The organism is Coleofasciculus sp. H7-1 (assembly GCF_057473865.1).
The window spans coordinates 1-57,671 of record NZ_JBYCCT010000040.1 but is presented as its reverse complement, the minus strand read 5'-3'; the positions used below and the strand labels follow the sequence as shown (position 1 = coordinate 57,671).

Below are 57,671 nucleotides of genomic sequence, written 5' to 3'. Positions count from 1 at the left end.
TCATGAAAGCTGCCTTGAGCCTATACAGGATACGCTCCGCTCTAGGAACCTAGTCGGGCGCATTTTGTTGATGAGAGCGAAAAGCGCTCCTCGCGTAGCGTATGCGTGTACCTGCACTCCTCGCGTAGCGTATGCTGCTAAATGCGGCTAATCCTTCACCGGCTATATGCCGCCTAGGAGACGCGCCTGCTTTCCCGGAAACAGGGAACTATCCCAGCCGTGTCTAGTCTGATGAAGAGCTTTAAGTTTAATTCTGCTTAGCGTCAGATTACAGGGTTTGTATATTACGTTTCATTTTGCCCATCTAACTGAGTCTGTCACCTTACGTATGGTAATCACGCACCTGCACAAATTTTTAACAACCTCAACTGCCAAAACTTCTAAATCTCAGATGATCTTTTGGTTCACTTTAAGCCTAACTTTCGCCCTCATTTATAGTCTTTTAGGACTCAAGCAGGCTTTCAGTAGCTCCTATGTGGTGCAAGATGATGCACGGGTGTATGTGTTTTGGATGCAACGATTTGTAGACTCAGACTTGTTTCCGAATGATTTTATTGCCGACTATTTTCAATCCATAACCCCATCTGGATATGCTGCTTTCTATCGACTGATAGCATCTGTAGGGATTGAGCCACTTGGCTTGAGTAAATTACTACCAGTCTTTTTGACACTGCTGACAACCGTCTGCTGTTTTGCAGTCTGCATGGAGATTTTCCCGGTACCAACAGCAGGATTTATTAGCACGCTGCTGCTTAATCAAAATCTCTCCATGAGGGATGATTTAGTTTCTAGCACTCCTAGGTCTTTTATTTTTTTGTTTTTCCTAGCATTTCTGTACTATTTGCTGCGGCGCTCTTTATTTTTATGTCTAGGTGCGATCGCTTTGTCTGGATTCTTTTATCCCCCGTTGTTGTTCATTTTAGCCGGAATCTTAATTTTGAGACTGGGGCGCTGGGACGGGCAGCAACTCCGTCTATCTAAGAATCGGCTTGATTATCTGTTCGGCGCTACTGGATTAGGACTTTGCCTGGTAGTCCTATTGCCTTATGCTTTGAAATCCTCTGAATTTGGCTCAGTGATCGCAGGGATGGAGCTAAGATCGTTACCAGCATTTTCTCAAACGGGAAGAATTCCTTTTTTTGATAACAATAATCCTCTATGGTTTTGGTTGTTTGGACAACATAGTGGTCTTCTGCCTAATGTGTTTGAACATCCCCTATCGCTGATGGGATTATTATTGCCAATTTTGATGCGATATCCCGATAAGTTTCCTTTAATTAGGCAAGTTACTAGCAACGTGATAATTTTGCCTCAGATTGCACTAGGATCTTTCGGAATATTTGTGGCTGCCCATGCCATGCTCTACAAGCTTTTTGCTCCCGCCCGTTACACGCGATATAGCCTCAAATTGGTGATGATATTGAGCGCAGGAATCGTGTTATTAGCGCTCCTAGATGCAGCTTTTCAGTGGGCAAGACAGCCGGATAAACTTTTTGTCCAGCGGCAGTTTATAGCCTTTGGTTTGACAACTCTACTAGGAACCATCCTGGTTTTTTATCCATATTTATTGAAAGAATTTCCAACCAGTAATTACGTGGTTGGAAAGGCACCAGCACTATATGAATTCTTTCAAGAACAACCTAAAAACATCCTCATTGCTTCCTTATCAGAAGAGGTAGATAACCTACCTACTTTTTCCGACAGATCCATCTTAGTCGGGTGGGAATATGCAATTCCTTATCACGTGGAATACGAACGTCAAATTCGCCAACGAGCTACCGATTTGATCCACACTCAGTACACTCCAGATTTGGCAGAAATTAAAAATTTCATTCAAGTCTATGGTGTAGATTTTTTCTTACTGGATAGAGCCGCATTCACCCCTAAATATATCACCAGCAATCCTTGGTTTATACAGTGGCAGCCGCTAGCGAAAGAGGTTTTAGGAATGTTGGAGCGGGGAAGTATTCCAGCTATGTCTGGTTTGATGCAGCGCTGTTCGGTTTTGGAGACGGGGGAGCTGGTTGTACTGGAAGCCAAATGTATGATTAAAGCTACCCCTGATTAAATACTACTGAAATCATTTCAACATAAGGTAGTTACAAGTAAAGGGTAGTCAGTGGCGACTAGCACAGACGCGAACTGACAAGTCAGCGCTTCGCTATCGCAGCCAATCTTCTCCAACCCAAAATTGGGAATCAAAAATCTAAAATGGTATGAGTTTTAGGCAATTGACAGATTGGTGAAACATATCAGTGCTGCTCAAGTCTGTTTGATTATGCATTGACTGTAGGATTCTAGTGTCACCTATGCGATCGCAGGCAGACCCTTTCAAAACAACTCTCATTCTGAGTACACGAGTGTGGGAAGATTCCCACATATAAAGACCATTGACACTTACATAGGACAAGCCGATAGTATTCATCGGTAGAAGCCTGCAATCATGTCTAAAGACACCCTCGTTACCGCCGTTGCTAGTTTTCTATGAAGAACTCCCCAAATTCGGGTAATGAAACAGCAGCTACCCGTTCCAATCGGCGTCTATGGGTACTATTAAACCGCACCGGCCTTGGGCTGGGCTTTATCCTGCTGGTGGGAACAATCGGCGGCGTCTGGTGGGCGTGGGTTTTTGTCTATCAGCGGTTAGCACCGATTGTTCAAGAAAATCTCACTCAGACGCTGAAGCGACCCGTGCAACTGGGGAAAGTCGAAAGCTTTTCCATCAACAGTCTGCGCTTCGGTGCCTCCTCGATCCCAGTCACGCCCAGCGATCCCGACCGCGCCTCGGTAGAGGCTGTAGACGTAGCTTTTGACCCGGTAGCACTGCTGTTTAGACGCACCTTAGAGCTAAATATTACCCTGGTTAACCCAGATGTCTACCTTGAAGAGGACAAAGAGGGACGCTGGGTTGCTACTGAACTGAAGTCAGAAGAAGCTGCTGGTCCGCTCAAGACCGATATTCAAAGCATTCGGGTTCAAAATGCGGACGTTGTGCTGGTGCCTGTCTCCAAGACAAGACAGAGGAGAAGAGGGAGCAGTGGAGCCAGGGAGAATGTAGATGCAACGCTGTCCCCGCAAAATCGCCCCCGCAGTAAAACTCAAGACACGCTCCCCAGCCTCGAATCCCAGCTTCCCAGAGCCGAGAAAAAGCCGGTGCCATTAGCTTTCAATCAGGTAAGCGGTACGGCTCGCTTTTTCGATAAAAACCAGCGGATTCGCTTTGATGTCAGCGCTCAATCTCAGGTTGAATCCGTAGGGACACCGAAAAGCCCTCAAAAACAGCAAACCAATGCAAGTGCTGCCATACAGAGCAGCGTCAGAATTTCTGGCGAATACCGCGCCCCAACTGGACAAACAAACCTGCTAATTCAAGGGCAAAACCAGAGCGCAGTCAATGCCGACCGCTTAATCAAACTGCCGCTAGACTTGCAGGCGGGACTACTGGATGGCAACCTGGAAGTCCAATTTCGGAATGGAGAGCAATCAACACTTCAGGGAACGGCTATTCTCAAAGATGTACAAGCGCAGATTCCCGAAGTGCCACAACCGTTTAACAATGTTAACGGAACGTTGCGATTTAAAGGATATGCGATCGCGCTGGAGAATGTCAGCGCTCTTTACGGTCAGGTTCCCGCAGTTGGCAATGGAGTTGTGGATACCCAGGAAAAAAATGGTGGGTACAACATTACAGCTCAAGTGAAATCGGTAGCGATCGCTACCGCCCTCAATACCCTCAAGGTACAATCGCCAGTCCCCGTAACCGGACAAGTCCGAGCCGGGGTGAAACTCACCGGGTCGCTCGAAAAGCCGATTCTATCAGGAACCGTTGCCACCCTTCAGCCAACCGAAAAGGTGCCCCTAATTGTAGATAAGGTAAACTTTCGCGGCATTAGCGGTCAATTTCAGCTGATCGATTCCCTCCTCACCATTACCAACATCCGTGGTTTGCCCAGCGTTGGCGGCAAACTGGCTGGCAATGGTCGCATTCAGATGGGCGACCAAGGCGGGTCGGTATTCGATATCGTCGGTCAAGACATTCCAGGGGATGCCGTTGCCCAAATTTACAACGCCAAGCCGACCAATATCCAAATCGGCACCGTGTCCGGCAAAGCACAACTTTTTGGCACCCCCGGCAACCTCCAGACCGTCGTGCAAGTTCAGGCACCCCAAGCCACCTACCCAGGCAGTGGAGAAGTCATCGTCACTCAGAATAAAACCTACTTCCGCAACACGACTCTGAGTGTTGGGGGAGGCACCGTCAACGTCAAAGGTCAGGTAGCAGAAGGTCGCTGGGAGGCGGCAGGCGTTGCCGATGATGTTCAACTGGCACGTCTGGCAGAACTCCCGCCACAGTTGCAGTCAGCCCTGGCAGATGGGATATTTTATCTAGCGGGAAGTGTCGATTCTTTCAAACCGGAAACCATTCGCGGCACCGCTCAGGCGAATGTCCGTGTTGCGGGTGGCACCGTCAAGGCATCAAAAATTGCGCTGAATGCAGGGCGCTGGCAAGCTTCCGGGCAAGCTTCTGGTGTCCAATTGAGACAGCTAGCACCGCAACTACCGCCGCAATTCCAAAATCAAACCGCAAATGGTTCTTTTAACTTATCCGGAAGTCTAGCTGCATTTAAACCCGAAACCATTAGCGGCACCGCATCGGTTCAACTGAATATTGGCGGTGGCAGCGTCAATGCCTCAAACGTCCGGCTTAACAACGGTCGCTGGCAAGCTTCTGGGCAAGCTTCTGGCGTCCAATTGGCAAAGGTGTTGCCCCAATTCCCAGGTCAGCTGAATAATGGTTCCTTCAACCTGTCAGGAAGTCTGACTGCTTTCACCCCCGAAACAATTAGCGGGACTGCACAAGGAAATTTTCAGGTTGGCGGTGGTAGTGTCAGTGCCACCAACGTGCAACTGGGGAACGGTCGCTGGCAAGCTTCTGGGCAAGCTTCTGGCCTCCAGTTGGCAAAGCTATTTCCCCAACTACCGCCGCAATTCCAAGGTCAGCTGAATAACGGTTCTTTTAAAGTCGCCGGGAGTCTGGAAAATGTTAGCCCCGAAACCATTAGCGGAGAAGCTTCTGGGCGGATTAATCTTGGCGGGGGCACGGTTACCGCCTCGAATGTCCAATTTAACAACGGTCGCTGGCAAGCGTCTGGTAAAGCGTCTGGGGTGCAACTGGCACGGGTGTTTCCCCAACTGCCACCGCAATTTCAAGGTCAGCTGAATAATAGTTCCTTTAATGTGTCGGGAAGTCTGGCGGCTTTTAGCCCGGAAACTCTTAGCGGCACGGCTTCTGGAAATCTGAACTTGGGCGGAGGCAGCGTCAGCGCCGCTAATGTAGAGTTTGGCAACGGTCGCTGGCAAGCTCGCGGACAAGCGTCTGAGGTTCAGTTGGCAAAGCTATTTCCCCAACTGCCACCGCAATTCTCAGGTCAGCTAAATAATGGTTCTTTTAATGTGTCGGGAAGTCTGGCGGCTTTTAGCCCGGAAACTCTTACCGGCACGGCTTCTGGAAATCTGAACTTGGGCGGAGGCAGTGTCAGCGCCACCAACGTGCAGTTTGGCAACGGTCGCTGGCAAGCGTCTGGCGAGGCGTCCAATGTCCAACTAGCTAGGGTGTTTCCGCAACTGCCACCGCAATTCTCAGGTCAGCTAAATAATGGTTCTTTTAATGTGTCGGGAAGTCTGGCGGCTTTTAGCCCGGAAACTCTTAGCGGCACGGCTTCTGGAAATCTGAACTTGGGCGGAGGCAGTGTCAGCGCCGCCAACGTACAGTTCGGCAACGGTCGCTGGCAAGCATCTGGCAAAGCGGATGGTGTCCAGTTGGCAAAAGTATTTCCCCAGCTGCCACCGCAATTCCAAGGTCGGCTGAATAATAGTTCCTTCAACCTGTCCGGCAGTTTGGCTGCCTTCACCCCGGCAACTCTTACCGGCACGATTTCTGGAAGTTTGAATGTGGGGGATGGCACCATCACCGCCTCAAATGTCCAACTCCAAAACGGGCGCTTTGAGGGTTCAATTATTGCCAACAATGTTGACCTGGAGCAGCTTGCAGCAGCGTTGCCAGATTCCGTGCCGGTTCCGGCGCTGCGAGGACGGGTAAGTGGCAGCGTTGATGCTTCTGGGTCGCTGACTGCTGTCAATCCGGCGGCTATCCGAGCAACCGGACAGTTGCGCGTCGAAGATTTTGCCGCCAATGACTTGGTGTTCGACCCCATTCTCACCGGGCAAATCAATTTAGTCCCCGGACAGAATAGTAGTGTTGAGCTGGCAGGCAATCAACAAGACCGGATTTCGCTGGTGTTGTCGCCTAGCTATCAACCCGTCTCTTTTTTAGTGAAGCGTGACGAGGTGATGGCACAAGGCAACCGAGAGGGCGATTTATTGGTGGTAAATGTGCAAAACGTTCCGCTGAAATTGTTGAAAGATTTAGCTCCCCGTAATGCTTTAGCAACCCTACCGCCAGCGATCGCATCCCAACCTATCGAAGGTAAACTTTCTGGAGATTTTATCCTAAATCTCGCCAATTTTAATCTTGCCGGAAATAATGTAGCGATCGCTCAACCCGTCCTTGGCAGCATTAAAGGCGATTCGCTGACAATCGGCAGTTTCCGCTATGCCGATGGTATCGCTACCGTTACTGAAGGAGAGTTCCGCCAAGGCGAAAGTCTATACGCACTCAAAGGTAGCGTCACTCAAACCTCCAGCGGTCCAGAACTGCAAGGTTCGCTGAAAGTGGCTCAAGGAAAAATCCAAAACGTCCTCCCCGTCCTGCAAATCTTTGATTTACAAGACCTCGCTAGAGGCGGACAACCCCAGTCTTATGCCAGCGCCGCCGATGTCCAACCCCAACCCGTCGGTCTACCAGGCGCTACCCTGCAAGCTCAACTGCGCCGCTTGTCGGAAATAGAAGCCATCCTTGCCGCCCAGAAAGCGGAACGGGAAGCTTCCCCCATCCCCGAACTCAAAGACCTCACCGGCAACTTCTCCGGCGAAATCAACGTAGCGGCTTCCCCTAGACAAGGCATCAACCTCAACTTTGACTTCGGCGGAACGAACTGGAAGTGGGGGAGAGACGACCAACCAAATCGCATTTACACCGCTGATAATGTCATTGTCAAGGGCAGCTTCCAAAACGGCGTCCTCACCCTTCTGCCCTTGCGAATTGAATCTGACGAAACCCTGCTCGCCTTCACTGGCACGCTTGGCGGAACAGAACAAAGCGGTCAGCTGCGCCTAAGAAATTTCCCAGTCGCCCCACTCCAACAGTTTGCCAATTTGCCCATCGATATCACCGGGAATCTCAATGGAACGGCAACCCTAGCAGGCAGCATCAACAATCCCCAAGCCATCGGCGAACTGACTCTCACCGATGGCACCCTGAACCAAACCGCCGTCCAAGCAGCGCGAGGCAGTTTCCGATACACCAATGCCCGTCTGACCTTCAGCAGCACCATCGCCACTGCCGAAGCCGGGGAGAATCCGCCCGATACTCAACCTGCAACAACTCCTAGTACCCCATCTCCAATCGCCAGTATCCCCTCGACGACTCAAATCACCGGCAGCATCCCCTTTTACCAGTTGCCCTTTCCCTCCGTCGCACCCGATAACAACCAACTCAGTCTGGATTTGAACGTTCAAAATGAGGGACTCTCCCTACTAAACCTGCTCTCGCGTTCCGCCGTCACCTGGGTGGATGGTACCGGACAGGTGCAACTCAACGTTCAGGGTACGGTGAATCCAAATACGGGTAAATTAAACCAGCTTGTCGCTAACGGTATTGCGACTGTTGACGATGCCACTATCAAAGCGCAGGCTTTGCCCGAACCGCTCACCAATGTCAACGGTAGGGTTTTATTTAACTTTGACCGCATCCAAGTAGAAAACTTCCGGGGTGACTTTAGCGGCGGTGAAGTGGTCGCCTCCGGAGCCATCCCCATCTCAGGCACGGGGCAAGGGACAGGCGAAAAACTCACGGTTAGCCTTGACAAGCTCGCTTTAAATTTGAAAGGGTTATACTCAGGCGGCGTTAACGGCAACGTGGAGATTACTGGCTCGGCTCTCAATCCCCAAATTGGTGGTGAAGTGCGACTTGCCGATGGTCGGGTGCTAATAGGAGAGACGGCAGGGGAAGGCGAAAGCGGGTCTTCTTCACCCGGTGGAGGTACCGCCACCCCATCATCCCCAACGTCTAACGAGCAACCCTTCACTCCTGCATTTAATAACCTGCAACTGACTTTAGGCAAAAGCGTCGAAATCAGCCGCCCACCGCTGCTGAGTTTTCAGGCGACTGGTGGCTTTACTCTCAATGGCACTTTGGATGAGCTTCAGCCAAAGGGCACGATTCGGCTAACCAGGGGTCAGGTGAATCTGTTTACCACTCAGTTCCGCTTGGCACGCGGCTACGAACACACGGCTCAGTTTACCCCCAATCAGGGACTTGACCCCGTTCTGGATATTCGGCTGGTCGCATCCGTTTCTGAAGTGACGCGCAGCCGGATTGCCGACATAAGCGCTACGGGTATTGTGAGTAGCGAAATTAGCGATGTTCCAGCTACCAATTTAGGGGCATTGCGAACGGTTCGCATCCAAGCCAGAGCCACAGGTTCGGCAAGTCAATTGGCAGATAATCTGGAGCTGACAAGTAATCCGCCTCGCAGTGAGAGCGAAATTGTCGCCCTTTTGGGTGGTGGTTTTGTGGAAACGCTGGGTCGGGGAGATACTACGTTAGGGCTGGCAAACTTGGCAGGTTCGGCGCTGTTGACACCTTTCCAAAATGTGGTGGGAGATGCGTTGGGATTGAGTGAATTTCGCTTGTTCCCCACGGTGGTTAGGGATGAAAAATCTCGCACTTCAACGCTAGGCTTGGCGGCAGAGGTTGGGGTTGCCATCACTCCCAAGCTTTCTGCCTCTGTATCGAAGATTTTGACGGCTGATGAGCCTCCTGAGTTTGGTGTCACTTATCGAGTCAATAATGAAATTCTGCTGCGAGGTGGCACCGATTTGTCTGGGGAAACGAGGGGAGTGGTGGAGTATGAAAAGCGCTTCTGAAAAAAAGAGTGAGGGCTGAGGGCTGAGGGCTGAGGGCTGAGGGCTGAGGGCTGAGGAGTGAGGAGTGAGGGCTGAGGGCTGAGGAGTGAGGGCTGAGGAGTGAGGGCTGAGGGCTGAGGGCTGAGGGCTGAGGAGTGAGGAGTGAGGAGTGAGGACTGAGGAGTGAGGAGTGAGGACTGAGGACGGGAGCATCTCGATGACAGCAAATATACGCCCACAGGCTAGAAGCCTGGGGCTAGAAGAACGAAGCCTGCCTTCGCAGGCTAATTATTAGCCTGCGAAGGCAGGCTTTGTTTGTTTAGCCGCGACTTTAGTCGTCGGACTCTCATTGGGATGCTCCCGTGAGGGCTGAGGAGTGAGGAGTGAGAAGTGAAAAGGGAAGTAGGGTCGAAAGTAAGCAGATTTTTATCTAGGGTGGTGTAGCGCACGTGATGACTACCGAGAGAATTGCCAACGACCTAGGTGTACTGCGTTGAGTGTTGCAATATATTCCTCCAAGTTAAAAGAAGACTTTGTTTCTCTTTGGGGGAGGGTTTCTTCAATGACAAGCGGCAAACCCAACATCGCCGCAGACGTATTAACTAGACAGTTGCCCAAATTCGTGGCATCGTAGCCACCTTCTAACAACAGCAGGTAATGCCCACCCACGAAGGCGATCGCTTCTGCGACCAAACGGGTTAGGTTGTAGTAAAGTTGGGCACTCAGGCACAAGCCTGCGCCAGGATCGTACAGGTAAAGATGATTGATATCATCAAAGTGTCCATCAAACCCCGCCGATACAATCACCATGTCGGGTTTAGCCTGGGCAATCAGAGCCGGTACGATAGTTTGGAACAGCGCCCAATACTCATCATCTGCTAGTTTAGCGGGTAGCGGCAGGTTGATAATGTTACCATTTGCGCCAATATCGTCAATGTTGCCGGTTTCCGGATAAAGCTCTGCACCGAATTGGTGGAGCGAGCAAAAAATGATGCGCGGGTCGTCCTGTACGATATCTTGGGTACCGTCTCCGTGATGCAAGTCCCAATCCAAGATTAAAACACGCTCTACGCCATCTTTTTTTAAGCAATATTTGGCTGCGATCGCTGCATTATTAAATAAGCAGAAACCACCCGCTTTTTCGCGTCCGGCGTGGTGTCCAGGCGGACGGTTTAAGCTCAGGGCGCTTTGAATCTGCCCGGACAAAATGCCTTTAATGGCGCTAATTCCTGCCCCAGCGGAAATCAAGGCGGTTTCGTAAGATCCTGGGCTTAAATAGGTAGACTCAGCCAAATACCCGCCAGCCGCACTGATTGCCCGGACTTGAGCAATGTATTCCGATGTGTGTACTGCCTGTAAATCCTCTTCCGTTGCCGGTTCTGGCTCTAGAAGGGTCATCTGCTGGATTAACTCAAAATCTCTTAGCGCTGCCATTGCTGCTGTCAGGCGACTGCTGGACTCCGGGTGTGGTACCGGACTAACGACTGGGTAAGGAAACTGAATTTGGTCTAACGTGTAAACTGGGTCAAGCAAATCTTGCCCCGCTACCCTGTGATATAGGTTATTTCCTTCGACCCTAATTTGACCGGGGTCGTGTATGGCAAATTCAGGAGTATAAATTAGGGCGATTGGCAACATCTTGGTCATTGGTTATTCGTGATTAGTCATTAGTCTTCAGCTAACGAATAATGACTCTTCATCCATTACCCATTTTCTCAAAAATGCACATTGAACCCCTTTCTCATCAGACTGTTAATGAAGCGATTAATCTAGTCCATACAGTTTTTCTCTACCAAATTTTCTCTGAACGAGCCAGTGCCTGTATTTCCCTTAAGCTTAAGGAAAAACAGTATAATTTCTCAAATTGCTTTCTGGCTGGTTGGGATGACCGAAGCCTGCTATTGGGTTGCCGTTGATGATGCTTCCCAAAAAGTAGTTGAAACAACTGGATTATACAGCAGCAAAGATGATAAAAATGAGGGATTATGGCTTGGCTGGACGTGTGTAGATACCGCATTTCGCGGTCAAGGAATTGGGAGGAAATTAGTTGATTTTGCTATTGAAAAGGCAGGCTCGGAAGGCAATAAATTTTTACGATTATACACCTCAAATCATCCCAACCAAGCCATCGCCCAGCTTCTCTACGATAAACGAGGATTTCGGATTATTGGTGAAGAACCGTTTAAGGGAAGTCGTCTCAAAAAAATCTACCGCGAGGTAGAGTTATAAGATTTTCTTACATTTTTAGTGAATAAAACTCTAATTTGTGTCGTAAGCTGCTAATACAAGGAGCAATTTATTGGGACTCAATAATAAGTATGATTAAGTTTATAAGAATTAATGAAGCCTCGCCCGGTTGAATCTTGGCGACTGTAGAGAAGGATTTTAAACCCACCCCTACATTTATATACCGGCAATTTCTAACTATCGAGGTATCTTTTCTTTCGCCATACATGCATCGCACTTCAAACCCATGCATAGGCGGCAACTACACCTGTTTCATACGGTTGTGCCCACTGCGATCGCTATCAGGGTAGAGATACATTGTTAATTAAGCAAGTACATAAAAGTTTATGCATGGGGAAATACCACTTCACCCATCGCCTAAACAGCTCGGTAGAGGAAAGCCGCCATGTTTCAACACTTCACAGACAAAGCCGTTAGGGTAATTATGCTATCTCAGGAAGAAGCACGTCGCCTGGGACACAACCTCGTGGGCACCGAGCAACTCCTTTTAGGATTAATTGCAGAAGGCACGGGTGTGGCGGCTAAAGTTCTGACCGACCAAGGCATCACCCTGCAATCATGCCGGATAGAAACCGAAAAAATTATTGGTCGGGGGTCTCGCTTTGTACCCTCTGAAATTCCCTTTACCCCTAAGGTGAAGCGGGTTTTCGAGCAAGCCTTTCTTGAGGCAAAGGCTTTCGGACATAACTATATTGGTCCGGAACACCTGCTGCTAGGGTTGATTCAAGAGGGGGAAGGAGTTGCCGCCAAAGTGCTGGCAAACCTGAACGCTGACCCGGCGAACATCCGTACCGCCGTGATTCGGAGGTTGGGAGAAGTCGCAGCCGTCTCCACTGGCAGTGGAGAAGATCGTTCGGCATCAGCACGTACTGACCGCAAAACCGCGACGTTAGATGAGTTTGGCACGAATCTGACCGCACTAGCAGCACAAGGCAAGCTCGATCCAGTCGTCGGTCGCACCAAAGAAATTGAACGCGCTATCCAGATTTTAGCTCGCCGCACCAAGAGTAACCCGGTTTTGATTGGAGAGCCAGGGGTTGGTAAAACGGCGATCGCTGAAGGTTTAGCTCAGCGTATTGTGAATAAAGACGTTCCTGGTTTCTTGGAAGATAAGCAGGTGATCGGTCTGGATATGGGTTCGCTGATCGCGGGTACCAAATTCCGGGGCGAATTTGAAGAACGCCTCAAGAAAATTGTGGAAGAAGTTCGGACATCGGGGAATATCATTCTGGTTGTTGACGAAGTGCATACGCTAGTTGGTGCGGGGTCAACTGAAGGTGGCATGGATGCCGCGAATATCCTCAAGCCAGCATTGGCGCGAGGCGAGTTGCAGTGCATGGGAATGACAACTCTGGATGAATACCGCCAGCACATTGAACGAGATGCCGCCTTAGAACGTCGCTTCCAGCCGATTATGGTAGGCGCACCCAGCGTGAGTGAAACCATTGAGATTTTATTTGGTCTGCGCGATCGCTACGAGCAGCACCATAAAGTTAAAATCTCTGATATTGCTCTGGTTGCAGCCGCTCAGCTTAGCGATCGCTACATCTCAGATCGTTTCTTGCCAGATAAGGCAATTGACCTGATTGATGAAGCGGGTTCTCGCGTCCATCTGAGAAACAGCAAGTCTTCTGGTACTGGGCAACTGAAGCGCGAACTGCGTCAAGTGACCAAAGAGAAAGAAGAAGTTGTGAAGGCTCAAGACTTTGATAAAGCGGGACATCTGCGCGATCGCGAGTTGGAACTTGAGGCACAATTGAAAGCGATCGCTGACAACAAAAAGGCAGAAGTTATTAACGCCGAAAACTCCCCAGTTGTTGGCGAAGAAGATATCGCTCAAATCGTTGCTTCCTGGACTGGAGTTCCTGTCAGCAAACTCACCGAATCCGAATCGGAGTTACTGCTGCACTTAGAAGATACCTTGCACCAGCGTCTCATCGGTCAAGAGGAAGCCGTCACCGCCGCCTCTAAGGCCATTCGCCGCGCCCGCGTCGGTCTAAAAGACCCCAACCGTCCCATCGCCAGCTTTATCTTCTCAGGTCCAACCGGAGTGGGCAAGACGGAACTTGCGAAGTCGTTGGCTGCTTACTTCTTCGGTTCCGAAGAAGCCATGATTCGACTGGATATGTCGGAATTCATGGAAAGCCACACGGTTTCCAAGCTGATTGGTTCGCCTCCCGGATACGTGGGATACAACGAAGGCGGTCAGTTGACCGAAGCGGTGCGTCGCAAGCCTTACACGGTGGTACTGTTCGACGAAATCGAAAAAGCTCACCCCGATGTGTTCAATATGCTGCTGCAACTCTTGGATGACGGTCGCCTGACCGATGCTCAAGGTCGCACAGTAGACTTCAAGAACACCTTGATCGTCATGACCTCCAACATCGGTTCTAAAGTCATTGAGAAAGGCGGCGGCGGTCTAGGCTTCGAGGTATCCGACAATCAAGCTGAGGCTCAGTACAACCATGTTCGCGCTTTGGTGAATGAAGAACTCAAGCAATACTTCCGTCCTGAGTTTCTCAATCGTCTCGACGAGATCATTGTCTTCCGTCAGTTGACGAAGGACGAAGTGAAGCAAATTTCTGTTATCATGCTGCGCGAAATCTCCGAACGCTTGACCGAACAGGGAATTATTCTGGAAGTCAGCGATCGCTTCAAAGAGCGTGTCGTAACTGAAGGCTACAGTCCTGCTTACGGTGCAAGACCGTTGCGCCGTGCCATCATGCGACTCTTAGAAGACAACTTGGCTGAAGCCATGCTATCTGGCACTATTCAAGATGGAGACACTGCCATCATTGATGTTGACGATGACGGTCAGATTCGGGTAGTCAAATCCGAACAGCGAGAGTTACTTCCTGTAGCCTAAAGGGCATGAGTTACGCAATTCATTAGCTAAGATTTAGCATTTTCATTCCCTGGCAGAAATGTCAGGGGATTTTTTTCTTCAGTCAGGGGTTTAAACTCCTGGCTAATAGCTCAAGTCCACTTAAGTGGACTAATAACTGCTTTCCAGTCCACTTAAGTGGACTAATAACTGCTTTCCAGTCCACTTAAGTGGACTTTAGCTATTAGACCGGAACTTAAGTTCCGGGCGGTTTTTTGAAAATGGTGCAAGATGTAAAGTTAAATTATTTTTCATCAAAAAAAACGGCTGGCGAAATATGGAAAAAATTAGCCAATTTTTGAATATGTTCTACCGTTAGCTGACGCTTACCGTTCAGCACTGCCGAAACGATGGACTCCGTTTTAAAAATAGGAACCAGGTCTTTCTGTCGGAGATTCAACTCAACCATGAGCGCTTTAATTAGCTCTACGCCCTGAAGAGTAGGTAGAGGATGGTGAAGTTCTTCGTAATCGTGGACTAAACTACCTAACACATTGAGATAGTCCTGCTCGTCTGCTGTCAGAGTACCGCGATCTATCAAAGAATCTATCACCTGTTGCGTAGCAATAAAATCCTCTTCTGTAGCGATGGGACGCGGAGGAAAAGCCTTGAGTAGTGACATATACTCGCTAGTGCTACGTGTACCAGAGGTCGTTTTTCCAGTCTTCTGTGTCGTATTCTGCATAGGTCAGGACATTGCGAATAAAAATTTTTTTGTACTTATAATCTACCAAAGCAATCAGGCGATAGTTATTACCACAGATGTTAAAAACGGTCAGATTTTTAACTTGATCGGCTGAAGGTAATATTACTCTAAGGTCTACAAAATTTTCCCACTGAGCCTCTTTTGTGTGGTCGTACCACAACTGAAGGCTCGTTTGAGAATTGGGGTGTTTTCCCCAAAAATCTTTGAGTCTTTTGTAGGTGATAATGTGCATGAGAGCCTTTTTACAGGCTTACTATAAGCAATTTGCGAAGTTAATGTCAAACAAACTGGTGAGAGCGATCGCATTCCCATTTATGCACAGATGTGAATTCATGCCAAAATTATATTTAGTGTTTCAGGCGATCGCGTTCTGGGAAATCTCAGCAAAAAGGAATTTATATGGTTTCTGATTCAATTTTCTATACCTACATGGATAGCCCTCTGGGACGTATCTTAATCGCGCAAAACTCAGTTGGGCTAGTGGCGATAGACTTTCAAGAAGGGCTGGCTGCAAAGTCTCCAGAAACTGCTTGGCATTTCCAAAAGAAGCTAAACGGTAACGCCGTCGATCAACTTCAGGCATATTTTAATGGCGAATTGCATCAATTCACGCTATCGCTTGCCCCCATAGGTACACTGTTTCAACAGCAAGTTTGGACAGCACTCCAGTCGATTCCTTACGGTCAAACGATATCTTATGGAGAACTGGCGAAAAAAATAGGATTGCCAACAGCAGCGCGTGCTGTTGGAGCAGCCAACGGGAAAAATCCTCTATGTATTATTGTGCCTTGTCACCGTGTTATCGGCAGCAACGGCACACTTACAGGTTTTAGAGGTGGAGTCCGTCTTAAAGAAGGTTTACTGGAACTTGAGCACAGACATAGTGCAAAACCTAGTCTGCAATTGACAATAGCTTTGAGCAACAGTTAAAGGCGCAATCGCCAGAATTGTTCTGTTTCTGGAAGACATTTTTTGATGCTACCTTTAATGATGCGATCGCCAATGCGAACCAGCATAACTACTTATGACAGGTAGGTTGCTTTGAAACTAGATAATATGGCGAACTTATTTGGAATTAGAACTTATTTTGTAGAATTTGCCAAGCTTGCATCAGTAGGTAAAGGGGCTATTGTTTCTAGCCTACAATTAGGTTATGCCTAGATTAGACATCATCCATGACGCTATAAAAAATGCGCTGATAAAGGATGGCTGGACAATTACAGACGATCCCTATGTCATTCAGTATCGAAGAACAACGTTATACGCCGATCTAGGTGCTGAACGTCCGATCGCAGCTGAACGGGATAGGCAAAAGCTTGTCGTTGAAGTGAAAAGCTTTCTTGGTGCATCAAAAATACAAGACTTAAAAGAAACTCTCGGTCAGTACGATATTTACCGTTATCTTCTGGAGGAAACAGCACCAGACCGTAAACTTTATGTTGCTGTCAGTACAGTCGCTCATAACACCTTTTTCAAGCAAGATGTAATTCAACTCATTCTTAGTAGACATCAGCTTCCACTCATTGTCGTAAATATAGAGACAGAGGAAATTACGCAATGGATAAATTAACTGAGTATCCCAAGCTGATTAAACAGATATTGTTTGAGTATGTAGAATTGTGCAACCGCAGTCCCGATAGAGAAATCGAGACATTCTTGATTGTGGATGAACCAAAGGGACATTATATCTGGATGAACCTTGGTTGGCAGAACGGCGATCGCATTGCTGGCATGACCGTCTATGTTCGTATTCGTGATGGTAAGTTTTGGATCGAAGAAGATTGGACTGAAGATGGCATTGCTACTGACCTAGTTCGTGCAGGTGTCCCCAAAGAAGATATTGTGTTAGCATTCCACGAGCCTAAGATGCGACAGTATACAGACTTTGCAGTTGCATCATAGCGGTGCAGGCTAATACATTGATGGAGCCGGAGGAGCGATATTGGTGGGGTTGCAAAGGCGATGCGCTAAGGCGTGTTTATTTGGGAAAAATGCTCAGTTTTGTGTTCATTTGATGCTCAGTAATTGTGGTTTATGTTCATGCTTGCGCTCGAAGCATTCTAGTATAAGCTTTTAGCAAATTACTCCCGCCCAACAAAGTATAAATTTGGTATAACTAAAGTGTGTCAACTACTTGAGGAGTCAGCCCTTGAAAACCGCTATTTCTCTTACTGACCCAATTTTTGAAGAAGCTGAGGCACTTGCTCAACAGTTGGGTATGTCTCGGAGTGAACTCTACACGAAAGCATTGAAAGCATATTTGAAGCGATATAACCGAGAGCGAATGTTATCGCAACTAAACGAGGTTTACTCTCAAGAGTCATCAGAATTAGACCCAGTAATGGTAAAAATGCAGTTTATGTCTCTACCGCATGAGGATTGGTAGTGTATCGCGGAGAGATTTAATGGGCAAATTTACCTGACCCAATGGGTTCAGAACCTGGCTATCGTAGACCAGTCCTAATTATTCAGGATGATACATTCACCCAAAGTCGTCTTAGGACGGTAATAGTTGTTATTATCACTTCCAATATAAAACTTGCGATCGCACCGGGCAATGTTTTATTATCCCGTGATACCACGGGTTTATCCAGAGATTCTGTTGCAAATGTCTCCCAGATATTCACTGTGGACAAAGCATTTTTGACTGAGCGTATTGGTTCATTACCAGTGAGTTTGCAAGAAGAGGTAGATGAAGGTTTACGAGCAGTTCTATACCTTTGATGATTAAGGTTCTTCAACTACGACCTGAATCGCTCAAGTGCGAATCAGGATATCATCGACGACAGGACTAGCGATCGCACAGGGAATTTTTATCCGCAGAAACCAGTTAGATAGCAGTGAGCCTGAAGCAGAAATGAGCGATTCTGCTTCGCCGGGGAGGAAGCGATCGCAATCTTGAATATTCCGCAGACCACGCTAGTTTAAGAATATCGTGTTGGGGAGGAAGCGATCGCTACTTGCACTATCAGAATTTCCCTTGCTTAAAAGTGACCGACGAGCAATTTCTTCAATTGTCATGGCAAATCCTGAATGTCATCTATCCGAAGTTAAGATGTCAGAAGGTAATTTGTAGGACAATACCACAAGGGGTTTTGGCTGGAAGTGGCTTTGAAGCATAATGCTTGTCAAACATCTGTTTCCTCGCTATAGTGTAGATACTCTGTATATACCTAATTATAGGAAAGCTGAGTATAGAGATCGGTTTCGCTAGATGGAGATTCAGACTATGGCTGCAACTGTTGCAAAGTGGGGAAACAGTCTTGCTGTTCGGATTCCACAGAATTTAGCCAAGGAAATCCATTTAGCTGAAGGGGCTGAGATAGATATTAGTGTGGTAGATGGAACTCTAGTAATTAAGCCCAGAAGTCGAAAGCGTTACTCGCTTGATGAGCTTATTAAGGGAATCACACCGGAGAATCTTCACGCTGAAATTGATAGTGGAATAGCTGTAGGAAATGAAGTTTGGTAGTACAAGCAAATTTGTATATTCCCAGCCGAGGACATATCGTTTACTTGGACTACGATCCGACAAAGGGGCACGAACAGAGGGGTCATAGACCAGCTTTTGTAATCTCGCCTCTTGCTTATAACCAGAAAAGCTCCCTGGCTTTGTTCATGCCTATCACAAAACAACAAAAAGGGTATCCTTTTGAAGTTCTCTTGCCATCTGGATTGAAGATTCAGGGGGTTATTCTTGCAGACCAGATCAAGTGTTTAGACTGGAAAGCTCGTGGTGTTCAATTTGTCGAGTCCGTGCCAGAAAGTGTGATTGAGGAAGTACAAGCAAAAATTGAGCCACTGTTGCTGTAACAAGCATTCAATAGAAGGGTTGGAGACAAGTAAAAAGCACCGTGTATGCTCAAAACTCTTGATTCATGCTGCTGACAAAGTTACAACAATGGTTGGTTCACCTCAATTCAGAATTCCTTGTTACCTAGATATTACCAATGAGCAATTTATGCAAATGGTTAAGGAAAATTCCGAATTGAGGATGGAATCAAACTACTCAGGGAGAATCAAGTGTCATGGCACCTACACAGTAGCGATCGCTTAGGCTGGTTAATCGCTCCGAGAACTCGACAAGTTAAAATCTATCGCCCCAGTCAGATTTTAGATTCAATTATTTAATCAAACAAACCTTCTATCTTTTGACGAAAGGCAATTAAGGCATGATTGATCGAGAACTCCTTCAGGTCTTCTAGCAATTGGTCTGATATCTCTTTTGTCACAATGGTTTTGACTTCAATGTTGGTGTTATAGCCAGCGATATCTCCCATGCGTCTACCGTGACTACCAGCGCCCTTGGCTGGAATAATCGTGTAGCCAGAAGCACCCAATGTGCTGAGTAACTTAACTAGGCGATCTTGCAATACCGTTTCGCAAATGATCGTGACGAGATAGCCCTGGCTGTGAGAAGTGGTCATAAAAATTTTAGGAACTGTTGTTTACTCATTATTCCACGGCGCAGTTGCAGGCTGGGGGAAGGCACCTAACAATCTGCTTAAGGATAGAGAAGCACAAAGCTACGATTGAAGTGATTAGAAGATGTTTAAGAAGCTAGTTTTCTAGTAAAAAAGATAGACTCATATCTTGCACCTGGCGGTTTCAACCGCTCAGCGACAGCGGGCACACAAACGAAACCTGACGAGAGCAGGTTACAAAACCCTTAATTTTCGGGTAATCCGCGCTGGCGGACTTAGACAGATCGACCTCTCCCCCAGCCCCTCCCCGATGCGGAGAGGGGAGGAAGACTCTGGTTCCCCCAACCCTTGTAGGGAAGGGGGCTAGGGGGTTAGGTCTAGGCGTACCGCACTCAAGTAAGAACCGCTATAGCTCCAAAATTCTATTCTGAGGGCTTGGTGCAAGATAGATTAAGAGGGATAGAAGGCATTCCAGGCTGACGGATGAGTGGCGCTGCATTCAAGAGGAAGCTGTATGGACGCAGACATTAAAACAGAAGACGCAACTAAAGCAACTAGCGATCGCTCTAGCAATATTCCAGAAATGGGGGGCGGTTTGCCCGTCGTGCAATATTGGGCAGAACATACGCTGTCACCGTCAGGGCCAAAACTGTGGCAAACGTTGTTGCATAAAAGTGCTTGCTTGTCCTGTGCTTGGGGAACGGGGGGACAAAAGGGCGGCTTCGCAAACGAATTGGGCGAAACGATGCAACGCTGCGCCAAAAGCGTAGAGGCAATTTCCGCCGAACTGCAACCACCTGTCTCAAACCATTTCTTCGAGCGCCACAGTATCGCCGAACTCCAGCAGTTGACTTCCTTAGAAGCGGATCGCCTCGGTCGTCTCAGTTTTCCCGTCATTCTGCGCGAGGGCAAATCTCATTACGAGCGGATTTCCTGGGATGAGATTTACGAGATTGGCGAAGCTGGCTTTCGCAAGTCGCCGGAGCGAGTCGCCTCCTATAGTTCCGGGCGCTCGTCGAATGAAGCGGCTTATCTGCTGCAACTGATGATGCGATTGCTGGGGTCGAATAATTTGGCAGATTGCTCGGATTTGTGCCACGTTCCCTCGACGGTGGGACTGAAGAAAATGTTTGGCTCTGGCACCTCAATGGTCAGTCTGGATAGCTTGAAAAAGGCAGACTGCGTGGTGTTGATTGGGTCGAATGCGCCTGCTAACCATCCGCGCTTGATGAATGAACTGATTGAGTTGCGCGATAGCGGTGGCAAAGTTATTGTCGTTAATCCAGTAATTGAAGTGGGGTTGGTCAAGTTTGCTTCCCCAGCGTTTCCCCTCAAGTCGCTATTTTCTGGCTCGGAGATTTCCTCACTTTATCTGCAACCGATTCCCGGTAGCGATGTGGCGCTATTTATCGGCATCCAAAAAGCGCTAATTGAACGCAACTTAATTCAAACAGATTATCTTTGCGCTCACGCTGAGGGTTGGGAAGCAGTTGTCGATTATGCTAACTCTATTTCCTGGAATGCGATCGCCCAAACTTGCGGTGTTTCCCAACAGGAAATCGAAGTCGCCGCAGAAATAATCGCCGCTTCCAAAGGTGTTGTATTCGCCTGGGCGATGGGTGCAACCCAGCACGACAACGGAGTCGATAACATCTATGCGATCGCCAACACGGCTCTGCTGACAGGCAATGCGGGCAAAGAGGGTGGCGGTACGATGCCCATCCGGGGACACTCCAACGTCCAGGGTTTTGGCTCGATGGGTGTGACAGTCCAACTCAAAAAAGAGATTCAAGAAGCGCTAGAGAAATTGCTGGGGCGATCGCTCAACCGCAACCCTGGATATCGCGCCCGCGACTTAATTGATGCGGCTGATGCAGGCAAAGTAGATACGTTGATTTGCCTGGGTGGTAATCTGTATGCGGCGAACCCTGACTTGATGCAGGCAAAGCGTGCTTTAGGCAATATTGAAACGATTATTTACCTTGCTACTAAACCGAATCTAGGACACTTTCACGGATTAGCCAATAAAAATACCATCATCATTCCCGTATTTAATCGCTTTGAAAATCCGCACCAAACTACGACGGAATCGGGCAACAACTTTGTGCGGCTGAATGATGTTGGTAAAACCCATCTTAAGGATGCGGATTTGATTTCGGAGGTGGAATTTCTCACGGAATTAGCGCATCGGATTCTTGGCAGCGATCCGGTGGATTGGCGCAAACTTCAAGATACCAAATATGTCCGCCAACTAATTGGCAAAACGATTCCTGGCTTTGAGCAGATGGCGACAATTGATGAAACCAAGGAAGAGTTTACGATCGCCGGACGCATTTTCAAGTCACCCAAATTTGCTACACCGTCCGGTAAAGCTAATATGTTTGTTACGCCATTACCAGAATTGCATTTACCGGAGGCAAAAGAGTTTGGAGTGCCAGAATCTACCCCTAGCATTATATTAGCATTGATGACGGGACGCAGCTACTCGCAACACAATACGGTAGTTTACAAACCAGGCGACAAATATCGGGGAATGCCGCACCGCAACTGTATTTTAATGAATCCATCCGATGCAAAATAAGTAGGATGGCAAGAGCATCAGCGAGTGACGGTGCAGGGTGATGCAGGTAAGTTAGAGAATGTTGAAATTATCTTTGGTGCTGTGCGTCAGGGAGCAGCGATGATGTTTTATCCCGAAGTTAACGTCATCTTTAAAGCCCGGATAGATAAGCAGTCTGGGATACCTGCGTTTAAGCGAGTTCCGGTTGTAGTTTACGCCTGATAGCAGGAGAGCGATCGCTAATGCGAATCAGCATATCATCGACAGCATTGGATAATAGGAAGATGTAGACGACTTCCAGCGCGATCGCTAAAGGATTTTCAACGGCATGGTGATACTCGCTATCATTATGAATAATTGTTGAGGAAACATCACTTGAATTGGGAAAACAAACGAAATGGGATTAACATACCGCATTAAGGTGGGTTCGTAGGATAAACAGTATCAATATGGAGCCAACTCCAGACCAACTTAGGGAATTATATTTAATTGCACGTGAGTTAACCGCACAATTGAGATGTTATATTCGGTTAGTTGATTTGCTACCCAATGGAGAGTTATGTATTGTAATTCAGCCTAGAGACTTCCCAAGCCAACGGATGATTATTTACATCGAGCCTAATGGAGACAGAAGATATGTCTGAGAGCTTGAAAAAGCAATTGCAGCAGCTAAGTAATGAGGAGTTACTCGATTTTGCCCTAGAACACTTAGGGCAGGAGCATGAGTCTGTGCGGCAGTCAGCTTTGCAAGAACATTTTATCAGAGTCAAAGATGCAGCAAGTACAGTTATAGCGCCACCTGGAGATGTTCGATATTTAAGGTTAAAGCTATCTCAACTAACACAACACACTACCTAACCAATAGAAGCAATCTTCCGCCTAAACATGACCCCTCAAGAACTGAGAGTCTGTATTTTGGGCTATTGAGAGGATGATGATAAAGATGGAAAATAATCTGCGATCGCAATATGACTTAAAAAGCCTAAGAGTCAGAAAGTTAGGTTCCCAAAGAAAGAGTTTTGGGGGGACAATCGTTCGCTTAGAACCTGATGTCGCAGAAATGTTTCCCAATGCCGATGCAGTTAATGAAGCTCTACGATTTCTGATGAGAGTTATGCAGGAAAAACAGCCTCCTGCTGCTATAATAGATCCTAAAAATGCGTTGGAGCAGACTGACAAAAGCCTTTAGTAGGAATGAGCGCGATCGCTTGCGAATCAGCATATTATCATCTGCTGATACTGCATTAGGTTTTTCATGGAGTTTGATGTCTGTTTCTACCGTTCGCAGCTACAGTTTGAGGTCAGTTCCAAAGCGGTAGTTTCTGACGCTTAACTAGCGTGGAGATGCAGAGCAAGAAAGTGTTTTGGTACTAACCTAATGGGTGACATTAAAGCGATCGCATATTGAGAGTTTCTTGATTTGCAAGTTGAACAAACGCGATCCACACTGAAATTATGACTCATCTCGGAGTGAAATCGGATGCCAGATTTGCTTGACAGAATTACAGTTAATCCGAAGCAGTGTGGTGGTCGTCCCTGTATTCGGGGTATGAGAATTCGAGTATCAGATGTGCTGGACTTGTTAGCGGCGGGTTTGAGTGCCGAACAAATCTTGGAGGAAATGCCTGACCTTGAAATGGAGGATCTGAAGGCAGCACTCACCTACGCGGCGCGTAAACTCGATCATCCAGTTCTGGTGGCATGACGATTTGGGTAGATGCACAACTGTCGCCAGCGATCGCACCCTGGATCGCGAATACATTTGGGGTGACAGCAGTCGCCTTGCGCGATATTGGTCTGAGAGATGCTGAAGATTATGAGATTTTCGAGGCAGCGAAAGCGCAAGGAGCGATCGTTATAACAAAGGACAGAGATTTTGTTGATTTAGTCGATCGTTTTGGTTCGCCGCCACAAATTATCTGGTTGACGTGTGGCAATACATCAAATGCGCGGTTGCGAGAGATTTTGAGTGCAACATTGCCGGAAGCTTTAGAGCTTTTGCGAACAGGCGAGATGTTAGTGGAGATTAGCGGGGATTAGTCCATCAACCGAAGGACTGGCGATCGCACCTTTGAAGCTCTTACAACCCCTCTTCGGGTAATGTGACTGGTGCAAGATGTCAGTTCAAAGGCTTACGAGTAAGCTTTAGCTTGACATAGCTTCTCGCTCTCGAAATTTATTTCCTCCTCTCCTTGCGTCAGCGCCATTCATCCTAAGTCCGGCAAGTGGAGGCATTAGGCTGCGTTCGGTTATCGGTAAGGACGGTATATTGAAGTTATTTGTTAATGTTTAGGGTTCAGATTGTCTGCCATCTTCTGTGATGCCGAAATTTGATGACCAACTAGAAACTATTTATGCCAGCGATCGCACATATTGGCGGGAATGGTTGGAAAAAAACCATCGCACCTCGCCCGGTATATGGTTGATTTACTACAAAGTCAAAAGCGGTAAACCGAGCGTTCGATACAACGAAGCCGTCAAAGAAGCCTTATGCTTTGGCTGGATTGACAGTAAAGTCAAATCCTTGGACGAAGAGCGTTATATGCAAATCTTTACGCCTCGAAAACTAAAAAGCGTATGGTCAAAATTGAATAAACAATATATTGAAGAAATCATCGAACAAGGATTGATGACTGAAGTAGGTTTTAAAAAGATTGATGCTGCGAAACAAGACGGCTCGTGGACTGCGTTAGACGAGATCGAAGCATTGACTATTCCGATGGATTTAAAGCAAGCCTTGGAAGCAAACGAAGCAGCAAACCGGAATTTTGAGACGTTTAGTAATTCATTAAAGAAGAATATTTTGTTTTGGATTAATAGTGCAAAACGTCCAGAGACGAGGTTGAAGAGAATTGAGCAAACTATAAGTTCAGCAGCGCAGAACAGAAATCCATTGATACGATAACGAGACTTGTTTTTTGCACAACCGCAGCCTAATCTACTCGCTCCACAGGTGGATGTCAAACTCGCGCTTGGGCATCGACGACAGAAGTGGCGATCGCATTGGGCGGAGAAATCTTCATCCTCATCTCTCCGGCGATCGCAAAGGGATTTTTGAAACTTCTGGGTCACTTTCACCCGCGAAACCAACGGCGATCGCTAAAGTAAGAATTACAGCTCTCGCTATCTATGGCAAAGTTCGGGATGATAGGGTGCTAGGCAACATTGGCAGGAAGTCACTATGAAAACACGCGCAGCGATCGCTCTTGATGCTGGCAAGCCCTTAGAAATTGAAGAAATTGACCTGGAAGGACCAAAAGCCGGAGAGGTTATGGTTCGGATTGTTGCCACAGGCGTTTGCCACACGGATGCATTTACGCTGTCTGGTAAAGATCCGGAGGGCATTTTCCCAACTATTTTGGGGCATGAAGGCGGCGGTATTGTCGAGGAAGTGGGTGCTGGCGTCACCAGCGTGCAACCGGGCGATCACGTAATTCCGCTGTACACGCCAGAGTGCGGGCAATGCAAGTTTTGTCTATCTGGAAAAACCAATCTGTGTCAGGCAATTCGCGTCACGCAAGGCAAAGGATTGATGCCCGATGGAACCAGCCGATTTAGCAAAAACGGTGAAACTATCTATCACTACATGGGCACCAGTACGTTCAGCGAATACACTGTATTGCCCGAAATTGCGATCGCTAAAATCAACAAAAATGCGCCGTTAGAAAAAGTCTGTCTGTTAGGATGTGGCGTTACCACAGGCATTGGTGCTGTATTGAACACGGCAAAAGTGGAACCAGGCTCAACGGTTGCAGTGTTTGGTTTAGGGGGAATTGGGTTAAGCGTCGTTCAGGGAGCCGTAATGGCTCAAGCAGGGCGGATTATTGGCATAGATATCAATCCCAGCAAGTTTGAACTGGCAATGCAGTTAGGCGCAACGGAATGCATCAATCCCAAAGACTACAACCAGCCAATTCAGCAAGTGATTGTCGAACTCACGGATGGCGGTGCTGATTATACATTTGAGTGCATCGGCAATGTCAATTTGATGCGGGCTGCCCTTGAAGCTTGCCATAAAGGTTGGGGAGAATCAACGATTATTGGGGTTGCGGGTGCAGGAGAAGAAATTAGCACTCGTCCATTCCAACTGGTTACGGGGCGCGTGTGGCGGGGTTCTGCCTTTGGAGGAGTCAAAGGGCGATCGCAACTCCCCGGCTATGTAGAAAGGTATCTCGCAGGCGAAATTCAGATCGATCCGTTCATTACTCAGACGATGCCATTAGAGGAAATTAACACGGCGTTTGATCTAATGCACGCGGGTAAGAGTATTCGTTCTGTCATTCTCTACTAGAGACTTAGTTTATCAGTCATGAACCAACCCGTCCCTACAAACCTCACCTTAGTCAGCCGCAACCGGAGTTTTGGTGGCTGGCAATCTGTCTACCGGCATCACTCTGCCGTACTTGAGAGCGAGATGAATTTTGGCGTATATCTTCCTCCCCAGGCTGAAACGCAATCTTGCCCGGTACTCTATTGGTTGAGTGGATTAACCTGCACAGAACAAAATTTCATCAGTAAAGCAGGTTCGCAGCAATTTGCGGCTCAGTACGGTGTAATTGTGGTTGCTCCCGATACCAGTCCGCGCGGCTGTAATGTCCCTGGAGAGGAAGATAGTTGGGACTTGGGAACAGGTGCGGGATTCTATGTCAATGCCACGCAAATGCCTTGGGCAAAGCATTATCGGATGTATGATTATGTAGTTTCAGAATTACCGGAAGCGATCGCTGCTAACTTCCCTGTAATGGCAATTCGGGGTATTTTCGGACATTCAATGGGCGGATATGGTGCCTTAGCGATCGCCCTGAAAAATCCCGGAATGTTTAAAAGTGTCTCCGCCTTTTCTCCAATTGTTACCCCAAGCCTTGTCCCTTGGGGACAAAAAGCATTTCAGAATTATTTGGGCGACAATAAATCTGACTGGCTAGCTTACGATCCGATGCATTTAATTAAATCTGCTCAAGAAAGATTGCCCATTTTGATCGATCAGGGAGATGCAGATCAATTTCTAGGCGAACAATTGCAACCCGACATTTTTGCCCAAGCTTGTGCAGAGGTAAATCATCCCCTCACTCTCCGCAAACAACCCGGTTACGATCACAGTTACTATTTCATTGCCTCATTTATCCGCGATCATTTCGCTCACCACGCGGCTACTTTGGCTCAACCAGGCTGATGCCGATGCATTAGCGACTGACCCAGTGTTGTCTTTAGCTGCGCCTGAAAATCGAGATTTAGGAGTGGTTATGGCTCTGCGGAAACCCAATACGGTTCAGTTAGCGCCAAAAATCTTTTAGCCCAGTAGCTCAGTAGGTTGGGTTGAGCAACGAAACCCAACATTTTTAGGATTTGGTTGGGTTGAGGAACGAAACCCAACCTACAATTTTCCTTAACTGCGGCTGAAAATCGAGATTTAGGAATGGTTAAGGCTCTGGGGAAACCTCCTCAACGATTTGAGTTGACCCCTTATTTGGGTTTATTGCCTGCTTTTACGTGACATTTATGCTTATATTTTTAACTTGTTCAGGGACGTGAGATCCTAGCTCAGTAGCAACGAAACCCAACCAAATCCTAAAAATGTTGGGTTTCGTTCCTCAACCCAACCTACAATTTTCCTTAACTGCGGCTGAAAATCGAGATTTAGGAATGGTTAAGGCTCTGGGGAAACCTCCTCAACGATTTGAGTTGACCCCTTATTTGGGTTTATTGCCTGCTTTTACGTGACATTTATGCTTATGTTTTTAACTTGTTCAGGGACGTGAGATCCTAGAGAAAGTGAATATGGTCAATAGAGTCTCACAGAATGGAACAGAATCGTAAGCCAACGGTTGTAATCACGGGTGCCTCCTCAGGGGTTGGTTTGTACGGTGCAAAAGCGCTTGCCAAAAGGGGATGGCACGTAGTCATGGCTTGTCGGGATTTGGAGAAGGGGCAAAAAGCTGCCGAAATGGTGGAAATCCCCCAAGACAGCTACACCCTCATGCAAATTGACCTAGCCTCTTTAGAGAGCGTTCGCCAGTTTGTGAATAACTTCAGAGCCAGCGGCAAGTCCCTGGACGCTTTGGTGTGCAACGCCGCAGTTTATCTACCTTTATTAAAAGAACCAATGCGGAGCGCCGAAGGTTATGAACTGAGCGTCGCGACGAATCACTTGGGTCATTTCCTCTTGTGCAACCTGATGTTGGAGGATCTGAAAAAGTCCTCTTATCCAGATCGCAGACTCGTGATTTTGGGAACCGTGACAGCCAATCCGAAGGAGTTGGGTGGTAAGATTCCGATTCCAGCGCCTCCAGATTTAGGCAATCTCCAAGGCTTTGAAGCTGGTTTCAAAGAGCCAATTTCGATGATTAACGGCAAGAAGTTTAAACCCGGCAAAGCGTACAAAGATAGCAAACTTTGCAATGTTTTGACCATGCGGGAACTGCATCGGCGCTATCATTCTGCAACAGGCATCACCTTCAACTCTCTCTATCCCGGATGCGTTGCAGATACACCTCTGTTCCGCAACCACTATCCTCTGTTTCGGAAAATCTTCCCGCTGTTCCAAAAGAACATTACCGGGGGATACGTGTCTCAAGAGCTAGCAGGGGAAAGGGTTGGCGCGATCGTTGCCGATCCTGAATACAAGGAATCTGGGATGTATTGGAGTTGGGGAAATCGCCAGAAACCCGGTCGTCAGTCTTTTGTGCAAGAGGTTTCTGACGAAGCTAGCGATGATAACAAAGCTCAAAAGCTGTGGGATTTGAGCGCCAAGTTAGTTGGAGTCGCGTAACGTAGGCTGGGTGTTACCATCCGTACAAACTTGTCTTCACGATTGAATTGATCTATAGAGTGTCGAGTGCTTGATTGTCATTCTTTCGGTGGGTATTTTACCCGACACAGGAAATAGCCTCAAAGTTATTCGCTTTGAGGCTATTCTCATCCAAACCGTTAATTGAAGTAGGACGATCGCGGCTTTTTTATCGCTAGTTACTGACCAGAAGCCTCCGGACTATCGGCAGCAGGGTTTTGTTGACTGCTGGATGTGGGATCTGTTGCACTCGATTCGTCTTGAGCCGGAGTGCGATCGCTCTCACTTTCGGACTGTGTGGGAGCAGTTTGTGTAGAAGGTGCTTGTTGAGCCTCAGGCTGCTTTGGCTCAGCTTTGGGCACAGTAATGTTGATGTTAGGTGCCGGAGCTTGCTGTTGAGGTGCTGGAGCTTGCTGTTGAGGAACTGGAACAAGAACATCCCTGGTTCTTTCAATGATCGTGGTTTCTTTTTTAGGAGCTTGTTTCGCTTCCGGAGCTGGCTTCGCATCCGGAGCTGGCTTCGCATCTGGTTTTTGAGGAACCACAATATTTGGGATAACTGGAGTGGGTGCCTCATTCCGTTGGTTTAAAAAGAACAAAGCCCCAGCAGTCAAGCCCACCAGCGAAGTCAGGAGCAAGCCAATTACCAAGCCACTCGCCGCATTGTTGTTATCCCGAACAGCTAAATTCTCTTCTTGGTAGCTGCGCTCGGAGACTCGACCGCTAACGTAACCATCCTGGTAGGAGTCAGAGTTAGGCTTAGCAAAGCCATTATTAACTGTTCTTTCTGTTTTCGTTACGTTGGTGTGAGTATGACCGTTAGCGTCATTGTAAGAATCCTGACGAACTTCACGGTAATCATTTTGATTAGCCATAGCTGTTGATAAACTCCCAAAAAAATGTAAATAAATTAGAACTTTGAAAGTCTGTATGCGTGAAGCACTTTCTTTCAAAAAAGAATTCTTAGCTTTGTTGTAGTTTGATTTGCTACTTCCGCTTGAATTGTTTTCAGAATAACTTCTGCGATCGCACCAACGGCTCTATCTCAAGAGTGTATTGTTATTTATATCAAAGGGCTGACTGTTCCATAACTGCTACAAGTTATTAGGGAAAGCCGATCAATATAGAATAAGCTTAGTAAAACGAAGCTACTTTCAATTAAAAGGCTATCTTTACTAAAACTTTATTTTTTAATGGGCTATCTTCACTCAATATTTATAGGTAAAAGCAACTACCTATGCTAAGTATTCATTCGTTTGTCGTCATGGACGTTCATAGATAAATGGCGCTGACATCAGGAGAAATCCGAGAATTGATAGGTAAGAGCATCGCCTGTTTAGCTCAGATAAAAGAGCGGGTGATCGCTTGGGGTTGGTGATGATGGGTTTCGTGCCTCAACCCATCCTACGGGAGTGAAGCGACCGCACTAGGATGAATTTTTGCAAAGAATTGAGAAGTACGATCGCACTCCTCTCTATTCTAGGCACCAGAATAGAGAGGACAATATTCTATCAAAAAGACAGATAAATTGGCACTCGGCATAAAGTTAAAATTAAGAGCAGAATTGACTCTTGAGCATAAGAAAAAATGGACTGGCGAGAATACATTCATTCTGACCCCAAAATCCTGTACACAACAAACTTGATGAAGAATTGTCGGTTTGTTTGTGACGATATGTACTTAGTCAATTAGCCAGGTTTGAGGGGTTGATATGTCTAGTTCGCAAGCACCATATCCATATCGTGGGAGAGTACAAGCTCAAGGGGAAGATATCCAGCAAGATGGTGGCTACAGCCACCCTTGGGCACAAAACAACCCTGTTACCGATCAAGATGGCTTATCATTTCTTGCTAAGATTGAAGGACAGTGCAGTGAGCCTCAAAAAGCACTACGCAAAATCCCCTTTGCTAAAGCTAGACGTTTTGTTAAGCAGGCGAGTGAGCAAGGTGGTGTCGGGCCTGAAACGCAGCCCCACTCATTTCAAGATCCTAAGCGTGATAGGCGTAAGTATAACAGTGTTCGTGTTGACATTGAGATTGTGAGTGGTCTCACCTTTGTCCCTTTGAAAAAAGTAGAATGACAACTATCCTTGCCACGGTAAAGCAATTTTTAGACTCCGACAATACCGACGGAGCCAGAGAAGAAGTTGCAAAAACTCTCAGTAACCTGAAAGCAGCGGATGCCAGTATTCGAGATTTTGCTGCACTACTTGCTCTGGGATCGCAGAACGCTTTAGAAATAGGCTTAGGAGCATTGGGACGTGAACTTCTTAAGAGAGATCGGGAAGTCAATATTGACGCAATCTGGGTACTTCTCGCAGCAGTATTATCAAGAGCAGACATCACTGCTAATAGTCCATCAAGAATCAGTATTCTTGGGCTTACCTGTTATGTGGAGAATTGGGAATTACCTATTTTTGCCATACTTACTCCTGCACTAGACTCTTTTTTTAAGATGAGCCTTTCTGAAGGAAGTCAACTTATTGCTGAACAAACTCTAGATTTCATCGCCACTTGGGGAGAGAGTTATGCAAAAGCTCCTCGTACAAAGAAGCAACTTAGAGAGCTTAAATCTCTTACTAAGTCGGTGCTGGATAAGGTAGATGATTTGGAGCTAAAAGACGAATGGGCGGAAGGATTGAATACATTCTTTCAATCAGCAGATGATATGAAATATTCTGATGAACGTATTTGGTCTGCGGCGGGTGAATTGCTAAGAAAAATTGATACTAATAAAATCTTGAATTCTGATATAGGCTCAAAAGAATCTTCAAGGACAAAAGAGAATATATCTCGACTAATTACTTCATCTCTTGCAGCACTTGGAACAATCCTTGGCGGTGATGGTCTATCAGTTGTCGTTCGGATTGCTGCTAAACCTAAAGAGAACAACTTTTGGTCAGTCGGTGCTAGTGCAATTGACAAGTTAGAGCGCTTATTTCAGGAAGTTGCAGATATGTTAAAAATAAAAGAACCTCCTACATTTACACCTGTACATGGATTACAAGGTTCATGGATACAGATTCTTCATATAAGTCTCAATTCTAATCAATCAACGTCGCTTGCAACGGCTATCAAATCTCTTTCCTCAACAGAATATCAAGAGAATGAAACCAACTCATCTCTGGCTAATAGCTGGCGAGAGTGCGTAACAAGACTCAAAGAAGACGATCTTCGAGTAGATCTAGCTGTTTCTACTAATGAGCCAGAATTGCGCTTTGTTAGATCTATCTCTACAGAAGATATAGATATTCTCAGTTTTGAAGAGCCTCTTCAGCACAATATTAGGGTTCTCTCTCGTGACGTTCCCCAGGCTGATAACCTTGAACGAGTTTTAGATTTCGCATCCCTATTGATTCAATATCCATCGTCTCTACCAACTATCCGACAAAATTTCTTAGAGACAGATGATATTACCAACAGATCCTTTTCTTACTATCGAAGAGCAGTAGAAATTCTTGGTCTTGCAGATGAACGTGGGCGACCAACCACCACCTGTTTTATGCTTAACCGTCTGTCAAGAGAAGCAAAAATGAGATTCCTGGCTTACCAATTTATATCATCAAACGTTGGGGCGGCATGGTTTAACTGGCAAGATGCACACAATCTTTCAGAGATTCGACCTGAGACAGCGGCTGAGTTCTTAATGGAAGTGTGTCCGTCACTTTCAGAAGATACAGTTAAACGACGTGCTCAGACACTAAAATCTTGGCTAAAGATATTTCTTGAATACTGGTAAGAGGAGGAAGTAAATTTCAACAAAATTCCGCTTTCTGAATTAGCCTTGTATACCTATGCTACAATCCTTCGCAATGCGTCAGCGATCGCATCCTCTCCAACCACCCACAAACTCAGCCTCCAGAGGTGACAATCAAGCTATAACTAGCGAAGGATAAAGTCATGGCTGAAGTAGAAATCTATAGCGCAACCGTGTGTCCTTATGCCCATCGGACGCGGCTGACGCTTCTTGAGAAGGGTGTAGACTTTAAACTAACCGAGATTGATTTGCACAATAAGCCAGAGTGGTTTGCGGATGTCTCGCCTTATGGCAAAGTTCCAGTAATTAAACACGGTAGCGATCGCGACTCAGTGCAAGGCATCAAACACACCGCAGACTTCTACATCGAGCAATATATACAATATGCCAATAACACCGCTTCCGGTATCACCGCCCAGGAAATGCGGCAAAATTGAAATTTGTCAAGTTAAAAGACATTGAAACAGAGCGATCGCTTAATTCAAAATCTGCGTCAAATCCAGCACAAATCCAGGTAAAACATCCTCACCTGACAAGCTAGTTGGAGATTGCAATACCTCGACATCCTGCGCTTGGCGATAAATTTCCACCCGTTGATTTTGAGGATCGATTAGCCAGCCCAAACGCACACCGTTATCAATATATTCCTGCATTTTGCGTTGCGCTGTCTTTAAGCTGTCAGTAGCAGAGCGCAATTCTACAGCAAAATCGGGAGCCATTGGGAGAAATCTTTCCGGATCTGGGTTCAGGGCTTCTAATCGTTCCCGCGACACCCAGGAAGCATCAGGAGAACGGTTTGCACCATTGGGAAGCTTGTAACCTGTTGAAGAGTCAAAAGCCAACCCTGTACCATCTGCGTCTGTCCAATTGCCTAAACGTTGCGTCAGTCTCCCATTGCGGTTTCCGCTTCCCCATCCCGTCGGTGGCATAATAATTAATTCTGCTTCAGCCGTGCGCTCAAGACGCAAATCCCGGTTATTCAGACACAGTTGGAAGAACTGCTCATCTGTTAACTCAATGGCGGGGCTTAAATTTAGGATAAGGGCAGTCATCGGTTGCCTTTCGACTCGCTAATAGTAAGGTAGCACGGAAAAAAAAAGAAAGCGATCGCGTCCGGGAATCCACTATCATCTCTTTTAGATCAACAGTCGCAATTTTCCTACCTGGAAGATTCCTTCAATAAATAATGTTCCACCGTCCCTTTTTCATCTTCATAAGTTTTTGAGTAATTTTCGTCGAGATAAGTCCTGAATTGATTGTTATTCTTAAATGTTTGAATCCATCTTGCCAGGACAATTTGTTCGGGACGATATTTTTTCAAAACAGCAATGATATCATCGAAAGTTAAATTTCCCGATCGAAATCGTTTGTCTGACATGACGGCAATTTCCGGAGGAACCGGCAAACCCGCATAAAATGCGTAAATCGGACGATCTGTGAATATCCATTGAGTAGAATCCTTGTGTTTCAACACTAGATTCATAACTTCAAGACTTTTGGGTGGTTTTCCTTTAGGCTTAGCAGGAATCGCAATCATGGACACAATGAGAAGTGCTGTTGCTAAGATGGGAAAAATTAGCTTTTTGAAGTTTAGCGATTTTAGATTAGAATTCCACCCTTTTGGAAATAAATTAATTACTAAATCAACTCCATAGGCAGCTAACCAGCAGATGGGAATCGCCAGTAAAGGATAGTAGTGATACCAAACAGGTTTATGCTTGAGGAGAATTAGGCTAGCAGTCACCAGCCATGTTAAAGGAAAAATTCCTTCTCTTTGTTTTTTAAATAAAATTGCTAAACTACCGATAAACGCCAAAAACACATAGTCATAGTCTTGATGAAGAAAATAAGGTAAATTTTCAATATTATTAAAGTTTGTTGATTTATCTTGAACTCTCTCTCCCAAGTGTGCTTGAACTAGCTGTTCATAATTAAAAGCTTGAAAAACAAAACCAATCCCTAGATAACTAACTGCAAGAACAATTAACCATAAAATTAGGGGAGAGAAAACGGAAGACGAAAGAGAGTCTTTTAATTTACTTTTCTCCGGTTCTCGCCGTTTAAAATCTAGCAGATAAAAAAGCATTAAAGGAATCAGAAATATAGTAAATAGTTTCGTTTGCAAGGATACTGCTAGAACGGCTCCTGATAAAATAATGAAACGTTTACGAAGGTGCCGTTTGTAGAGAGTTAGCAAATAAATAGAGAGCATTGCCAGCGATAAAGAGGGAATACCAATCATCACGGAAATGCTGAGTCTAACAAATAGCCATGAAGTGAAGAGTAATAGTGTAGCGACAATAGCAGGTATTATTCCTAAAGAGAGGCGTAGAATTTGATAAAAAGACCAGATTAGAAGTGCTGAGAAGAGTATAACCAACAAGCGTGCAGCAAAAACTGAATATCCAAATATATTAAACCAGTACGATAATAAAACTGTGAATAGAGGTGGTTGATCGCTCCATATCTGCGTATATAGAGAAAAGCCTTGCGAGTATAAAAATGCCTTGATTAAGTTTAATCCCTCATCATAATCAAATTCAAAAGCTTGATAGACTGGTCTGATGACAAGTACAAAGCCAACATAGAGCGACATGATGAATAGGTGAAAAAAAACATTGTTAAATTTGCTCATAATTAGTAAAGTAACATTAAAATAGCCAGCAGTCATAGCAGAGAATTGGAAAAATTCCGCTATTGATTGGGGAAATAAAAGAAAGTTTATACATTGTTAAGCTACCGGAGAATTTATTAACTTAGACAAGTTCCCTCAACGGGATGAAATTACCAATCTGGGTCACTTAGCTGTTATACTCAGTTTGGCTCGACGTGAGAGATGCGAAGCTCGTGCATTCCGTGGCGCTAACTGATACGCTTGCGCGATTACTTTGGAGTTAGTTCTTCTCTTGAATCGCATTTCCACAAAAGTAGGTGTTTTGAGGTCTGTGTTACTTTTACCCAGCTTGTGTTTGAGTCAAGCCACCACTTTAGTTTTATACTTGTCCTTCCTCTGAAAATCAAAAGTGAGGAATTGTCAAAGTTTTTTGTCGGCGTGTCCGGTTGTTTGATTTATTACCTTACTTACCGATATACCTCGCGCCATCATTATGTTAACTTGTCACGAGTGAACAGACTTATTATTACATATTTAGAAATATCCCCCATTTAGCTAAAAGTTTAAGCGGCACGGCAAGATGAAAAAGCTAAAAAATGCTTTACCTTTTATTTATTTAATACTTGTCACTATATGGTTAAGATTAATTAATTTAGGTTATTCAGATTACCAAGGAGATGAAATAAGGGCATTATACCGACCCCAAGCGGGACAAGAAATTTCTAATTTTTTGCTGAATCAAAGAAAAGGGCCTGTTCAATTTTTGGTTACTTATATTATTAAATTATTTAATTTTGCTTATGATAATGAATTTTTTGTAAGATTGCCTTTTGCTTTAGCAGGAATAGGCGCTGTCTATTTCTTCTATAAGTTTGTAAAACTAGAACTTGGAAAAAGAATTGCGCTTTATTCGGCGCTGTTCATGGCTCTAAACGGTCTATTCGTCGCCTTTGCCAGGATTGTTCAATACCAATCATTCGTTATTTTATTTTCGATTTTAACGTTATATTTTTTATCCTTATCTACCAAAAACAAAACATGGAAAATTTCCGGTCTTTATCTAGGAGCAACTTTTTGGGGAATTTCTATTCTTACACATTTCGATGGAATCTTTATAGCACCATTTGTTCTTTATCTTCTGTATAGGTGGTATAAGGATACTAATTTTCCTTTGATAAAATCTATAAAAATGAAGCATTTGGCTTTTTCTTTAGCTATATTCTTAGCCATTTTGGCTGTATTTTATGTTCCTTTTTTCTTCTCGATATCGGAATCTACAAAAGAATATTGGTCAAACAGAATAAGTAGCAGAACCGGCAGTTCAATCAGTACCTTCAAACTCTATAATCCAATCTTTGTTATCTACCTGTATGCCATATTAGCTTTTTTATCTTTATCTAGATTCAAAGAAAAATTACCACTGCTGGCATGGTTTTTGTTTCCCTTCTTTGCTATGGAAGTCTTAATAAGCCAACCGGGAACCCATATTTATACTTATATAATACCTCTTTGTATTTTAATTTCCTATGGTTTGGAAAATTTGGATGTTTTAATAGAAAAGAATCAAACTAAATTAAAATTTATTAATAACTGGTATTTAAAATTAATCATTTTTTTATTACTGTTTTCCTTATCTCATGTAGTATTTGTAGATAACACAAGAGAGTATGCTTGGGAAGACAAGAGATTTTTGATGCTGGAATTGCCCAAAAAACACAATCAGAGTTCATTTGGATTTCCCTATTATCGGCATTGGGAAGAAATTGGTACGTATTTTCAAACATTAGAGGAAAACGGATATTACCTGACAAATGAGAAAAAAAGTATTGCCAGCTATTATGTACCTGCAAATTTAAAAAATATGGAATTAGAAGCAGATGCAGCTCAATTGTCGGGTTACACTTATCTAATTTATATTAAAAAACCGCAAAGTCGAAACGAAAGAATGTTAGAGAAAGAACCCAGCTTTTGGGAAAGTAAGCATGAACCTGTCAAAACTTATTTAAATAATGGAAGAGTAGTCGCCAAGATTTACCGATTATCAGCGAGTGAATTGGAAAAAATTAGAAACTAAGGTCACAAAACCGAGCTTAACTCCATTGCCCAAAATCTAAGTGAAATTACAATTTTATAACTAGGTTAACCTGACCACTTCAACTTCACCAATCACTGCTTGGGTTCCTTGGGAATTGCCAGATTCATTGCGTACTGGCAATGCTTGTCCGTTGCTGGACGAGTACCAACTTACTTCAAGACGGTAGCGATTGGCTGGTGTACCGGGTGCAACTGTAAGCTTATGAACATCGCGTAAGAATGTACCTGAAGTGACCTTATCTGTTGCAAAATAGCCATCCACCGGACGTGCATCCGAACGGTTTTGAAGGTTTCCTTGAGCGTCGCGCAGACCGATGCCAATCGTGAAATCTGGCGGGAGTGGTGCTAAAAATTTCCAGTAGAATGTGACTAAAAGCTCCTCACCGGACGAGAGTTTAGATTGATTCAGTTCATAACCGAGCAATTGCACTTGCTCACCAAAAGACAGTTTGAGAGGAACCTGGATGCGTTCTAAATCCTCAGATAAAGGCACTGGGCCAGGATAAATTCGCGCATAATCAATATCGTGTAGCCGCACGGTGTGCAAAGGTTGCTGCGCGGCAAAGTAAGCGAGCATCTTTGGCTCTGGCAACTGACGCTGGAATTGGTTGTAGTACAACACTATGCGATTAGCCTTTGTCCAGGGTTGTTCGGGTTCGACGTACTTGTGGATTGATATCGTTTGACCTTGGAAATAGGCGGCAAAAGCCGACCCAGACCAACTGGCTGCTACGATTTGTTTAGCATTGGGTGACTGATTCAACCATTTAGCCGCTAAGTCGAGACCCTCGCCTTGACCGATCATAAATATATGTTTGGCAGCACGCGAACCCCCCAGCAAAGGGTTGTAATAGCTCAGGTAGTAAGGGTAGTAGGGGATAAGGACGATAAGCTGCAACAGGAAAAGCGCAGTAGCTGTGGTTACGCCTCGGTGGATTCGCCATTTACCGATGTGATGCTTCCCGAAGCGACGCCGCAGTGCCTCCGCGCCGCGTCCGACCCAAACTACCATTTCTAGCCAGCCAACCGCAGATAGCAGTGCTAGTACTGGCAAGAAAAGATTAATGTAACGGTCAATCTTACTGTCGCTGGCTGAGAGGATAAGCAGCACGCACAAGGGTACTAAAGCGAGTGCCGTTAGTTCCGGGATTTTCTTGTGGTGACGCCGCAGCTTGGGGATTAGCAATATTGTTAAAAATGCCAGCAACCCCACTTGCAGCACGGGTGAGAGACGATACGCTAGCACCAGCGGATAAAAAAGTAGTCCTGGCGAATCAGTTATTTGCCCTAAAAAGAAAAGTAAGCCTCTGCTAGACTCTTGTAACAGACCTTTATAAATCTGAGCCACAACATAAGAGGGTGACACCCACATTGCAGGCCAAATCAGAACGATTGTCCCTAAAAGGCTCAATCCCCACCATCTGAGATCCGCCAACTGCTGCTTCCAACCCCTGGGAGGAAAGCTAGTTCGCCAGATTCCCAACTCAATCACCACGATCCAGAGGGCAACAGCTGGCAAGATAAATAGAGCCGTCACTTTTGTAGCTGTCGCCAGTCCCATAAATACCCCAGAGGCGACAAGCAAGTGGCGATGATAGCGCCGCAAGTAAAGTAAAAATAGTAGCAATGCCAAAATACTAAAATCAGCCATTAGCGCGTCAGTCGTGAGGTAGCGCTGATAAGCTAAAAAGAAGGGTTCTAGTAGCAGTAGGCTAAGAGAGCATAGCGCCACGGATTGCCCCAACAGCCGCTTCGTGAGGATATAAAAACCCACCATACACCCTGAAGCGATCGCTGCCTGTAGCAAGCGTGGCAGCACGTAGAAGATGATGGGATGAACTTGGTTTAAGCAGGCATTCAGGTCTAGTGGCTGATTCAGACCTAGCAAACCTGGGAACTGCTGGTTCAACAGACAATTCACTAACATACTGCTGCCAATCACCCACATATTGGTGACGCCTGGATGATGACGGCGATAGGTGCCGGTTAAATCTCCCTCCAGTAAGTTCTGTATAAAGCTGCTACCGCGAGTCATCCACAACTGTTCATCGGAATTGATGGGAACGGTAATTGCACAGACACGTAGCGCCAGCGACACCAGGAAGATGCCGAATAAAAGGGGGGAGCATTTTATTTTGGTCAACACATTCCTTGAGCCGAACAAAAATCTTTCTCTCTAGGAAGTGTAGCAGCCTTCTACAGCAATCTTATTTGAATTGTGAACAGGAACATATTAAAAAAGTTTATTTTCCGTACAATAGTTCCATCACTTCAAACGTCCAGAACGTAGGATACTAACAATTAACCACAACCCTAAGAAACTAGCAGCAGCAAATAGACCATTGCTTAACAAAGATAGCCCACCGCCGGTTTGAGCGTTGCTGGAGATAATTGCCGCCCCGATAATCAGCGAACCCACTACAACACTGAAGGAAAGGCGGTTAGCAGAATTCTCCAAACTGCGACGGAATGGAATGATGTCTGGCATCTTTATATTCCACTTCAAAGTTTCAGTAGTGATTCTTTCGAGCAGCAACTCCACTTGGCGGGGAGATTCCAAAGACAAACTTTTGATATCTAAAGCTGTTCTCAGCAAAGCTTGCACCGGGTCATCTCCGAATAGTTGACGCCGGAATAAATCGGTCATCAATGGCTTAATTTCCTCGATGAGATTCAACTCTGGGTCAAATAAATGCCCTGTGCCCTCCAAATTCGCTAGAGTTTTTGAATATAAACCCATGTTGCTAGGCAACCGGATTTTATTGTCGCGGGCGATTTGCAACACTTCATAAAAAACTTGACTCAAATTGATTTGCGCCAGACTCAGGTTGTAATATTTTCGCAACAGCTTGTCAAAGTCAGTTTCTAACTTCGCCAAATTTGCCGGGTGAGCCGATTCAGCTAATTGCAAAGTCAACTGACTACAGCGACGGGCATCAATATTGGCGATCGCTAACAGCATCTCTGTTAAAATCTGCTGAGTGCGGGGGTCTAGTCGCCCAATCATCCCAAAGTCAAGCAGCGCTACGCGACCATCTCTCAGATAAAAAATATTGCCCGGATGCGGGTCAGCATGAAAGAAGCCGTCAATATACAACTGCTGAAAGAAAACGCGACACAGTAGCCGAGTGATGTCTCGCCGCTGGTCGCTGGGGCTTTTACCGTCGTTGATTTGCTCGAAATTCGCCTCTAACAGCGGCACCCCATCTAGCCACTCCAGCACCAATAGCTTTTGGGTGGTTAACTGCCAAATAATTTCCGGAATTACCACCTGCTTCGGGTCAAACCAGCGACTGGTAGATAAATTGCGGCGCAGCTGGTTGGTGAAGTTGGCTTCTTGGATAAAATCAAGCTCAGCCAGCAAAGCATTAGAAAATTCGTCAGCTAAAGCGACAATATCAATATCTGGCCCAATATCGGTGCGAGCAACTAAATCTGCTAAACCTTTAATGATGGAAATATCTTGAGAGATAATCGCATCAATTCCAGGTCGCTGCACCTTCAGAGCCACTTCCCGCCCATCTGCTAAAGTAGCTCGATGAGTCTGAGCAATTGAACCAGCGGCAACTGCCACCGGGTTGATGGTGCTGAAAACTTCCTCCATTGGACGGTCTAATTGCTTCCGAATCACCACTTCCACCTCTGACCAGGGTACCGGCGGCACCTCAGATTGAAGCGTTGACAGTTTTTCAATGTAGTCCGCCGAGAGTAAGTCAGGGCGAGTCGAGAGCAGTTGTCCCAGCTTGACATAGACCGGCCCCAAATCCACTAAGATGTTGCGGAGGACGGCGGGGGTCGGCAGTCTCGGTTCATCAGCTTTGCCGCCAGTCAAGAGCCGTCTCATGTAGTCCCAACCGTTGCGGAAGACGACTTCAAGGATTTCTCTCTGGCGAGAAGTGGTTTGGGTTAAGGAAAACACGGGTTTTGCGAATGAAATTATGGAGTTATGGAAGTATGGCTAATGGCTCTTGAACAATTAGCAATTCGCCATTAGCAATCATCCTTATTATTAATACTTCATACTTCCAACTTCTGCCTTCCCTTGGAGGGTAGATTACAGCAACTTTTCTAGATTGGGGTCAGCCCGTAGCAACTCAAGAACCTTTTTGATTTCTTGGGTGCGGTCTTTTTTGACAATCAGGGTAACATTGCGATCGCGCACAATCACCACATCCTCCATCCCAATCGTCACAATTACCTCATCCTCACCCTCGGCGTAGAGAATCGCCCCTTGCGTATCCATTCCCACATGAGTCGCCAGTTCCACGTTGGGCTTATCCCCTTTCAGCAATCGTTCGATGGCGTTCCAATCTCCCAAATCATCCCAACCGAAAGACACTGGCAGCACATAAGCTAGCTGCGTCTTCTCCATCAGCGCATAGTCAATACTCTTCTTCGGCATCTGAGAATAAGCTTCGACACCTTTTTCTTCGAGAAGATTCATCATTTCCGGCGCGTAAGTGCGAAGTTCATCTAGCACTACCCCAGCTTGGAAAATGAACATTCCGCTGTTCCAGCTGAATCGACCCGTTGCCAGAAACTCCTCCGCCGTCGGGCGGTCGGGTTTTTCCGTGAATCGGCTGACGCGGTAGGCGGGAAATTCCCCAAACTTGCCAATTTCTTCCCCTTGCTCAATGTAACCATAGCCCGTAGATGGATAATTCGGCTTAATCCCCAACGTCACAATCGACGGCTGAGTTGCTGCCAAACCTGCACCGGCTTCCAGAGTTTGTTGAAAAGCCTTCTCGTCAGCAATCCAGTGGTCCGCAGGGAAAAAGCCCACAACAGCCTTTTCTCCATACCGCTTGGCAATTTCCAGCGTTGTCCAAGCGACGGCTGGGGCAGTATCGCGCCCCTCTGGTTCAACGAGCAAATTTTCTACTGATAGCTGGGGCAGTTGTTCTTTCACCCCATCTGCCAGCACAGCCGAAGTCACGACCCATAGCTTCTCCCAGCCTCCAGCCAGAGACAACAATCGGTCAGCAGTCGCTTGCAGCAAACTCTTGCCGCTGCCATCCAAACTTAAAAACTGCTTGGGTCGGTGCTTGCGGCTGAGGGGCCAGAAGCGTTCCCCTTTACCACCGGCGAGAATTACAGGTATTAGCGATTGATTCATTTTTGGCTTTAGCCGATTCTTTTTGGCTCTATGTTAACCTTGCGTTGATGTGTCAGCCTAGCAACCTTTGTGCCCACTCCCGATCAAACGCCTCGTGCAACTTCTCCTCACTTTTTGTACAAACAAGCTGAAGGCACCGCTGCGATGCAATGTCATTTCCTTTGGGAGATGGAGAACCTGAAGTTATAATCCACCTTGGAAATAAGTCTCCAGAAAGATACAGATAGGCTGAGGTTGTGGTGGTGAGGTAAACGTGGAAGAAGGTATCAAACAGTCTCAAACCAGTCCAGACCACGAAACGTCTAAGGGTTCTGGCAATCAGCAGGCATATCCCCCTACAGATGCCGTTGATGACGATCCCGATCCCTCACCCCAATCGCAGACAGGCGATGTGGCAAATGAGGTTTCGCCCCAAAAAAATAGCTTGGGGCGGCGCTTGTTATGGATCGCTGCCTTTATCATCACAGCAACAGTTTCTGCCACAGTAGGAGCAACTTTAGCACTGATTACCCCTTTGTCGCCGATCGTTGCCTCCCATACTCCAGGGCAAAAGACCGCGACTGATGGATGGGGTAGGGGCTTTCAGTACCGTCTGGCGCGACCCGTCAATGTCCTGGTCATGGGGATTGACCGCCTCCACAACTCACCGGACAACTCACCGGATAATTTCACCGGCAACAGCGATACGATGCTGCTGTTGCGGTTAGACCCAATCGACCATTCTGTGAAAATGCTTTCCATTCCACGAGATACGCGAGTGGAAATTCCGGGCGTTGGTTTTAATAAGATCAACCAGGCGAATGTCAATGGGGGCGCAGCCTTATCCGCACGGGTTGTCAGCCGCACCTTAAACAACGTGCAGATCGATCGATACGTGCGAGTCACCACCGATGCCTTTCGGGAGTTAGTGGATTTGGTGGGCGGAATTGAGGTATTTGTTCCTCGCCCCATGTCCTATGTAGACGAAACCCAAAAACTCAAAATCGATCTTTCCCCAGGCTGGCAAACTCTCAATGGCGACCAAGCAGAACAATTTGCGCGGTTCCGGAATGACCAAAACGGCGATATTGGTCGGGTTCAGCGACAGCAAGCCCTTCTCAAGTCGTTGCGGCAGCGTCTGACGAACCCAGCCGTATTGCCTCGTTTGCCTCAACTAATCCGGGTGATGTGGAAGTACGTTGACACTAACCTCAGCTTGGAAGAAACGCTAGCACTGGCAAATTTTGGCATCAACTTGGAGCAAGATGATTTCAAAATGGTGTTGTTGCCCGGTCGATTCAGCGACCCCAAGGAGTACATTGCCAGCTATTGGATTTTGGATTCAGCGGGGAGAGATCGAATTATGCGCCAATATTTTGGACAAGAAACGACTCTGGCATCTGTAGAATCAAGCCGTTCTCTTAGCACTCTGAGAATTGCGATCCAAAATGCCACCGAGCAGCCTAATATCGGTTATCGCGTTTCTGAATATCTGGCGGCTAAGGGATTTACGAATGTTTATGTTGTGAATGATTGGCCCGACCGCGAACGCCAAACTCAAATTATTGTGCAGCAAGGGGACTTAACAAAAGCAGCGGCTTTGAAAAGAGTGTTGGGCGTCGGTCATATTGAAGCAGCTTCTACGGGTGATTTGGAATCTGATATCACCCTGCGAGTGGGTGAAGACTGGCTCAATACAATTAAAAATGTAAAATGAATTGAAGAACCGTCTTATTTTTATCTTTGATTATAGGCTAAGCTTGAGAACCTCAAAAAGAACAAATTCCTGTTTAATTTTTCATTAATTCTATGCAACCTTTAACTTTAAAAGCAATTAAAAACTTTGTGGGGCGTGTGCTTAGCGCTATCTTGCTGTTAGCTTTAGCATGGCTGTGGGTGATGTTGAGTGCTACTCCCGCTTTTGCTCAGGCAGGGGCAATTAATTACACCAATATTAATTTGGAAAATCGGGATTTCTCGAATGCTGATTTAGTCGGTGGTGTATTTGTGGCGGCTGAAATGCGAGGAACAAACTTCCAGGGAGCTGACCTTACTAATGCGATTCTGACTAAGGGAGTTTTATTAAAAGCAAATCTGGAAGGGGCAAACCTGACTGGGGCTTTGGTAGACCGAGTTACGTTGGACGAGGCTAATTTAACGAACGCCATTTTAAAGGAAGCGACGTTGACGCGGACTCGCTTCTACGACACCACCATTACTGGCGCTGATTTTACGGATGCGCTGATTGACCGCTACGAAGTGGCTCAGCTCTGTCAGCGAGCAGAGGGTGTGAACCCAGTGACGGGTGTTTCTACGCGGGACAGCTTAGGCTGTCGCTAAGCTGTCGTTCGCCAATTGTTGCATTGGCTCCCAGTTGAGGACATCTTGGAGTAATGCCTGATAGCCTGCGACATTGGGGTGGAGTCCGTCTTCGGTAAGATGCGATCGCCACCAATCTTCACCCCGATTCGTCCACAGCTCGAAAATATCCAGATAAGGAATCTGTCGCGCCTGACACGCTAGCCGCGTTGCTTCTTTATAGCGATATTGATCGGCGTGATTGTAGTAAAAACAGTCGAGAAATGGCATTTTCGCCTCATCCACCGGCACCATCCCCACAAAGAGTACCGGACAGAATCTTTGCGTTAGCGTTGCGGTAGCGCTCTGAGTACATCGCTCCAGCAACAAAGCCATTTCTGTTTTGAAAACTTCAAAGTCGGTAAAATTCCGCCCCGTCGGTCGAGCCAGCCGAGCCGAATCATTGACTCCGACTGATAGAATAATCGCATTGGGTACGCGATTTCTCAGTTCACCCCGATGGCGAAACTCCTGCTCTAACCGCTGTTGCACTTGGCTAATGCCGTCACCCCGGACACCCAAGTTGTAGAGAACGTGTCCCGGACTATCTGGCAGCATCCAGCGACGCCGCAGCCGCTCTACCCATCCGCCACCTTCCGGATCGCCGAATCCATAAACAATACTGTCTCCCAGTGCCACAAGCTTCAGCGGATGGCGATCGCTTTCAGGGAACGGCTTAATCGTAGGAGCAACAAGTGTTTGCATGGACTGTAATCTCGAATTTATTTTCAGAATGATATACATTGATAAGAATCTACATAATATTAAGCGATTCTTTGTCTATAAAGAAATTCTTCGGTGAATCTTTGTGCGGTGCTAACAGCCACAAAAACTGGGGACTCCTGCTAGACTGAAGGGTGCAAGCTGACAGTAGGGTCGCGCGACTGTGCGCCTCTACTCACGAACAACAATTAACAACTAATACAACGTGATACAAAAGCGTTACAAGTTTGATACAACCGAAGTTTTAATCCGGGCTGAAGAGCTGGTGAGTGCCGCTTCCAATCGCTACCGGATTACAGTTCAAGTGGCGAATCGTGCTAAGCGCCGTCGCTATGAAGACTTTGACAATGTTGACGATCCGATGATGAAGCCAGTGCTGCGGGCGATTCTGGAAATGTCCGATGAGCTAACACAACCGGAAATTATTGGCGATTAGATAAAAGACAAGAGGCAAGATGAAGCGACAACCCAGAAAATTTCCCAGGCGAATGCTGCGTTTTGCCGTTGCTTTTCTAACGGCGCTATTCTTATTCCCTTGGGGAAGCATCTTTCATCCTTCATCCTCGATTTTTCATTTTTCCGAACCGCCTGCCATTGCCCAGATGTACGGAACACAGGATGTCTGGCGGCAAGTTTATCAACGCCTACCGGATTTGCCACTAGAAAATCAATACATCAGTAAGGAAACCGGCAAGCAGGCATCTGAAAATACCCTCGTGGGGCGGATTATCCGGTATCACGTGTATGTAAAATCACGTCCGCCCAATTATCGGCTGGACTGGAAACTGACTTTGGCGGACTATCTGGGCGCAAACGAACTGATACAGGAGTCGCTATATCCAGGTTATGATACGTTGCAGAAAAATCCCATGCAGAGCGATCGCGCTGTCATAGAACGCCTGAATCGAGTGCAACGAGACGCCTTAGTTCAAGTCTTAGTTAGCCTGTTCACTCCCAATTCTCAGCAGCAGGCACCAGTACCTTCTCCCAGCGCTTCACCTCAGCCACAGGCAGCACCCAAACCCAGCGGCGGGGTAGCACTGCCCCAACCGGGAGATGCTCAGAAATTAAAAATTAAAAATTAAAAATTAAAGAAAAAATTTTTAATTACTAGGGCTTACACCAGGAAATACCAAATAAGTAGGCGGATACGATTAAATTGAAGATGTTCGTAGGTTGGGTTGACGTAGGAAACCCAACATCTGCATGGGTTACGCGATCGCTAACCACTACTACAAATAATTAATCTCACCACCTACTTATGAAGTACGGGTTTGGGGCATTCAAACTTCATTTTTTGACGATTTTTTAGCGATCGCTATATATCTGAAGTTAATCTCCAAAAGCCTGAAACGACCGAATTTAATTAATACACATGATGGTAAATTTGTACAGTGCGTAAGTCCTAGATTCTGCTAATTTTTAATTTTTAATTACTTTCATGGAACGTCTCATCAAAAGTGGAGTTGGCTGGCGCATCGGCTGGAACCCTAACACGGCTGAATATAAAGGGTTAGTCGGTGGGGATGATTGGGCGATGGAGCTGACGGAGGCGGAGTTAAATGACTTTTGTCGCTTGCTGGCGCAATTGGCAGAAAGTATGAGACAGATTGCGGCTGAGTTGATGGATGAGGAGAAAATCGCCTGCGAAGCCGAAAGCGACTTACTTTGGATGGAAGTAGAGGGCTATCCCCACGCTTACAGCCTTCGCTTCATTCTCCACACAGGACGGCGGGGCGAGGGTAGCTGGACTCCTGCCGCCGTGCCTGAGTTGTTGCAAGCGACTCAAATGTTAAAGGTTTTCTGATTGCATCTTGACAGCTTTAAGAAAGCTGATATACAATATAAGACTGTGCCGGGGTGTAGCGCAGGTTGGTAGCGCGCAGCTTTGGGGTAGCTGAGGTCGTGGGTTCGAATCCCGCCACTCCGATTAGTCCGGCAGAATCAGTAAGTTTAAAGAGGCGAGAATCCCTACGGGGATCAAATCGCTCATCGTTGTCATAGACGGTAATGGCTTAGGGTGTAGATAGCCTGTATCGCTATTATTGTTGCGGAGCGATCGCTTATGCTCAGGCATCTAATACCCATTCACTTTTTTAAAGCAACACATTCCATCCTCCCTTGCCCGCCTTATCAAGGGGGATGGAAGGGATCTGGGGCAATTTATTGGCGCAACGGTATAACCAGCCGCTCTCTGCTGACAGCAGCTATTTTTCTGGTTCTGACATCGCTTACCCTAATAATTGTCCTATTTACCAAGCAGCCAGTTATGACATCCCAACCCCAGCTGCTGAGCGATCCCTTTCTACAACTGCCGACCGAAACGAGCGTGCGAGTCGTGTGGTTTACTGAGTTTGCTGGTGAGCATACTGTCGCCTACGGTCAGAATCTCGCTCGCAGTGTCGTCGCCACCACCACCAAACTCAGCCGCACTCGTGAAGATAGTCAATCGCGGGTAGGAAGTCAGACTCAAGACGGTCAGATTTACCAGCAGCCAACCAATCGAGACATCTGGCGGCACGAAGCAGAGGTAGCTGGGTTAACTCCTGCTACGCGAGTTTCTTATCGCGTCACCAGCCTGCGGGAAGATGGTACGAGCGTTAGCAGTGAGGTATTCACTCTCGCCCCCACACCCACACAGGGGACATCACTGAAAATTTTGCTCACTTCCGACCACCAGCTCAAGCCGATGACATCTGCCAATCTTCAGAAGGTCGTTGAGATCGGGCAAGTAGACGCTATCTTCTTTGTCGGTGACTTAGTAAACATTCCCGACCGTGCCTCCGAGTGGTTTGATGATAATCGGGGGGGTGCCTTCTTTCCTTGTCTCCAAGGTCGCAGCAACTACGAACTTGAACACAACGGTGTCAAAACCGTTTATCGGGGCGGACAGATGATTCAACACGCCCCAATGTTCGCGGCGATTGGCAATCATGAGGTGATGGGGCGCTTCTCAATGGAGAGCAGCTTAAACGACCAGTTCGATGATTCCTATCCTCTTTGGGCTGCCCAGGAAATCTATGCAAAAAAGGCAGAACAACTAAACCGTTTTGCTAACGGGTCTTTACAACAGTTAAAAGACAATTCTTTCAATACCGATACTTACGAAGAAATTTTTACTTTACCTGAAAGCAAGGAAGGTGGAAAAAAATATTACGCTGTAACATTTGGTGATGTGCGGTTGGTGGTACTTTACGCGACCAATGCGTGGCGTTACTGGGGGCTGGATGAGAAGACAAAGGGAAGATACCGCGAACGAGAAAAACACTTAAATAGCCCGGAAAAGTGGGGATATGGGCAGCACATCTTTGAGCCAATTGCCAAGGGTAGCGAACAATACACCTGGCTAGAAAAAGAACTGAACAGCCCGGAGTTTAAGCAAGCAAAGTATAAAGTCGTGATGTTTCATCACCCGCCACATTCACTAGGCGATAACATTGTCCCTCCTTATACCGATCCGGTGCAGATGATCGACCGAGATGCGGATGGTAATATTAATTCGGTGCGTTACAAGTACCCTAGAGAAGCCGATTACATTATCAGAGATGTGGAGCCACTGCTAGAGGCTGCTAATGTGCAGTTAGTATTTTATGGGCACTCGCACCTGTGGAATCGCTTTGTCAGTTCTAGCGGGATGCACTTTTTAGAAACCTCGAATGTAGGCAATTCCTACGGTGCGGCGCTGGGCGAAAAGAAGCGCCCTGTACCAGAAGAGTATCAAGAGAATGATGTCGTAACGGGCGATCCGAATGGGTTGGAGGCAGTGGTACCGACAATTGCGCCGCTGATGGGTGAAGATGGGAAGCCATTGTCGTATGTGGCGAGTAATGAGATTACGGTATTTAGTATCTTCAATACCGGAACGGGTACGGTGAGCAGTTACCGTTTTGATACGCGAAAACCGGACTCAGAGGTGGTAAAGTTTGATGAATTTAAGCTGAAATAGAGGGAATTTACCTGCCAATTTATTGAGTACGCAATGAGCGCGATCGCCCAAGGATTCTAAAAAGTTGTGATTTTACCATTTTGCAAGCAAAAATTTCATAAAATCAGGTAGGCAAAAGCACATTTTACACATTAGTTATTTTTATGGCAATCCGATTTGAGTTGTGAGTAAAAACGCCCGACTTTAGTCGTCGGGCGTTGTTTATGGAGCATCGAGGCAACAGAGCCTGTGGGCGTATATTTGCTGTCATCGGGATGCTCCCGTCGGGGATGGGAGCCTTCACGAATCATTGAAGAGATAGCACAACTTAACTATCTCGAATTGAAGGAGCCGTTGCCAAAGTTTCTGCTGCTTTTTGCATCGCTTCAATATCCGAAGATGTCCAGGTACGAGCATCCTGACAATTATGAGTAACTAGCAATCCCCACAACCGAACGGAATTGAGAATTGGCACAACTAAATTAGCGCGTACCTTAATACTACGGAGGAAATCGCGGTGGCAAGGGTGAATGGGTTCTAATTCAATATCTGCGATCGCTCGTACCCTTCCTGCTTGGTACAGGGCTGCATATTCATCATTAAAACAATCATCAGCACCTGTTTCGCCGAAGATCGAGTATTCTCTAGACCTCAAAGACTCAAACGTAACCTGCCCTTTCCACTGGCGATAAAAGTAATATAAAACTACGCGATCGACTTGAAGCAAGTCTCTTAGCTCGTCGGTCGTTTTTTGAACTAAAGCATCTCGCTCGATACTATTGGCAAGGCGGTTAGCAAATTCTCGCAAACCCGGATCGCTATTCTGTATAGCAGGACTAGAGTCAGAATCTCTGTTGAAGTTACTTTGCACGGGAAGACAAGTTCGACTGAGTTATGACAATTTAATATAACATCAACTCTAAAAGCTAAGAGATTGATTCAAAAAGCGATCGCTCTTGGGTTTTTCGGGTCGTGCGATCTCTTATACAGCAGAAATTTACAGTTTATACTTCTTGATTCACCAGTAATTGACTTTTTTGTTGCTGAATCGGAATCTCAATTAACAACTCTGCGCCCTGTCCTGGTGCTGAAATACACTTCAGTTGACCCTTATGCTTATCTACAATTTGGTAGCTAATTGACATCCCCAAACCTGTCCCCGAACCGACAGGTTTAGTCGTAAAGAACGGATCGAATAACCGACTGCTTACTTCCTCCGTCATTCCTGGGCCATTGTCAGCAATCTGAATCCTGACTTGATTGGGTTTCACAGTAGAAGTCCGAATCCAAATCGTCGGAAATTCTTTGGGGTTCATAGTTGATGCTTCATTGCCGTCAACTGCGAACCGCGAAGCCTGAACTGCTTCGAGGGCATCAATTGCATTGGTCAAAATATTCATAAATACCTGGTTGATCTGTCCTGCATAGCATTCAACTTGGGGTAGATTGCCGTATTCTTTGACAAGCTGAATACCGGAACGATCCGGTTTGGCTTTCAGACGGTTTTGCAGGATCAGCAGCGTGCTATCGATGCCTTCATGAATATCGACAGTTTTCATCTCTGCCTCATCGAGACGAGAGAAGTTTCGTAAACTCAAGACTATTTCGCGGATGCGGTCAGCTCCTACCTTCATGGAAGATAGTATTTTAGGCAAGTCTTCAAGTAGGAAAACCAGGTCGATTTCTTCCGTCTGAGCTTGAATGGCGGCGGGTGGCTGGGGATAGTGTTCCTGGTAGAGATGAAGTAGGTTCAGCAGACTGAGCGTGTATGCAGTGGCGTAGGAGAGATTGCCGTAGATGAAGTTAACGGGGTTGTTAATTTCGTGGGCAACCCCCGCAACCAACTGCCCTAAAGAGGACATTTTTTCACTTTGAATCAGTTGAGCTTGGGCTTGCTTAAGTTCGCGCAAAGCGTGTTCAAGCTCAGCGGCTTTAGTTTGGGCAGTGCTAGCGGCATCGAGCTGCTGATTGTAAAGTTCAGCTTGGTTAATGGCGATCGCTAGCTGGTTGACAACCGCTGAGAGTAATTCCACCTCGCTGTCCGTCCAAGATTGCACTTGGCTGCGGCGATGACAAGCCAAGGCACCCAGTTCGCCACTCGGCGTCTGTATTGGCAGCGCCAGCGCCGACTGAGTGCCTGCAACGAGTAACGTTTGCTGAATCACCAGATCGTCCGTACTTTGCACTTCATCCATGCGGAACATTTCCAAATTCAGCATTTTTTCCTCAAACTTCGGAAAAAATCCCGCCGGATAGAAGCCAAGCCAACTCGCTTCGGTGGAAGTTCTCGCTTCCTTGACGATCTCCCAGCCGGGGGATAAGGGATCGGGGCGATACCAAGCGAAGGTGCATAACTCAATCCCCATCCGGCTTTGGATCGCCCCGACGGCAGTTTCCAGAATCGTATCCAGATCGAGGGTGTTCCGGATCTGGTTGGCTAGACGGTTGAGCAGTTCTTCTTGTTGGGCAAGTTGTCTAAATCGAGTTTCCGATAGTTGCAGAGCGACTTCAGCCTGCTTGCGTTCGGTGATGTCGGTGGAAATGCCGCAAATTGCATAAGGCATACCATTCTCGTCGTAAAGCGGAAACTTCATCGAAATGTAGGTGTGTAAGCTGTCGTCTTGAGGAATCACTTCCTCACTTTCTAAAGGAATCCCTGCCGCAAGTACCTTTTGATCGTTAGCTTGCATTGCCTCAGCGATTTTATAAGGCAAGAAATCGTAGTCTGTCTTCCCTTTGAGTGCCTCTGCATCCACGTTGAGCAAATTGGCACACTTGCGGTTCATCAAAATATTTCGACCTTGAATATCCTTGACGTAGATAGCGGCTGGGGAGTAATCCAGAATGGCTTGAAGCCGCTGTTCGCTCTCCCGCAGTGCGACTTCAGCTTGTTTGGCACTCGTGATGTTCCTGGCGGTGCCCGTGGTGCCGAGGATGTTTCCGGCGTCGTCCTTAGATGCGATCGCGTTGAAGCTCATCTGGATCGGCGTTCCATCTTTACGCAGATGCACCGTCTCGTATTGGAAATACGGCTCACCCTCCAGCAGGCGCAGATGTATCTGCCAGTTCTTCTCCACTTGTTCCGGTGGCTGGAAATCGCTGAACAAACGCCCCATCATTTCTTCGGGGTTGTACCCATGCATTTCTTTGACAGCAGAGTTCACAAATGTAAATCGCCCCTCTCTATCCACCGACCAAATCAAATCCTGAGAAGTCTCGACTAAATGGCGGTATCTTTTCTCACTCGCCTTCAGCGCCGCCTCTGTCTCTGCCCGGTAGGCGATCTCGCTTTGCAATTGCCCAATGGCAGCCCTTAATTCGCGGGTACGCTCCTCAACGCGGATTTCCAGCTCTTCTTTGGCTTTCTTGAGCGCTTCCTCTGCCTGTTTGCGCTGGGTAATTTCCCGTGCTACGCCAATTAAACCGATGACGTTCCCTTTGGGGTCGCGGTAGACGCTTTTTGTGGAAAGAACCGTCCGCGTAATCCCTCTGGTGAGTATCGTTTCCTCGACAATTTGAGTCACGCCCGTCGTCATGATTTGGCGGTCAGTCTCCATGACTGGATGTGCCAAGTCTGGTGGTAGTAACTCCGTGTCATCCTTGCCGATAATTTTCCCTTCCGGTCTGCCAAAGACAGTAGCACCTGCCGAGTTGATCATCAAATAGCGACCCTGAATATCCTTTACATAGATAGCATCGGGGGTGCCTTCAATCACTGTACACACGAGGCTGTAGCTGAATTCCAGTTCTTCTTTGGCTTTTTTCGTAGTTTCCTCCGTTCGCTTGCGCTGGGTGATGTCCGTGTGCGATCCCGCCATCCGAATCGCTTTACCATTGCCATCTCGCAGCGCTGCTCCCCGCGCTAAAATCCACCGATAGGAGCCATCTTTGTGCTGCAAGCGATGCTCTAATTCGTAATCAGAAGCTTGGCTATTTAAATAAGCTTGGACGGTAGCGATCGCGCGATCGCGCTCATTGGGATGCAGTCGTTTTTCCCACTCTTCAATCTGATTGGACAACTCATGCTCCTCATAGCCAAGCATACTCTTCCAACGAGGCGAAAAATATATCTCATTGGTTGCTAAATCCCAATCCCACAACCCATCTTTAGAACCTTGAACTGCTAAATCAAACCGTTCTCGGCTCTTACGCAACTCTTCTTCAGCAGCTTTGCGATCGGTGATATCTTCAAAAGTGCCAAGGATGCCTACTACGTTTCCTTCAGCATCATGAAGTGGAACCTTGTTAGTGTCCAGCCATGATTGTTTACCATCCGCCTTGAGAGCAGATTCGAGGATGTGATACTCAGGTGTATCCGTTTGCATAATCCTTGTGTCGCAGGCGCGGAAGAATTCGGTTTCCTCCTGCTTCCAGGGCAAGTCATAGTCTGTTTTGCCAACAATCTCCTCTGGATTATCAAAGCCAGATACTTGTGCAAAGTTACGATTGCAACCTAGGTAGACAAAATTTCTATCTTTCCAAAAGATAAATTGTGGGATGTTGTCCATGACTAGCTGAAGCATTTGTGGCGATTTCCTTAAATGCTCCTCAACGTGCCTGCGCTCAATAATTTCCGTTTCCAGGTGACGGTTAGCTATCTCCAATTGCGCTGGGCTAGGCAACGCTAGGGCTTTGGGAATTAGTGGCACTAAGCTAGCTGCTGTATAGACTGATATTCCAGCAGTTAGAGCTTTCATAAAACCAGCTACCCAATAAATCGGATGCCAAAGCGTCCACACTTCTATTAAATGAGTTGTGCCACAGGAAATAATAAAGGTTCCAAATAATAGAAATATCCCTGCGTAGGGTAAATCTTGTCGCTTTTGGACGAAGTAGAAGAGCGTTATGGGAATAGAGTAATAAGCAAGAGCGATTAGCACATCCGATGTGATATGCAGCCCTACCAACTCTGGCTTCCACAAGTAACAATGTCCGTGTGGAATAAAAGAGTCTGAACCCAAAAAAATCTGCAAAAGTTGCAGCATAATGCTCCTACTACGTGTTCCTACTTCCTGCCAAGGATGGGAAATTTATACAGTATAAAAAAACACAATTTAAATTCAGGCTCATTTTCTCAATCAGGGAATCTGAGAAGCCAAAATCCTACCTAGGGGATTATGTCTAGTAATTAAATTTTGTAATCCCAGCCTAGAACTACCACAACTGTAATTCTTCTAGAAAACACACTCTTATTCGCATAGCGATTTCCGTGATATTACCTACTCCACTTGAAAAAGATTTTAATATTAAACTATTGATAGATGTTGTTACTTGATGGTTGTGTTAAGTGAGGTTTCTGGCGTCAGGTTAGAAAATCTATAAATTAAATGGGAGTTCATTTGTCAAGAGAGCGATCGCTGAAAATCATCCAGAAAATCATCTACAAAATGCTCAATCGGAGTAGCTGCGGCGCTAACACACTCAAAACTGGGCTTTCTTGCTATAAAAAGAAGAATCACCTTCCGATAATCGTTCTGGGAATGCTGCGAAGGAAGGATAATGATTTTTAATTCGAGAGCGATCGCTATGGCTGGAATGCAGTGAGTAGCAACCGTTCGGCACCCTGGGGTAGATTGTAAAGCTATATTGCAACTCTTGTAAAAAGATTTAGAAATCTGCCAAGCCCGTGTCAGAACCTTAACCTAGAACTTTAAAGGAATGTTGCAAGGGAAACGTCATGGATAAAATGCAAAAGTATCGCTTCGTCTGTACTCTCTCCTTTGGCGATATCTATGGGCAAATCATTGTTTGGCTGATTGTCATATTCATTAGTCTGGCATCTGCACTAGCGCTGTGGAGTACCACTCGTCAACTTTACGCCCTAATGACTGTTGGACTCATCCTAGTGCTGTCTCTGCCCTTCTTGCTCTTTGCCTTCGTGACCACGTTGTTTAACCACATTGAGGTTTCTGCTATGGATATCGGGGACACCACTGAGACCGTCGGTGGCAGTTTACCCAACCAAAAACCTGCCCAAGTGACCAGTTGAAGAGTCATAAGTCCTTGGTCGGTCAGTTGCAAGAAGAAATGGCTAAGTGTTCAACGGACAAGTAAGGTTCCACAGCCGTGCTAGCCTACTGGCGTGGCACACTTAAAATAGTGCATCTGCTAGTAGGTTGGGTTGAGGTACGAAACCCAACACTCTCTAGAGAGAGAAATTTGGGTTTCCCTCCGTTCAACCCAAGCTACAAGCAGATGCACTTGCATTCTTCTGTGTCACGCCACTAACAACTGACAACTAACAAATTCAGGACTTACGCAAAGCTTATACATATAGCGTTTTTTCGGGTTCAATCCCCCTGGGAAAAGCCCTCAGATGTGGTGATGTGGCGTAAGTCCTGAAATTTATGAAGAACTTCCCCGCTTTGTGGTGGGGAAGTTTTTAATTGCGTCAGCATGAATATAAGAATTCCAAAGATCGGATCTAAAGATGCTTGAACACGATGTCGTCATTGTGGGAGGTGGATTAGCGGGGTGTCGCGCCGCCTTAGAGATTGCCCGCACCGACCCCAGCTTGGATGTGGCGCTAGTTGCCAAAACTCACCCGATTCGTTCCCATTCTGTCGCTGCTCAGGGGGGTATGGCGGCAACGCTGAAGAATGTAGACGCCGAAGACAGTTGGAAAGCCCACGCTTTTGACACCGTAAAGGGATCTGACTACCTGGCGGATCAGGATGCGGTGGAAATCCTCACCCGCGAGGCTCCAGACGTGGTAATCGACCTGGAACACATGGGAGTGTTGTTTTCCCGATTACCGGATGGTCGCATTGCCCAGAGGGCTTTTGGGGGACATTCTCATCGGCGCACTTGCTATGCAGCGGATAAGACGGGTCACGCCATTCTGCACGAACTGGTGAATAATCTCAGGCGTCACGGCGTCCGCATTTACGATGAGTGGTACGTGATGCAGCTGATTCTGGAAGACGCCCAGGCGAAGGGTGTGGTGATGTACCAGATTCTGGATGGGCGAATTGAGGTTGTGCGGGCGAAGGCGGTGATGTTCGCCACGGGTGGCTATGGGAGGGTATTCAATACCACCTCGAATGACTACGCCTCGACGGGGGATGGGTTGGCGATGTCTGCCCTCGCCGGGGTGCCGCTGGAAGATATGGAGTTTGTGCAGTTTCACCCGACGGGGTTGTATCCGGTGGGGGTGCTGATTTCGGAAGCAGTGCGGGGTGAAGGCGCGTATTTGATCAACGCCCAGGGCGATCGCTTTATGGCGACTTATGCCCCCAGTCGTATGGAACTCGCTCCCCGCGATATTACTTCACGAGCGATCGCGCGAGAAATTCGCGCTGGAAGGGGCGTTCATCCCGATGGCAGCGCCGGTGGCCCTTTTGTCTATCTCGACTTGCGCCACATGGGGCGAGAAAAAATTATGAGTCGGGTTCCCTTTGCCTGGGAAGAAGCTCACCGATTACTCAGCATCGACGCCGTAGATCAACCGATGCCCGTGCGCCCTACGGTTCACTATTCAATGGGCGGTATCCCTGTCAATACCAGCGGTCAGGTGCAAAGTGGCTCGGATGGTTTAATTGACGCTTTCTTTGCCGCTGGAGAAGCTGCTTGTGTCTCGGTTCACGGGGCAAATCGGCTGGGCAGTAATTCCCTGCTGGAGTGTATCGTTTATGGCAGAAGAACTGGGGCAGCGATCGCGCAATTTGTCCAAAACCGCAAGTTGCCAGAACTGGATGAGCAACCCTATCTCTTGGAAGCTTACTGCAAAATCCAAGCGCAACTAGAGCAATCGGGACAATACCGGATTAACCAAGTGCGTCAAGCCTTCCAAGACTGCATGACTGAGTATTGCGGCGTCTTCCGCAGCGAGGAATTGATGCGCGAAGGTTTGAGCAAGTTGCAACAAATTCAGCAGCAATCTCAGGATATCTACTTAGATGACAAGGGTAAACTCTGGAACACTGAAGTCATTGAGGCGCTGGAACTCCGCAGTTTGATTATTGTCGGACAAATGATTCTGACATCGGCGCTCAACCGTCAAGAAAGTCGAGGCGCTCATTACCGCGAAGATTATCCCCAGCGAGACGATGACAATTTCCTCAAGCACACGATGGCTTACTATTCTCCAGCCGGGATAGATTTGCGCGATCGCCCGGTGACGATTACCATGTTTGAGCCAAAGGAACGGAAGTATTGAGCGATTGGTAGGAAAGTTGGCAAGTTTAAATTGTCAACCTGCCGACTTTCAACCTGCCCACTTGGTGCTGGCTGCGAATGGCGGATATATTGCGATCGCCTGCCATAACACTTCCCAAACAAATTTATGTGAACTACCTACACTGACCTTGCGGTACAGTGTAGGCTTCCCAATTCATTGGGGATTGCCTCTATCTTCATGGATTTTTTACGTCCTGAAGACTTTGGTCTTACATCCCCTCCAAGGGCAGAAGAGCTAGTTCCTAACTCCAAAAGTCGCAATCCTTCATTTCTAATATTTATTGCAGCATTAA

Annotated in this window: 47 protein-coding genes, 1 tRNA gene and 5 pseudogenes; 36 read left to right on the top strand and 17 right to left on the bottom strand. The window is 46.7% G+C overall.

Annotated features, from left to right (window positions below):
* Positions 1-391 precede the first annotated feature (391 nt).
* Positions 392-2,068: a hypothetical protein gene (locus AC2VDX_RS10660; protein ID WP_378179883.1), complete on the top strand. Its 1,677-nt coding sequence runs from the start codon at positions 392-394 to the stop codon at positions 2,066-2,068.
* A 416-nt stretch (positions 2,069-2,484) separates the two neighbouring features.
* Positions 2,485-9,048 carry a translocation/assembly module TamB domain-containing protein gene (locus tag AC2VDX_RS10655; RefSeq protein WP_378179886.1) on the top strand — a complete coding sequence of 2,188 codons (6,564 nt, stop codon included), beginning with the start codon at positions 2,485-2,487 and terminating at the stop codon, positions 9,046-9,048.
* Here the strand turns inward: AC2VDX_RS10655 and AC2VDX_RS10650 are convergent.
* Complete coding sequence (locus AC2VDX_RS10650) at positions 8,958-9,266, bottom strand: hypothetical protein (protein WP_378179889.1); 309 nt, start codon at positions 9,264-9,266, stop codon at positions 8,958-8,960. The genes AC2VDX_RS10655 and AC2VDX_RS10650 overlap by 91 nt on opposite strands.
* A gap of 217 nt (positions 9,267-9,483) precedes the next feature.
* Positions 9,484-10,674 carry a histone deacetylase family protein gene (locus AC2VDX_RS10645; RefSeq protein WP_378179892.1) on the bottom strand — a complete coding sequence of 397 codons (1,191 nt, stop codon included), beginning with the start codon at positions 10,672-10,674 and terminating at the stop codon, positions 9,484-9,486.
* Positions 10,675-10,911: 237 nt separating this feature from the next.
* Here AC2VDX_RS10645 and AC2VDX_RS10640 point away from each other — a divergent pair, with 237 nt between their 5' ends.
* Positions 10,912-11,256, top strand: coding sequence for a GNAT family N-acetyltransferase (locus tag AC2VDX_RS10640; protein WP_378179895.1), 345 nt, complete (start codon positions 10,912-10,914; stop codon positions 11,254-11,256).
* A 403-nt stretch (positions 11,257-11,659) separates the two neighbouring features.
* The gene (locus AC2VDX_RS10635) at positions 11,660-14,140 is read left to right on the top strand and encodes an ATP-dependent Clp protease ATP-binding subunit (protein WP_378179898.1); all 2,481 of its coding nucleotides are present in this window, start codon (positions 11,660-11,662) and stop codon (positions 14,138-14,140) included.
* Between the two features lie 262 nt (positions 14,141-14,402).
* On the opposite strand, the gene AC2VDX_RS10630 is transcribed toward AC2VDX_RS10635, so the two are convergent.
* Together AC2VDX_RS10630 and AC2VDX_RS10625 are read right to left on the bottom strand one after the other, a co-directional pair.
* Entirely contained in the window at positions 14,403-14,780 is a 378-nt protein-coding gene (locus AC2VDX_RS10630; RefSeq protein WP_378179901.1) for a helix-turn-helix domain-containing protein, read from the bottom strand.
* 13 nt (positions 14,781-14,793) lie between these two features.
* Positions 14,794-15,096, bottom strand: a complete 303-nt coding sequence (locus tag AC2VDX_RS10625) for a type II toxin-antitoxin system HigB family toxin (protein ID WP_378179904.1) — start codon at positions 15,094-15,096, stop codon at positions 14,794-14,796.
* A 167-nt stretch (positions 15,097-15,263) separates the two neighbouring features.
* On the opposite strand from AC2VDX_RS10625, the gene AC2VDX_RS10620 reads away from it, so the two are divergent.
* From AC2VDX_RS10620 to mazF, 8 genes and pseudogenes are all read left to right on the top strand, one after another.
* Positions 15,264-15,794, top strand: a complete 531-nt coding sequence (locus AC2VDX_RS10620; protein WP_378179907.1) for a methylated-DNA--[protein]-cysteine S-methyltransferase — start codon at positions 15,264-15,266, stop codon at positions 15,792-15,794.
* 223 nt (positions 15,795-16,017) lie between these two features.
* A complete protein-coding gene (locus tag AC2VDX_RS10615; protein WP_378179910.1) occupies positions 16,018-16,434 on the top strand; it encodes an element excision factor XisH family protein in 417 nt (138 codons plus the stop codon).
* Complete coding sequence (locus tag AC2VDX_RS10610) at positions 16,422-16,766, top strand: XisI protein (protein WP_378179913.1); 345 nt, start codon at positions 16,422-16,424, stop codon at positions 16,764-16,766. The genes AC2VDX_RS10615 and AC2VDX_RS10610 overlap by 13 nt, the downstream gene beginning before the upstream one ends.
* 247 nt (positions 16,767-17,013) lie before the next feature.
* Entirely contained in the window at positions 17,014-17,250 is a 237-nt protein-coding gene (locus tag AC2VDX_RS10605; RefSeq protein ID WP_378179916.1) for a hypothetical protein, read from the top strand.
* Positions 17,250-17,588: pseudogene (locus AC2VDX_RS10600) on the top strand (type II toxin-antitoxin system PemK/MazF family toxin). Before AC2VDX_RS10605 ends, AC2VDX_RS10600 begins: the two are co-directional and overlap by 1 nt.
* A 37-nt stretch (positions 17,589-17,625) precedes the next feature.
* Positions 17,626-17,766 carry a hypothetical protein gene (locus AC2VDX_RS10595; RefSeq protein ID WP_378179919.1) on the top strand — a complete coding sequence of 47 codons (141 nt, stop codon included), beginning with the start codon at positions 17,626-17,628 and terminating at the stop codon, positions 17,764-17,766.
* A 327-nt stretch (positions 17,767-18,093) separates the two neighbouring features.
* A complete protein-coding gene (locus tag AC2VDX_RS10590) occupies positions 18,094-18,336 on the top strand; it encodes an AbrB/MazE/SpoVT family DNA-binding domain-containing protein (RefSeq protein WP_378179922.1) in 243 nt (80 codons plus the stop codon).
* Complete coding sequence (gene mazF, locus AC2VDX_RS10585; RefSeq protein WP_378179925.1) at positions 18,330-18,677, top strand: endoribonuclease MazF; 348 nt, start codon at positions 18,330-18,332, stop codon at positions 18,675-18,677. The genes AC2VDX_RS10590 and mazF overlap by 7 nt, the downstream gene beginning before the upstream one ends.
* Before the next feature lie 314 nt (positions 18,678-18,991).
* Here mazF and AC2VDX_RS10580 read toward each other — a convergent pair whose 3' ends face one another.
* Complete coding sequence (locus AC2VDX_RS10580; RefSeq protein WP_378179928.1) at positions 18,992-19,291, bottom strand: P-II family nitrogen regulator; 300 nt, start codon at positions 19,289-19,291, stop codon at positions 18,992-18,994.
* Between the two features lie 580 nt (positions 19,292-19,871).
* On the opposite strand from AC2VDX_RS10580, the pseudogene AC2VDX_RS10575 reads away from it, so the two are divergent.
* The 11 genes and pseudogenes from AC2VDX_RS10575 to AC2VDX_RS10525 all read left to right on the top strand — a co-directional run bounded on the left by AC2VDX_RS10575 (position 19,872) and on the right by AC2VDX_RS10525 (position 28,617).
* Positions 19,872-22,070, top strand: a pseudogene (locus AC2VDX_RS10575) (FdhF/YdeP family oxidoreductase).
* A 414-nt stretch (positions 22,071-22,484) separates the two neighbouring features.
* Positions 22,485-22,706, top strand: a complete 222-nt coding sequence (locus tag AC2VDX_RS10570; RefSeq protein WP_378179931.1) for a hypothetical protein — start codon at positions 22,485-22,487, stop codon at positions 22,704-22,706.
* Between the two features lie 85 nt (positions 22,707-22,791).
* The gene (locus tag AC2VDX_RS10565; protein WP_378180010.1) at positions 22,792-23,037 is read left to right on the top strand and encodes a hypothetical protein; all 246 of its coding nucleotides are present in this window, start codon (positions 22,792-22,794) and stop codon (positions 23,035-23,037) included.
* A gap of 291 nt (positions 23,038-23,328) precedes the next feature.
* The gene (locus AC2VDX_RS10560) at positions 23,329-23,553 is read left to right on the top strand and encodes a DUF433 domain-containing protein (RefSeq protein ID WP_378179934.1); all 225 of its coding nucleotides are present in this window, start codon (positions 23,329-23,331) and stop codon (positions 23,551-23,553) included.
* A complete protein-coding gene (locus AC2VDX_RS10555) occupies positions 23,550-23,888 on the top strand; it encodes a DUF5615 family PIN-like protein (RefSeq protein WP_378179937.1) in 339 nt (112 codons plus the stop codon). The genes AC2VDX_RS10560 and AC2VDX_RS10555 overlap by 4 nt, the downstream gene beginning before the upstream one ends.
* A 280-nt stretch (positions 23,889-24,168) precedes the next feature.
* A complete protein-coding gene (locus tag AC2VDX_RS10550) occupies positions 24,169-24,753 on the top strand; it encodes a YdeI/OmpD-associated family protein (RefSeq protein WP_378179940.1) in 585 nt (194 codons plus the stop codon).
* Positions 24,754-24,805: 52 nt separating this feature from the next.
* Positions 24,806-25,033, top strand: a complete 228-nt coding sequence (locus tag AC2VDX_RS10545) for a hypothetical protein (RefSeq protein WP_378179943.1) — start codon at positions 24,806-24,808, stop codon at positions 25,031-25,033.
* Positions 25,030-26,139, top strand: coding sequence for an S-(hydroxymethyl)glutathione dehydrogenase/class III alcohol dehydrogenase (locus AC2VDX_RS10540; RefSeq protein ID WP_378179946.1), 1,110 nt, complete (start codon positions 25,030-25,032; stop codon positions 26,137-26,139). The genes AC2VDX_RS10545 and AC2VDX_RS10540 overlap by 4 nt, the downstream gene beginning before the upstream one ends.
* Before the next feature lie 18 nt (positions 26,140-26,157).
* Positions 26,158-27,021: an S-formylglutathione hydrolase gene (gene fghA, locus AC2VDX_RS10535; RefSeq protein WP_378179948.1), complete on the top strand. Its 864-nt coding sequence runs from the start codon at positions 26,158-26,160 to the stop codon at positions 27,019-27,021.
* Positions 27,022-27,422: 401 nt separating this feature from the next.
* Complete coding sequence (locus AC2VDX_RS10530) at positions 27,423-27,569, top strand: hypothetical protein (protein ID WP_486928153.1); 147 nt, start codon at positions 27,423-27,425, stop codon at positions 27,567-27,569.
* A 79-nt stretch (positions 27,570-27,648) separates the two neighbouring features.
* The gene (locus AC2VDX_RS10525) at positions 27,649-28,617 is read left to right on the top strand and encodes a protochlorophyllide reductase (protein ID WP_378179951.1); all 969 of its coding nucleotides are present in this window, start codon (positions 27,649-27,651) and stop codon (positions 28,615-28,617) included.
* A gap of 197 nt (positions 28,618-28,814) precedes the next feature.
* Here AC2VDX_RS10525 and AC2VDX_RS10520 read toward each other — a convergent pair whose 3' ends face one another.
* Positions 28,815-29,510 (bottom strand): hypothetical protein, encoded by a 696-nt coding sequence (locus AC2VDX_RS10520; RefSeq protein ID WP_378179953.1) that lies wholly within the window; start codon positions 29,508-29,510, stop codon positions 28,815-28,817.
* Positions 29,511-30,346: 836 nt separating this feature from the next.
* Here AC2VDX_RS10520 and AC2VDX_RS10515 point away from each other — a divergent pair.
* The 3 genes and pseudogenes from AC2VDX_RS10515 to AC2VDX_RS10505 form a co-directional block, all read left to right on the top strand.
* Positions 30,347-30,715, top strand: coding sequence for a hypothetical protein (locus AC2VDX_RS10515; protein WP_378179956.1), 369 nt, complete (start codon positions 30,347-30,349; stop codon positions 30,713-30,715).
* Entirely contained in the window at positions 30,712-32,373 is a 1,662-nt protein-coding gene (locus AC2VDX_RS10510; protein ID WP_378179959.1) for a hypothetical protein, read from the top strand. The genes AC2VDX_RS10515 and AC2VDX_RS10510 overlap by 4 nt, the downstream gene beginning before the upstream one ends.
* 161 nt (positions 32,374-32,534) lie before the next feature.
* A pseudogene (locus AC2VDX_RS10505) lies at positions 32,535-32,717 on the top strand (glutathione S-transferase N-terminal domain-containing protein); the annotation flags it as partial.
* 150 nt (positions 32,718-32,867) lie between these two features.
* Here AC2VDX_RS10505 and AC2VDX_RS10500 read toward each other — a convergent pair.
* Together AC2VDX_RS10500 and AC2VDX_RS10495 are read right to left on the bottom strand one after the other, a co-directional pair.
* Complete coding sequence (locus tag AC2VDX_RS10500) at positions 32,868-33,443, bottom strand: Uma2 family endonuclease (protein WP_378179962.1); 576 nt, start codon at positions 33,441-33,443, stop codon at positions 32,868-32,870.
* A 107-nt stretch (positions 33,444-33,550) separates the two neighbouring features.
* Complete coding sequence (locus tag AC2VDX_RS10495) at positions 33,551-35,062, bottom strand: ArnT family glycosyltransferase (RefSeq protein WP_378179965.1); 1,512 nt, start codon at positions 35,060-35,062, stop codon at positions 33,551-33,553.
* Positions 35,063-35,585: 523 nt separating this feature from the next.
* On the opposite strand from AC2VDX_RS10495, the gene AC2VDX_RS10490 reads away from it, so the two are divergent.
* Positions 35,586-37,079 (top strand): ArnT family glycosyltransferase, encoded by a 1,494-nt coding sequence (locus AC2VDX_RS10490; protein ID WP_378179968.1) that lies wholly within the window; start codon positions 35,586-35,588, stop codon positions 37,077-37,079.
* A 1,515-nt stretch (positions 37,080-38,594) separates the two neighbouring features.
* Here the strand turns inward: AC2VDX_RS10490 and AC2VDX_RS10485 are convergent.
* The 3 genes and pseudogenes from AC2VDX_RS10485 to AC2VDX_RS10475 form a co-directional block, all read right to left on the bottom strand.
* Positions 38,595-39,026, bottom strand: a pseudogene (locus AC2VDX_RS10485) (glycosyltransferase family 39 protein); the annotation flags it as partial.
* A 339-nt stretch (positions 39,027-39,365) separates the two neighbouring features.
* On the bottom strand, positions 39,366-41,018 hold the full coding sequence (locus AC2VDX_RS10480) for an ABC1 kinase family protein (RefSeq protein WP_378179971.1): 1,653 nt from the start codon (positions 41,016-41,018) through the stop codon (positions 39,366-39,368).
* Positions 41,019-41,153: 135 nt separating this feature from the next.
* Positions 41,154-42,215 carry a mannose-1-phosphate guanylyltransferase gene (locus AC2VDX_RS10475; protein WP_378179974.1) on the bottom strand — a complete coding sequence of 354 codons (1,062 nt, stop codon included), beginning with the start codon at positions 42,213-42,215 and terminating at the stop codon, positions 41,154-41,156.
* 253 nt (positions 42,216-42,468) lie between these two features.
* On the opposite strand from AC2VDX_RS10475, the gene AC2VDX_RS10470 reads away from it, so the two are divergent.
* Positions 42,469-43,911 carry an LCP family protein gene (locus tag AC2VDX_RS10470; RefSeq protein WP_378179976.1) on the top strand — a complete coding sequence of 481 codons (1,443 nt, stop codon included), beginning with the start codon at positions 42,469-42,471 and terminating at the stop codon, positions 43,909-43,911.
* A 92-nt stretch (positions 43,912-44,003) separates the two neighbouring features.
* Complete coding sequence (locus AC2VDX_RS10465; protein WP_378179979.1) at positions 44,004-44,534, top strand: pentapeptide repeat-containing protein; 531 nt, start codon at positions 44,004-44,006, stop codon at positions 44,532-44,534.
* Here the strand turns inward: AC2VDX_RS10465 and AC2VDX_RS10460 are convergent.
* Positions 44,520-45,257: a GDSL-type esterase/lipase family protein gene (locus tag AC2VDX_RS10460; RefSeq protein ID WP_378179982.1), complete on the bottom strand. Its 738-nt coding sequence runs from the start codon at positions 45,255-45,257 to the stop codon at positions 44,520-44,522. The genes AC2VDX_RS10465 and AC2VDX_RS10460 overlap by 15 nt on opposite strands.
* 226 nt (positions 45,258-45,483) lie before the next feature.
* Here AC2VDX_RS10460 and AC2VDX_RS10455 point away from each other — a divergent pair, with 226 nt between their 5' ends.
* The 4 genes from AC2VDX_RS10455 (at position 45,484) to AC2VDX_RS10440 (ending at position 47,205) form a co-directional block, all read left to right on the top strand.
* Positions 45,484-45,711 (top strand): DNA-directed RNA polymerase subunit omega, encoded by a 228-nt coding sequence (locus AC2VDX_RS10455; protein WP_378180013.1) that lies wholly within the window; start codon positions 45,484-45,486, stop codon positions 45,709-45,711.
* 19 nt (positions 45,712-45,730) lie between these two features.
* Positions 45,731-46,360, top strand: coding sequence for a hypothetical protein (locus AC2VDX_RS10450; protein ID WP_378179984.1), 630 nt, complete (start codon positions 45,731-45,733; stop codon positions 46,358-46,360).
* A gap of 356 nt (positions 46,361-46,716) precedes the next feature.
* Positions 46,717-47,082, top strand: a complete 366-nt coding sequence (locus tag AC2VDX_RS10445) for a DUF1818 family protein (RefSeq protein WP_378179987.1) — start codon at positions 46,717-46,719, stop codon at positions 47,080-47,082.
* A 49-nt stretch (positions 47,083-47,131) separates the two neighbouring features.
* Positions 47,132-47,205: transfer RNA gene (locus AC2VDX_RS10440), tRNA-Pro, on the top strand.
* On the opposite strand, the gene AC2VDX_RS10435 is transcribed toward AC2VDX_RS10440, so the two are convergent.
* Positions 47,206-47,352 carry a hypothetical protein gene (locus tag AC2VDX_RS10435; protein ID WP_378179990.1) on the bottom strand — a complete coding sequence of 49 codons (147 nt, stop codon included), beginning with the start codon at positions 47,350-47,352 and terminating at the stop codon, positions 47,206-47,208.
* 192 nt (positions 47,353-47,544) lie between these two features.
* Here AC2VDX_RS10435 and AC2VDX_RS10430 point away from each other — a divergent pair, with 192 nt between their 5' ends.
* Complete coding sequence (locus tag AC2VDX_RS10430; protein WP_378179992.1) at positions 47,545-49,221, top strand: purple acid phosphatase family protein; 1,677 nt, start codon at positions 47,545-47,547, stop codon at positions 49,219-49,221.
* A 131-nt stretch (positions 49,222-49,352) separates the two neighbouring features.
* Here the strand turns inward: AC2VDX_RS10430 and AC2VDX_RS10425 are convergent, their stop codons facing one another.
* The 3 genes from AC2VDX_RS10425 to AC2VDX_RS10415 all read right to left on the bottom strand — a co-directional run bounded on the left by AC2VDX_RS10425 (position 49,353) and on the right by AC2VDX_RS10415 (position 54,185).
* The gene (locus AC2VDX_RS10425) at positions 49,353-49,511 is read right to left on the bottom strand and encodes a hypothetical protein (protein ID WP_486928152.1); all 159 of its coding nucleotides are present in this window, start codon (positions 49,509-49,511) and stop codon (positions 49,353-49,355) included.
* A gap of 17 nt (positions 49,512-49,528) precedes the next feature.
* Positions 49,529-50,029 carry a GAF domain-containing protein gene (locus tag AC2VDX_RS10420; RefSeq protein ID WP_486928156.1) on the bottom strand — a complete coding sequence of 167 codons (501 nt, stop codon included), beginning with the start codon at positions 50,027-50,029 and terminating at the stop codon, positions 49,529-49,531.
* A gap of 175 nt (positions 50,030-50,204) precedes the next feature.
* On the bottom strand, positions 50,205-54,185 hold the full coding sequence (locus AC2VDX_RS10415; protein WP_378179998.1) for a PAS domain S-box protein: 3,981 nt from the start codon (positions 54,183-54,185) through the stop codon (positions 50,205-50,207).
* 692 nt (positions 54,186-54,877) lie between these two features.
* On the opposite strand from AC2VDX_RS10415, the gene AC2VDX_RS10410 reads away from it, so the two are divergent.
* The gene (locus AC2VDX_RS10410; RefSeq protein WP_378180001.1) at positions 54,878-55,189 is read left to right on the top strand and encodes a hypothetical protein; all 312 of its coding nucleotides are present in this window, start codon (positions 54,878-54,880) and stop codon (positions 55,187-55,189) included.
* Between the two features lie 441 nt (positions 55,190-55,630).
* The gene (locus AC2VDX_RS10405) at positions 55,631-57,358 is read left to right on the top strand and encodes a succinate dehydrogenase/fumarate reductase flavoprotein subunit (protein ID WP_378180004.1); all 1,728 of its coding nucleotides are present in this window, start codon (positions 55,631-55,633) and stop codon (positions 57,356-57,358) included.
* A gap of 137 nt (positions 57,359-57,495) precedes the next feature.
* Here the strand turns inward: AC2VDX_RS10405 and AC2VDX_RS10400 are convergent.
* Positions 57,496-57,671, bottom strand: a pseudogene (locus AC2VDX_RS10400) (RNA-guided endonuclease TnpB family protein); the annotation flags it as partial.

Coding starts and splice junctions, on each gene's coding strand:
- AC2VDX_RS10660 (WP_378179883.1), top strand. CDS start 392: ATGATCTTTTGGTTCACTTTAAGCCTAACTTTCGCCCTCATTTATAGT.
- AC2VDX_RS10655 (WP_378179886.1), top strand. CDS start 2,485: ATGAAGAACTCCCCAAATTCGGGTAATGAAACAGCAGCTACCCGTTCC.
- AC2VDX_RS10645 (WP_378179892.1), bottom strand. CDS start 10,674: ATGACCAAGATGTTGCCAATCGCCCTAATTTATACTCCTGAATTTGCC.
- AC2VDX_RS10640 (WP_378179895.1), top strand. CDS start 10,912: ATGACCGAAGCCTGCTATTGGGTTGCCGTTGATGATGCTTCCCAAAAA.
- AC2VDX_RS10635 (WP_378179898.1), top strand. CDS start 11,660: ATGTTTCAACACTTCACAGACAAAGCCGTTAGGGTAATTATGCTATCT.
- AC2VDX_RS10630 (WP_378179901.1), bottom strand. CDS start 14,780: ATGTCACTACTCAAGGCTTTTCCTCCGCGTCCCATCGCTACAGAAGAG.
- AC2VDX_RS10625 (WP_378179904.1), bottom strand. CDS start 15,096: ATGCACATTATCACCTACAAAAGACTCAAAGATTTTTGGGGAAAACAC.
- AC2VDX_RS10620 (WP_378179907.1), top strand. CDS start 15,264: ATGGTTTCTGATTCAATTTTCTATACCTACATGGATAGCCCTCTGGGA.
- AC2VDX_RS10615 (WP_378179910.1), top strand. CDS start 16,018: ATGCCTAGATTAGACATCATCCATGACGCTATAAAAAATGCGCTGATA.
- AC2VDX_RS10610 (WP_378179913.1), top strand. CDS start 16,422: ATGGATAAATTAACTGAGTATCCCAAGCTGATTAAACAGATATTGTTT.
- AC2VDX_RS10590 (WP_378179922.1), top strand. CDS start 18,094: ATGGCTGCAACTGTTGCAAAGTGGGGAAACAGTCTTGCTGTTCGGATT.
- AC2VDX_RS10580 (WP_378179928.1), bottom strand. CDS start 19,291: ATGACCACTTCTCACAGCCAGGGCTATCTCGTCACGATCATTTGCGAA.
- AC2VDX_RS10570 (WP_378179931.1), top strand. CDS start 22,485: ATGTCTGAGAGCTTGAAAAAGCAATTGCAGCAGCTAAGTAATGAGGAG.
- AC2VDX_RS10565 (WP_378180010.1), top strand. CDS start 22,792: ATGGAAAATAATCTGCGATCGCAATATGACTTAAAAAGCCTAAGAGTC.
- AC2VDX_RS10560 (WP_378179934.1), top strand. CDS start 23,329: ATGCCAGATTTGCTTGACAGAATTACAGTTAATCCGAAGCAGTGTGGT.
- AC2VDX_RS10555 (WP_378179937.1), top strand. CDS start 23,550: ATGACGATTTGGGTAGATGCACAACTGTCGCCAGCGATCGCACCCTGG.
- AC2VDX_RS10550 (WP_378179940.1), top strand. CDS start 24,169: ATGCCGAAATTTGATGACCAACTAGAAACTATTTATGCCAGCGATCGC.
- AC2VDX_RS10545 (WP_378179943.1), top strand. CDS start 24,806: ATGTCAAACTCGCGCTTGGGCATCGACGACAGAAGTGGCGATCGCATT.
- AC2VDX_RS10540 (WP_378179946.1), top strand. CDS start 25,030: ATGAAAACACGCGCAGCGATCGCTCTTGATGCTGGCAAGCCCTTAGAA.
- fghA (WP_378179948.1), top strand. CDS start 26,158: ATGAACCAACCCGTCCCTACAAACCTCACCTTAGTCAGCCGCAACCGG.
- AC2VDX_RS10530 (WP_486928153.1), top strand. CDS start 27,423: ATGTTGGGTTTCGTTCCTCAACCCAACCTACAATTTTCCTTAACTGCG.
- AC2VDX_RS10525 (WP_378179951.1), top strand. CDS start 27,649: ATGGAACAGAATCGTAAGCCAACGGTTGTAATCACGGGTGCCTCCTCA.
- AC2VDX_RS10520 (WP_378179953.1), bottom strand. CDS start 29,510: ATGGCTAATCAAAATGATTACCGTGAAGTTCGTCAGGATTCTTACAAT.
- AC2VDX_RS10515 (WP_378179956.1), top strand. CDS start 30,347: ATGTCTAGTTCGCAAGCACCATATCCATATCGTGGGAGAGTACAAGCT.
- AC2VDX_RS10510 (WP_378179959.1), top strand. CDS start 30,712: ATGACAACTATCCTTGCCACGGTAAAGCAATTTTTAGACTCCGACAAT.
- AC2VDX_RS10500 (WP_378179962.1), bottom strand. CDS start 33,443: ATGACTGCCCTTATCCTAAATTTAAGCCCCGCCATTGAGTTAACAGAT.
- AC2VDX_RS10495 (WP_378179965.1), bottom strand. CDS start 35,062: ATGACTGCTGGCTATTTTAATGTTACTTTACTAATTATGAGCAAATTT.
- AC2VDX_RS10490 (WP_378179968.1), top strand. CDS start 35,586: ATGAAAAAGCTAAAAAATGCTTTACCTTTTATTTATTTAATACTTGTC.
- AC2VDX_RS10475 (WP_378179974.1), bottom strand. CDS start 42,215: ATGAATCAATCGCTAATACCTGTAATTCTCGCCGGTGGTAAAGGGGAA.
- AC2VDX_RS10465 (WP_378179979.1), top strand. CDS start 44,004: ATGCAACCTTTAACTTTAAAAGCAATTAAAAACTTTGTGGGGCGTGTG.
- AC2VDX_RS10460 (WP_378179982.1), bottom strand. CDS start 45,257: ATGCAAACACTTGTTGCTCCTACGATTAAGCCGTTCCCTGAAAGCGAT.
- AC2VDX_RS10450 (WP_378179984.1), top strand. CDS start 45,731: ATGAAGCGACAACCCAGAAAATTTCCCAGGCGAATGCTGCGTTTTGCC.
- AC2VDX_RS10445 (WP_378179987.1), top strand. CDS start 46,717: ATGGAACGTCTCATCAAAAGTGGAGTTGGCTGGCGCATCGGCTGGAAC.
- AC2VDX_RS10435 (WP_378179990.1), bottom strand. CDS start 47,352: ATGCCTGAGCATAAGCGATCGCTCCGCAACAATAATAGCGATACAGGC.
- AC2VDX_RS10430 (WP_378179992.1), top strand. CDS start 47,545: ATGACATCCCAACCCCAGCTGCTGAGCGATCCCTTTCTACAACTGCCG.
- AC2VDX_RS10425 (WP_486928152.1), bottom strand. CDS start 49,511: ATGATTCGTGAAGGCTCCCATCCCCGACGGGAGCATCCCGATGACAGC.
- AC2VDX_RS10415 (WP_378179998.1), bottom strand. CDS start 54,185: ATGCTGCAACTTTTGCAGATTTTTTTGGGTTCAGACTCTTTTATTCCA.
- AC2VDX_RS10410 (WP_378180001.1), top strand. CDS start 54,878: ATGGATAAAATGCAAAAGTATCGCTTCGTCTGTACTCTCTCCTTTGGC.
- AC2VDX_RS10405 (WP_378180004.1), top strand. CDS start 55,631: ATGCTTGAACACGATGTCGTCATTGTGGGAGGTGGATTAGCGGGGTGT.